Here is a 56922-nt window from a genome sequence, read left to right on the forward strand (position 1 = left end):
TCCTGGGCCGCGGTGATCGCCGGTGCGCTACTGGTGATCGGGGCTGTTTCTAGTGGTCTTCCTCGCCTCCCGGATCCGCCGCTATCTGCGCCGCCGCCGACTGCGCCGGGAGGCCCGCGCCGCCGCGGCGACCTGAGCGCGCCGCGGGTCGCGCCGGCCGCCGTTTCGATCGCGGTCCGGCGAAACCCGCTGCGCGCGACATATCCTCACAACGACCACGGGGGATTCCTCCGCATCCGAGGAAAGGTTGGCGGTCCACCAATGGCAGCACCGGCGACGAAGCTAGTGAAGGACATCGAGCCGTTGTCCGCGCCGCAGCGGCGCCGGGCCCTCGCGACCGTGGCGTTGCGGCTGGCCGGCACCCCGGATCTCCGCGCGCTGCTGGCCGACCTGGCCGGGCGCGGCCGGTACGAACGGATCCTCGCGATGCACCTCGCCGCGATCGCCGCCGACCGGGAACACCTTGTGAGTCAACTGGACTCGCCGGAGCAGGAGTTCGTCTCCCGCGCGGTCGTCGCGCTCGTCCGGACCGGGGTCGAACCTGCGGCGCTGGTCGAACGATTGCCGAGGATGGCGCAGCGGACCCGGCGGGTGCTGTATCGCGCGATCGGCCGCCGCACCCGCGACGCCGCCCTGGCCGACGCGCTGCTGCCCGAGGTGCGGCGGCTCTTCGGCGAGGCCGAGGCGGCGGGCATCCTGCCCTATTGCTCGCCCTCGCTGGTCGCCGAACACCTGCCGGAGTTCGCGTACACGGTGCCGAACTGGCAGACGTTGAGCCGCAGGCACTCCGAGACGGTGCTCGCCTACCTGACGGCCCGCGCGGACGAGGCGGGCGAGCCCGACTGGCCGGAACTGTGGCCCCGCATCGCCGCCGGAGCGAGCGCGTTCGCGCTCCGCGAGCCGGATCGCCTGCTCGCCCTCGCCACCCAGGCGGTGCGGTTCGTGCAGCTCAACGGTCTCGAGACGGTCGCGGGCGCGCTGGCGCGGCACGACCCGGACGCCGTCGTCGACCTGATTCTGCATCCGAGCGGCCGCGGCAACTGCCTCGCCGGGCGTGCGGTGTTCGTCGCGCTGCGCGAGCTACCCGACGATCGACTGACCGCGGTGTGCGCCGCGTATCCCGGATATCACCGGCGGCGATTCCTGCACGCCCTGCCGCCGAGCCGGCGCACCGAACTGGTGCGGCAGGTGTTCATCCGGCCCGGCGTCGAGGCCGCTCAGGTCGACCTCGACGCGCTCGACAGCCTCCCGATGCCCGACCGGACGGCGCTGGCGCGCGAATTGCTCTCGCGCCGAGGCGGTTCCGACGATCGGTCGGCGCGCGAGCGGCTCATCGCCCGGCTCTCCTGGGAGGAGGCCGAATCCGTGCTGCGCGAGAGCATCCGCCGACCGACCGCGGACGAGCGGGCCGAGGCGTACCCGCTGCTGGTGACCGCCGCGGTCGGCAGCCGCGATCCCGCCGTGCTCGGCGCGCTGCTCGACTCGCTGCGTCGCCTGCGCAACGAGCAGGACCCGGTGCGGCGCAATGCTTTACAGGCGATCAATCGGATACCGCCGTCGCTGCTGCGCACCGAACACCTGCCCGCGCTGGAGAGCCTGGGCACGGACGCGCTCCAGGCCCGCGACCGATCGCCCACGACCACCGGCGCGGTCGGCGCGCTCGCGCGCACGCTGCTGGTGCACGGCGCGCGCGTCGACGATGCGGCCTGCGCGGAGTCGGCGCTGCGTTTGATCGAAAACCTTGCGGCGCAATCGGGCTCGGTGCCGCTGTGGGATGTGGATCGTGACCTGCCGCGCGGCGCGGAGCATCGGCTCTTCGCGGCACTGCGCCGTCGGCTCGACGCCGACGCGGCGCGCGACGAATGGGGCCTCACGCTGGCCTTGGCCACCGGCCTGAACAAGCGGGCCTGGCGCGTGCCGCCGTTGCAACAGCTGCTCATCCGGGCCTGCGGCGCGCGCAATGACGCCGTGATCCGCGCCGCGGCGGACCTGGCCCTGGCCAACCCAGCGACCCGCGACGAACACCTCAGCACCCTGCTGAACCGGGACCGCTCGCTCATCTCGCTGCCACGGGTGCAGCGCCTGATCGCCACGCGCCGAACGGATCTGCTCGACACGGTGCTCAACGGCGCGACGCCCGGCCGCTTCATTGCCCCGAAAGTGCGTCTGGTACCGGACTTTTCGGCGGGCTTCGACGGGTGGACGCCGCGCCAGATCGAGCTCTACGCCCGCGCGCTCACCGCGATGGTGCGGGCGAAGGAGTCCTCGCCGTGGGAGAAGACCTGGGCGATCCACCGGCTGGGCCGACTACCCGGCAGTTTCGCGCGCCTCGTCGGCTACACCGATCACCCCGAGCTCAGGGTGGCCGAGGCGGCGCTCACCGCACTCGGCCGCAGCGCGGACGCCGAGGCCGCGATCGGCGTGCTCGCCCGGCACGTCGACACCGATCGCGCGCGAGTCGCGGTGAGCGGCATGGCGTCTCGCGCCAGGAGCATCGCCCCGGATCGGCTCGCGGGCGCGCTCACCCCGCTGCTGGATTCGCCGAAGATCACCTCGTTGAAGGAGGGCGTGCGCCTGCTCGCGGCGCTGCGCGTGCCAGAGGCGATGGCGACGATCCAGGCCATCTGGGACCGGCCGAGTCAGCATCGCGACGTGCGACGCGCGGTGGTTTTCGCGTGCCGGTGGCTGCTCGACCACGACGAGGCCTGGAAGATCCTGGCCGAGGCCGTCACCGACCCCGCGGTCGCAGACGAGGTGCTGAGCCTCGCGCCCGCGCTGCTGCCGATTCCGCAGCGCCACCGGATGGCCGCGCTCGTGCGCGAGATGGCCGGCGGCGCCGACGTCCAGCTCGCCACCGAGGCGATGCGGGTGCTCGCCGCGTGGCAGCGCTGGGCGCCCGCCGACACCGGGGACATGCTGGTGCGCAGGCTGGCCGATCTCGGCGAGGCCGGGCTGTGGCGACAGGTCGCGCGGGTGCTGGTCGGCAGCGGGTTCCGGGCCGAGGTGCCGTCGGCGGTGGATCGCCTGCTCGCGGCCGAGGACGTGGTCATCCCGGGCCGCGACCTGCCTGCCCGCCAACGACTCTCGACCCTCCTCGGTCACCTTTGCGCGGCGGCCGGGCAGTCGGACGAGGCGCGCGCGACCGCGGTCGTCGTCGCCGAGCGACTGGCGGGCGAGACCCAGTGGCGGCGGTTCGCGATCGATTTGCTGCTCACCCAGATCCGTTGGGCCGACCCGGGATCCAGCGTGCGCGCGATCCAGCAGGCGTGCGGGCTCGCGCGGGGTGCGCTGGTCGTCTACCCCGCCGAGCAGCTGCGGACGCAACTGGCGCGGACCGGGCAGATGGTGGAGGCCGCGGCCATGACGACGGTGGCCCGCGAGCTGTCCACGGACGTCGACAGCGCCACGGCGCTGGCCGCGCTGGCGCTGATCGCACAGTGCGGCAATCACTGCGGGTGGACGGCGACCTGGGTGGAGCTACTCGCCCGAATGCGGACGCACGGGCAGAGCAACGTCAGAGTGGCGGCGCACGAGATCTTCACCGTCGCGGAATGAGCACGGAGAGATCTCAGCGGGCGTGCCGCGCCAGTCGACCACGCGGCACGCCGGGCGGGGCGCCCCATTGCGCCCGCCGTCACTGGGCAGGCGACGTTGACGTCCAGAGGGGTCACTGGTCGGATGACAACCCTGGGACATCGCCCTATCGAGCGACCGACGCTGTCGCGGCAGTGTCACCATCGCGGTATCGATACTGCGGTGGAATCCGTCGGTCGAGAAAGATCACTGCTCAGGCAATCGGCGGCGGCCACCGGCCACATCGGTTACCAAATCAGTGTACCCATCGACTAATTCTGCCAGGTGGTACCAGTGTTTATGGGTATTGTCACTGCGCGCGCCGTCGACATCGATGGCTTGATTCGCGTCCACCCAGCTGCGGGCCATCCGATCGACCACCGCGCCGAGGCTTTCCGTGTGCAGCGAGGCGCCGTTGCGGTGCTGCGGAATCTCCTTGCCGATCCAATCGTTGATATCGTCCACGAGTTCGGCTCGGCGACAGTCGATCTCGACGAGCAGCGCGGTATCTCGCACCTGCCGTCGGCGCGCATGCAACTCCGCGAGCGCATGCGCCGAACGCAACATTTCCCGATCTAGAAAACGACGCCCCTGAAAGGCGCACAATAATTGCGGAGCTGTCGGCAAGATCCCCACCGTGGGCGCACTCATCACTGCCGCACCCCCAGCACGCCCGACACCAACACGCTTTGTACCAACATAATTGGCTCTCGATTCGGTTATCCCGGTCATCGGATCGGTTGTTCACAACTAGGCTAGCTGGATCATGCTCGTACAGGTGCAAGAACGCAAGAGTGCGTCCGCAATGGTGCGGAAGCTGTGCTCTTCCACTCTTCGGCCCCGACAGACGGCCAGCCGCAACAGGTCTCACGTCCACGAACGTCGGGTTTCCACCCTGCCTGCCCGGGACGCCTACCGCCGCGATGGACAACCGGACGGTCTGTGTCATGGCGTGTTGACAGCCAACCAATGGCCACCCACCTGCCGCACAGAGAAGACGACTCCGAATCGGCTGAGCGGACTGGACCGGACCCTCCAGTCCGTCAACGGGCATAACGATATTCGGTGCCACCAGCAAATGACGAAGGGACGCCGAGAAACGCTGTAGCGATTATTCGCTCAGTTCGCGAGGCTTATGTTTCGCCCGCAGAGTCGATAGATGTACACCCGTCTTCTCGACCCACCACCCCGATAACCCTCCGGCGCGTAAGCCTCGCCTATCTCCGCGCGAACCCAGGCGGTCACCTCGTCGACCGAAAGACTCTGGGACGGCGTGAAAACTCCGCCCGTGCTTCCGCGGATGCTCACCCGCACGCCGGGCACCGGGCGGCCGACGGTGTGCAGCAGATCCGGGCGTTGGTGTTCGGGTGGCGAGAGCACGGCGATCTGGCCGATCTCGTAGGTTCCGTAGCCGGCCATGATGATCGGCCCGAATCGCTCGATCGCCTGGACGATCCGTTCCGCTTTGGAACCTCCGGGGGTGCCGAAGCGGTACGCTTTCGACCTACGCGCTCACGTAGCGAATCCGCCGGGGGCGGGCCGAAGGGGAGTTGTCATGGCAGGCAAGCGCACCGTTCTCACCGTGCGATTGCGCCGGTTGGCCGCGATGTTGCAGGAGATGCGGGAGCGCGCGGGCCTGAGCAAGGAAGAGGTGAGCGGGAAGACCGGCATCAACGTCACGACGTTGTACCGGATCGAGACCGCGCAGGCCCGGCCGCAGCGACGCACCCTGCAGGCGATGCTCGACCTGTACGGCGTCAGCGAGGAGCAGCGCGAGGACGCGGTGGAGCTGCTGTCGGACGCGCTCAAGCCCGGCATGTCGCGGGCGTACGAGGGCAGCGTGTCGGAGGTGTACGCGGCCTACATCAACTTCGAGGCCGAGGCGCTGTCCGCCCGGCACTATCAAACATCCACCATCCCGGGTCTGTTGCAGACGATGGAGTACGCGACCGCGGTGATCGACACGTCGATGCCGAAGGTGGAGGCGGCGATCATGGAGGACCGGGCGCGCGCCAGGATGGACCGGGCCGCCAACCTCACCAAGGACGACCCGCTCGAGCTGTGGGTGGTGATGGACGAGGCGGCGATCCGGCGCACCGTCGGCGGCCCGGCCGTCATGCACGGCCAGCTCGACCGCCTGCTCCAGGAAACCAAGCGCAAGAACGTGATTCTACAGATCTTGCCGTTCGACGCGGGCGCCCATCCCGGTATGGCCGGCTCGTTCACCCTGCTCGACTTCCCCGATCCGGCCGACCCGGAACTGGTGTACGTGGAGGGCATCGCGGGCGACGAGCTGATCGAGGGCCACCACGAGATCCGGCGCTTCGGCGTGATCTTCGACCAGTTGCGCGCGATGGCGCTGAGCCCGCGCGACTCCGCGGAGATGATCATGGAGGCCGCGGCGAAGCCGGTCTAGCGACGACTGGCCCGCCGGTAGCCGACGGCGGCAGGCACCGCGAACACCACTATCGCGCCGACCGACCAGGCCGCGGTGGCCAGCAGTGGAGCGCGCACCGCGCCGCCGAGCGAGAGCCCGCGCATCGCGTCGATGGCGTGGGTCATCGGCTGGTGCGCGACGATCGGCTGCGCCCAGCGCGGATACGCGGCCAGCGGAACGAAGCCGGTGCTGAAGAACATCATGATCGACGAGCCGAGCGAAACAGCCTCCACCAGAGCGGTTTTCGCGCTGTACACCGCGACGGCGGTGACCAGCGTCGCGAACCCGAGCCCATACAGCAGCGGCACCCCGAACAGCGCGAGACCGGCGAGCACGCCCTGCTCGAACCGGAAGCCGAGCACCACCCCCACCCCGAACAGCACCACGGTGCACACCAGGATGCGCACCCCCTCGGCCATGATCCGCGAGGTCAGCCCGGACGCGCGGTGCACCGGTAGCACCCACAGTCGCGCGAGCAGCCCCTGATCGCGCTCGCGCCCGAGCGTGATGGCGCCGGCCAGCGAGCCCGACATCACCCCGACCAGCGCCACCATCGGCACCGAGCCGTACAGCGCGCTCGTCCCGGAGAACGTCGAGATCTGCTTGCCCAGCACGGTATTCAGCACGATGAGCAGCAGCGCCGGGAACACCAGCGACTGCACCATCGTCAACGGGTCACGGCACCAACGCAGCAGCAGCCGCCGGGTCTGAATGACGGTCTGCGGCACCAGCAGCCGCAAGGTCTCGGTCCGGCCGGGCACCAGGGGCAGATCCGCGGCCGCGAGCTGTTCGCCCGTCCCGATCACGCCGACCTCCGCACCGCGACCACCGCGCCCAGCGCCCCGAACACGACGAGCATCCCTGTCGCCCAAGCCAATCCGGGGCCGAGTACCGGCCAGCCGACCACCCCCGCATTGCCGCTCGGATCCCCGGCCAGCGCACGCATCCCGTACACGAACTGCGACACCGGCTGATTGCGCGCGAAAACCTGCAACCAGGAAGGGAATTGGCGCGCCGGGGCGAGCCCGGTGGACACCAAACCGAGGATGAGCTGCGGAAAGATGAGCGCCTGGGTGATCGCCTCCGGACTCTTGGCGAGGCTGCCGACGAGATCGGCCCCCAGGCACAGCCCCAGCGCCACCAGCAGCGCGAATCCGATGAAACCCGCTGTCTCCCACCAGCTTCCGTAGAACTCCACGCCGATCACCCGCCCGCACAGCACGGCCACCGCCAGCGAGACCGCCGCGCGATACATAGCGGCGGTGATTCGCGCGGCCAGCGGCGCCGCGGCGGGCATCGGCATCGAGCCGAATCGGACGGTGAGCCCGTCCTTGGCGTCGCTTGCCGCGCGGAACGCCGCCGAGGTCGCGCAGAACGCCACCGCCTGCATCACGATCATCGGCATGAGGAACTGCGCGTAGCTGCTCAGTCCGTGCCCGTACACGCTCATGACCAGGTTCAACGGCACATAGAACCCGAGGGTGAACACGGTCGGCGCGACGACGGCGGTCACCAGCTCCCCATTGCGCCACGAGGGCCGGATCAGCCGGCAGGTCAGCACCCACCACTGAGCGACCGCGCCGATCCGCGGTCGCGACGGCACCGTCAGCAGGCTCATCCGCACGCTCCCATCCTGCGGAGCGCCGTGCCGGATCGCCGGTAACCCGCACCCGCCCGCATGTCGCGGTCGTCCTGAGAGATACCGGGACAGCACGCGTTCCGGTTCATCACGGAGGTCGTTTCGCGCCGAAAGTGAAGAACCGTCGACTACTTTCGAGTGATTCGGGGTATCTCAACCATCTGGTGCGAAACATTCGGGAGGGATCGCATGGCCGAGGTCATCACACAGGGGGGCGCGGAGCCGGAGCTGAAGCGGGTGATGGGTCCGTGGTTGCTGTTGCTGTTCATCGTCGGCGACATCCTCGGCTCCTCGGTCTACGCGCTGACAGGCAAGGTGGCCAACGAGGTCGGCGGCGCGGTGTGGGTGCCGTTCGTGGTGTCGTTCCTGGTCGCGCTGGTCACCGCGATGAGCTACCTGGAGCTGGTCACCAAGTACCCGAACGCCGCGGGCGCGGCCCTCTATACGCACAAGGCCTTCGGCCTCCAGTTCTTCACGTTCATGGTCGCGTTCGCGGTGATGTGCTCCGGGATCACCTCGGCCTCCACCGCGTCGCGCGCCTTCGCGGCCAACTTCGCCGAGGCCTTCGACCTCGACATCGGCACAGGCCTCGTGGTCACGGTGATCGCGCTGGCGTTCATGACGGTGGTCGCGCTGATCAACCTGCGCGGGGTGAGCGAGGGCGTGAAACTCAACGTGGTGCTCACCTGCATCGAGCTGACCGGTCTGCTGATCGTCATCGGCATCGGCTGCTGGGCGCTCGGCGCGGGCGACGGCGATTTCAGCCGCGTCACCGAGTTCGACACCGGCGACCGCACCGCCGTCGGCGGCGTCATCGCCGCCACCACGCTGGCCTTCTACGCGATGGTCGGCTTCGAGGACTCGGTCAACATGGCCGAGGAGTGCAAGGAGCCGACCCGGATCTTCCCGAAGGTGCTGCTGGCCGGGCTCACCATCACCGCGGTCATCTACGTGCTGGTGTCGATCACCTCGGTCGCGCTGGTGCCGGTTCCGCAGCTCGGACAGGGCGATACACCGCTGCTGCAGGTCGTGCGCGTCGGCTGGCCCGCATTCCCGACGCACGTCTTCGCCTACATCAGCATGATCGCCGTCGCCAACACCGCGCTCATCAACATGCTGATGGCCAGCCGGTTGCTGTACGGCATGGCCAAGCAAGGGGTCTTGCCACGGGCGCTCGGGCGCGTGCACTCCGGCCGGCGCACGCCCTATATCGCGATCCTGTTCACCACGCTGCTCGCGCTGTGCCTGATCGCCTTCGTCAGCGCCGTGCCCGAACTCGGCGGCACCACCGCGCTGCTGCTGCTCGCGGTGTTCACCGTCGTCAACGTCGCGGTGCTGGTGCTGCGCCGAGATCGCGTGGCGCACGAGCATTTCCGCACGCCGACGGCCCTGCCGGTGATCGGCGCGCTGACGTGCGGGTTCCTCGTGACGCCGTGGACCGACCGCAACCCGCAGCAGTACACGATCGCGGGTGTCCTGCTCGCCATCGGCGTCGTGCTGTGGGGCGTGAATCACCTGGCCATCCGGTATCTGCACGCCGAGCCCGCAGCCGCGGAGCCACCCGCCGAATAGTGGATCTTGTTGTCCGGCAGTGCAGCAACTCACGCCGGAATCGTCCCCATCGGTAGGTGACTACCCGCGAGCCGGTGAGTAATGTGGGCCGAGATGACCAGCATGGAAGCCCGTTTCGGAGACGCGACCCGAATCGTGCCCCTCCCGAACCCGTGGAACCTGACCAGCTACCTCGCCGCCGTCGCCGCGCACCGGGGCCGCTCCATCAGCCTGCACACCGCGCCCAAGGCCCTGCTGCACGAGATCGGTTGCGGCGGGGGCGGTCTGTGGATCGCGCGCAAGCACGACGACATCATCGTCTCCGACGTCGAGGCCACCGACCGCAACGCCGACCACATCGTCCTGCACCAGGTCGGGCACATGCTGCTCGGTCACGGCACGCGGGAATCCACCCGCGAGGTGCCGCCGAGGCTGGCGCTCATGCTGCCCTCGGTGTCGCCGCAGTCGATCGAGCACATGCTCGGCCGCGACGAGTTCGGCGTGGAGCGGGAGCGCGAGGCGGAGGTGTTCGCCGACATGACCATGGTCTACGCGACGCTGCCGCAGCGGCGGAGCCGGTCGTTTCGGCTGTTCGGGCGCGGAAAGTAGCGCTCACCAAGGGTCGTACGGGTCGTCGGGCAACCGCCGGACGCCGGTGCGCAGGTCGTCGATGAGGTCCTGGTAGCCGTCGGCCAGCTCCTCGATCCGCACCCAGGCGTCGTAGAAGACCGCCTCCGGCGCGAAGGCCAGCGCGGCGAAGGCCTGCGCGGTCATGCCGGCCAGCCGGTCCACCAGTCTGCCGACGGTCTCGAGGTGTTCGGGCGCGCCGATCTCCGGCACCGGGGTCGCCAGGGTGACCCAGCGATCGATGACGCGCACCAGTTCGGTACGGCGTCGATCGATCTTGACCGACTCGGCCGCCGGCGTGCACTCGCGCGCCAGGTGCAGTTGGGCCAGCTCGCCCGCCGCCTCCAGCATCGGATGGTCGGCGTGCGGAAAGCCACGAAAAGCCGCCAGCAGCAGATCCTTCCCCGGCAGAACCCGGTCGTACCCCGGCCGGTTCACCTCAGCACCCCCGCCTGAGCGTGCGCGGGCCCGCCCCGCCCGTCGGGTGGTGTCGAATACCGCGCCTTCGCCGCAGCACACCTCGCACCTGGCACACATCGATAGCGTGAACGAGACTTCCCCCCTCCACGTCGATTTCACCCACTTCCCGTCATCCGACACGCGCGCGGCAAATCTACCTGGTGCTTTACCTGGGAGTGCGGTAGTCGGGGCCGGTGCGTTACGCCGGGGTGAGGTAGTCGGGGCCGCCGATGTAGGTGGTGTGGCCGGATTCGGCGGGGACGGTGGTGGCTTCGGCTACGGCGGTGGCGAATTCGGCGATGGTGGGGAGGGGGGAGGTGTCGCGGCGGGCGGCTACGGCGTCGGGGTTTCGGCGTTCCAGCAGTTGGACGATGATGGTGCCGTCGATCATGTCGCCGGAGACGGTGTGCAGGGTGACGCCGCGGGCGGTGAGGGTGGGGATCATGGCGCGTAGGGCGTCCTCGCCTGCGCGTTTGCTGGCGGCGATCGGTTCGTAGTCGGCGGGGACCGGCTTGCGGCCGTGGAAGTGGGCTTGATGGCTCGTCACGAAGACGATGCGAGAGCCGGAAGGCATGTGCGGCAAGGCCAGATCGACGAGGCGGGTCTGCGCGTCGCGATTGATCTCCATCGCGTAGCCGGGAGCCGCGTTGCGTTCGAGCCCGCCCGAGGCATTGAGGACGAGGACATCCAACCGGCCGAACTCCTGGACGATGGACTCGATCAGGCCGCGGGCGGAGTCCGCGTCGGCGATGTCCGCGCCCGCGACGGACGCACTGCCGCCCGCCGCGACGATCTCGTCGGCGATCAGCTTGGCGCGCCTCATCTTTTCGCGGTAATTGACGATCACATGATCTCCGCGCGCGGCAAGAATCCGCGCGGTCTCCGCGCCGATGCCGCGGGACGCGCCCGTGATCAGAACGATTCGCTGTCCGGCTGGTCGGCTCACCATCTCCCTCTCGTCGCGGACCCCTCGGCCCGGCGAATTGCTTCTAAATCAGAATCACTATGGTAGTTCTGAATGAGAAGCGCAAGCGGGGCGAGGCCACCCGACGACCCGGCCACCGCGCCGGCCCTGGCCGCGATGGAACTGCTCGGGCAGCGGTGGATCCTGCGCGTGCTGTGGGAGCTCGCGCCCGGCCGCCTCGGCTTCCTGGAACTGCGGCGACGCATGAACAACTGCTCCTCCAGCATGCTCTCCGTGCGCCTGCAACATCTGCAAAGCGCGGGCCTGATCGTGAAGAACGCCGACAAGTCCTACCAGCTCACCGACGCCGGAACGGAACTCGGCACCGCCCTGGAGAGCGTCTGGGCGTGGTCGCGCCGCTGGGAAGAATCGCTCAGCGGGAACGACCGAGCCGTTTGACCTTCCGCCTACCTGAGACTCCATGATGACCGGGTGGCTGAGTCCGACGGTTTGATCACGATAGGCGTGCTGGCGCGGGCGAGCGGGCTCACGCCGAGCGCGCTGCGGTTCTACGACGACTGCGGTTTGCTGGTGCCGGCCAGGGTCGATCCGCTGACCGGATACCGGTACTACACGGCCGCGCAGCGGGAACGCGCGGTGTCGATTCGCAGGCTGCGTGCCATCGAGGTACCGCTCGACGCGATCTCCGAGATCCTCTCCGGCGATGCCGAGCGCGCCGAGCGACTGCTGGACGAGCACGTCGACGAGCTGCGGCGACGGGCGCTGGAGGCCGAACGCGTCGCGAAGTCACTCAAGCAGACGCTCGGCGCCTGTTCGACGGACGATCGTGTCACACTGCCCGCCGCCCTGCTGGCCGAGGCGTTCGAGCAGGTGCGCGCCGCCGCGGCGAGAAACCGCGAAATACCGGTGCTCGCAGGAATTCTCGTGGAGGCGAGCGGAAACTCCATGACGCTCACCGCCACCGACCGCTACCGGCTCTCGACCAGAACCGTGGTGACTCAGGAGCGAGAAGGAGACTGGTCGCTCGTCCTCGACACCGGCGATCTCCCGCCGACCATCGCGTGGCTGCGTCGCCTGGACGACATCACGGCCACCCCGACGGACTGCGGACTGCTCCTAGCGGGTGCGGGTGTCGAGAGGTATTGCCAACTGATCGATGCACCGTTCCCCGACTATCGAGCCGTCCTGTCGACCCTCGCCCCGGTCCGGACGCGCGTACTCACCCCGCGCACCCCACTGCTCACCCTCCTCGAAACCTCCTCCCCCACAGTGCGATTCGAGATCGATCAGAACGGTCTGACCCTGACCGACAGCACCCGGCGCCACCGCCTGCCCGCGACGGTCACCGGCGCGGACATCACCCTCTCCTTCGAGGTCACGACCCTGCTCCCCGCCGTGCACGCCGCCCTCGGCCCCGATCTCATGCTCGACCTCGCCGCACCCGACCACCCGGTCGTCCTGCGCTCCGCCACCGACGGCGACCTCACCACCCTCGCCATGCCCACCCGGCATTGAACAGACAGGATCCGACGCCATGCCAGACGACACCATGACCGCCATCACCCACGCGGTCACCCTCGGACACGAAGGACGACCCGACGAGGCCCGCGAGTCCCTGCTGACCCTGTGGAACTCCTTCGGCCCGCAGGGCGACCCACTCCACCGCTGCACCCTCGCCCACTACCTCGCCGATCTCTACGACGACGCCGCCGAGGCTCTCACCTGGGACATCCGCGCCCTGGACGCCGCGGACTCGCTGACCGACGCCCGCACCCGGCAGTTCGACTCCGCACTGGACGTCCGCGGTTTCTACCCGTCCCTGCACCTGAACCTGGCCGACAATTACCGCAGGCTCGGCTCGTTCGCCGCCGCCCGACGAGCGATCACCGCCGCCAAGGAAACCCTTCACACACTTCCCGAGAATCCTTACGGGACAATGATTCGCACCGCAGTCGAGGAAGTCGAGGCGGCGATCGCAGCCCGAGACACCAGTCGCCGCGCCTCCGCCCCTACCGGCCGCAGGTAATGCATGAATGGCCCGCGCCGCGAAAGTGCGGGCCATTTCCACCGAATCCCGGCCGGAGCCGGTGCTAACCTTGGCGCGAACAGAATTCGGCAGTATACGAACACCCCGGAACCAACAAGGTTTAGGCTGTGCGCCGTGGTCGAACCCCAACCCCCCATCGCGCCCCACCCCGATATCGCCCCCTTGGCCCCGCTGCTGGGCACCTGGCGCGGCACGGGACACGGCGAATACCCGACCATCGACTCCTTCGACTATGTGGAGGAAGTCCGGTTCGGCCACCTCGGCCGCCCGTTCCTCACCTACCGGCAGCGCACCCGCTCCGCCGACGGCGGTCGGCCCATGCACGCCGAGACCGGCTACCTGCGCTGCCCGAGCCCCGACCGGGTGGAGTTGATCCTCGCGCACCCCACGGGCATCACCGAAATCTGCGAGGGCGCACTGGATGTCGCCGACGGCGCGCTGCACATGGAGTTCGACTCCACCAGCATCGGCCGCACCAGCACCGCGAAAATCGTTACCGCCCTAGGCCGTACGTTTCAGCTGAAGGGCGACACCATCGACTACACGCTGCGCATGGCGGCGGTCGGCGAGCCGCTGCAACACCACCTCGCCGCCACGTTGCGCCGGGCCGAGTGACCGCCGCGAAACTTCCTACGCCCCCAGCCCGTTCATGGCGAGGTCGATGAGCCGCCGCCAATCGCCGCTGCCCGTGCGGATGGTCGCGGACAGCGCGCCGACGAGCATGTAGACATCGCCCACCGTCGCGTCGGCGCGGATCGACCCCGCGGCGCGACCGTCGTCGAGCAGATCCCGCACGGCGGCTTCGAGTTCGGCCCGCGCCGCTCCCCTCGGCTCGGATTCGGTGGTGCCCCTTGCCGCCTCGATCGCCGAGGACAGCCCCCGGTCGCCCGCCAGCACCTCGCCGACCTTGGCGAGATACAGCTCCAGCCCGCGTTCGGGGCGGTTACGGCATTCGGTGCGCGCGTACTCGGCTAGCTCGGCGAACCGATGCTCGGCGACCGCTTCGATGAGGTCACCGCGCGTCGGGAAGTGCCGATAGACCGTGCCGACGCCAACCCCGGCCGCCTTGGCCAGCTCGGGCATCTGCACCTCGTCGCCGCGCTCGGCGAACAACGCGCGCGCGGCCGCCAGCACTCGCTCGCGGTTGCGGCGGGCGTCGGTGCGCCCAGTTCGGTTGGGCGGCAAGGGGGTTGACAACTGTGGTGCTCCTCGGGCCTCATTGAAACGGAAGCGGATTCCGCTTCCAGTATGACATCCAGGAAGGTAGCCCCACAATGTCCCAGGACAGATTCCTCCTCCTCGAACCCGAACAGGTCCGCCCCGGCCGCGTGCCGATGCCGCCCGCGTTCGCCGTCAAGGCGATGACCTCCGACACCGAGGGCCGGTTCTCCCTGCTCGAAGTGGTTCTGGCACGGCCGATCCAGCGCCACATCCATCAGTCGGCCGACGAGTGCATCTACGTGCTCGAGGGCGAACTCGGCGTCGAGTTCGACGATCGCGACTACACCGTCGGCAAGGGCGGGTTCACCCTGCTGCCCAAGGGCGTGCCGCACGCCCTGCGCCCGGTGTCGACTCCCCCGCCCCGCGTCCTGCAAATCTCGTCGCCCGGCGGTTGGGAGCATTATCTCGAAGACCTTTTCGAGGCCGGGCCCGCCGTACTCACCGACGGCCGCCTGGACCCCGCGAAGATCAACCCGATCGCCGCCGCCTACGACATCCGTTACGAAGAACGTCCCTAGTCCGCATCGCTCGGCGGCGGTACGCCGAATACCCCGCCGAGCGACGAAGAACATTTCGGCATGCAGAGTTTGTATTGCAATCGGTCAATTCCACGAAAACTCCGACACGCCCGGAGGTAGCCTCCTCCAAGATCTCCTGGAATGTGGCTCGAGGCACTTTTCCATGACACCGTGTCATCGGTCACCTGTGCTTGTTCGATGCATTGACAGCGGTTTACGGTTCGGAAGTCAGCAAACTTTCAGAAAACTCCCGTGCGGTGTGTGCCGCACGGAACGTGCGACAACCCTTCCTCCGCCGACACCCCTGACCCGAGGGAGCCGAACAATGAAGCGTTCCACCACAATTCTAGCCAGCGTGGCGATCGTTCTCGGCGGCGCCGCCGCCGTGCAGATTCTCGACGGCGGCGACGCGGGCGCGGCCGTCACGGGCACCGCCCACTCGTCCAGCAACCAGGCCGCACAGGACGGCGCGCCTCAGTAACCGGCCGGCAGTGCGGCGAACATATCGCGACTGACCGCGACCGCATTGTCGGAGCTGCCGCCCTTGACCAAGAGCGTCGCGAACGCGATATCCCCCCGGTAACCGACGAACCACGAGTGCGACCCGCCGTCGACCTCGGCCTCGCCGGTCTTGCCGTACACCTCACCTTGGTCGGCGATCCGCTCGGCGGTGCCGCCGGTGACCACCCGGCGCATCATGGCCCGCAGTCCGGCGATCACCTGCGGCGCGAGATCGGGCGCGGCGCCCTCGACCGTCGTGGCGCGCCCCGCGATCAGATACGGCACCGGCACCGAGCCGTGCGCGATGGTGGCCGCCACCAGCGCCATGCCCAGCGGGCTGACCACGACCTTGCCCTGGCCGATGCCGTCCTCGGTCCGCTGGATCAGCTCGTCGGCGGGCGGCACCGACCCGGAGAACGTCGGCAGCCCGGCCACGGTGTAGCCGGGGCCGAGGCCGAGTTTCGCGGCGGCCGTGTGCAGCGCGTCGCCGGGCAGCTTGCTGGCCACGCTGGCGAACGAGGTGTTGCACGACCGCTCGTAGGCGGTGATCATCGGCACGTCGCCGACCGTGAACAGGTTGTAGTTGGGAATCGTGCGGTCCCCGATGATGATTCGGCTCGGGCACGGCAGCACCGTGTCCGGCGTGGCGAGACCGGTGGACATGGCCGCCGCCGCGGTCACCGTCTTGAACACCGAGCCGGGCGGATACTGCCCGATGGTCGCCACCGGGCCGTCCCGATCGGCCGCCTTGTTCTGCGCGATCGCCAGGATCGCGCCGGTCGACGGCCGGATCACCACCATCATCGCCTGCTCCTCGCGCAGGTCCACGGCGCGTTGCGCGGCGTTCTGCACATTGCGGTCCACGCTGAGCGAGAACGACGGGGCGGGCTGCGACGGCACCTCGGTGAGCACGTCGGTGTCGGCGCCGTTGGCGTTCATGGTGACCACGCTCCACCCCGCCTTGCCGTCCACCTCCGCGATGACCGTCTTGCGGATCTGCGCGAGCAAATCCGGCGCGAAGCCGCGATCGGTGGGCACCAGATCCCACTGCGAGGTGATCACGACGCCGGGCAGGCCTATGAGATCGCCACTCACTTGGTCGAATTCGCCCTCGCTGAGCAGCGCGACGGTATACGCGCCCGTCGCCGCGACGGCCGCGTCCCGGATGTACTCGGGCGTGAGCTGCGGATCGAACTGGCGCAGCGCCGTCGACAGCGAGGTCGCGACCGCGCCGGGGTCGCCCGCCTTTGCCGCGGTGAACGCGACCCGGGAGACCTTGCCCGGCACCAGCACATCGCTGCCCGCCTGCTCGTTCACCCGCGCCCGCGGGGCCGGGGTGGCCCGCAGCGACATCGTCTGCGTGTCACCGAGTTTGGGGTGGATGTTCGACGAGGTCCAGCGCACCCGCCAGCGACCGCCGCTGCGCCCCATCTGCAACTGGCCGGTGTAGCGCCAGATCCGCTCCTTGGGCAACCGCCACTCGTAGGTGTAATCGACGGTCGCGGTATCGCCATTGACCCTCGCGGAGCCGATGCGGGCCGTCAACTGCTCGGCCTGCAGGTGCTCCCACGCGGAACTCAGTGCGGCGCTCGCCTTTTCGGGCTGATTCGTCAGCTCGGCCGCGGCTTCCAGATCGTGCTCGGCGAACGCCTCCACGAAGTCGTCGGCCGTGGGCACCGGCCCCTGCGGTCCGCGGGCGCAACCGGCCGCGGGCAGCGCGAACAGCGCGACGGCGAGGGTGACGAGGAGCGGTTTTCTCAGCGGTTCAATCCTGATCGACATCGGCACCGATCGTAATAGCCAACGTCGAGCAAACCCCCGCAACGCTCCGTGTTTCTTTCCGCCGAAACAGCTTTCGCCCGCGGTGGTCTCAGTCGAGCAGCACCGTGGCGAAGGTGGCGATCTGCCGGAAGCCGACCCGGCCGTACGCGCGGCGGGCGACCTCGTTGTAGTCGTTCACATACAGGCTCGCGGTGCGCCCGGACGCGACGACCGCGTTCGCGATGGCGGCCGTGCCCGTCGTGCCCAGCCCGGTGCCGCGGTGTTCGGGATGCACCCACACGCCCTGGATCTGCCCGGTGCGCCGGGACAGCGACCCGACCTCGGCCTTGAACACCACCTCGCCGTCCTCGAAACGCGCCCAGGCCCGGCCGGATTCGATGAGGCTCTGGATGCGGCGCCGGTAGCCGCGGCCGCCGTCGCCCGCGCGGGGGTCGACGCCGACCTCCTCGATGAACATGGCGATCGCGGCGCAGAGGTAGCGGTCGAGTTCGTGGGGGTGCACGCGGCGCACAGTCGGGTCGGGCGTCACCAGCGGCGCTTGCGTGAGCGCGAGCAGCGGCTGCTCGCCGCGCAGTTCCCGCTCCGGACCCCAGTGGTCGGCCAGCATCTCCCACAGCGGCAGCGCCAGCTCCCGGCGGCCGACCACCGACGACGCGATCCGCGGCCAGCGCAGGGCCCGGTCGGCGAACGCCCGCAGCGCGTCGCGGTCACCGCGCAGCGGGACCAGGTTCGCGCCGGAGAAACACAGCGACTCCGCGGGACCGCCGCGGCTCCACAACTCGCCCTGCCCGCAGCGGGACGCGTCGAGACCGAACTCCTGGAGCCGGGCGGCGACCATGCACGACGCCACCGGGTCGGCATCCAGAACACGAAGGACCTGACCGAGGTCCCGGCTCGCGAGCTGACGCGCGGGAACGTATTTCGCCCTACGCGCCGGCTCAAGCAGACTGCGCACGTTGCTAGCCTGCCACGAATAGCGACGATGTGGTACGGCTATGCCGAACGCAACAATGCGACATGGGCTCGACCCACGAAACTCAGGAGACGGTGACGACCGGCTCGCCCGCGCCCGCCTCCACGCCCATCTCCTCGGCGATGCGCATGGCCTCCTCGATCAGGGTCTCCACGATCATCGCCTCCGGCACGGTCTTGATGACCTCACCCTTGACGAAGATCTGCCCCTTGCCATTGCCCGAGGCCACCCCGAGGTCAGCCTCGCGCGCCTCGCCCGGACCGTTCACCACGCAGCCCATCACCGCGACCCGCAGCGGCACCTCCATGCCCTCGAGCCCGGCACTGACCTCGTTCGCCAGCGTGTACACATCCACCTGTGCGCGCCCGCACGACGGGCACGACACGATCTCGAGCTTGCGCGGCCGCAGGTTCAGCGACTGCAAGATCTGATCACCGACCTTGATCTCCTCCGCCGGCGGCGCCGACAGCGAGACCCGGATGGTGTCGCCGATACCCTCCGACAGCAGCGCACCGAACGCCACCGCGGACTTGATCGTGCCCTGGAACGCCGGGCCCGCCTCGGTGACACCGAGATGCAGCGGATAATCGCTCTGCGCGGCCAGCTGCCGGTAGGCCTCCACCATGACCACCGGATCGTTGTGCTTGACCGAGATCTTGATGTCGCCGAAGCCGTGGTCCTCGAACAGGCTCGCCTCCCACAGCGCGGACTCCACCAGCGCCTCCGGGGTGGCCTTGCCGTACTTCTCCAGCATCCGCTTGTCCAGCGAACCGGCGTTGACGCCGATGCGGATCGGGATGCCCGCCGCCGCCGCGGCCCTGGCGACCTCGCCGACGCGGCCGTCGAACTCCTTGATATTGCCCGGATTCACCCGCACCGCCGCGCATCCGGCGTCGATGGCCGCGAAAATGTAGCGCGGCTGGAAATGGATGTCGGCGATCACCGGGATCTGGCTCTTGCGCGCGATCGTCGCCAGCGCGTCCGCGTCCTCCTGACGCGGGCAGGCCACCCGCACGATGTCGCAGCCGGAGGCGGTGAGCTGCGCGATCTGCTGCAGCGTCGCGTTGATGTCGTGGGTCTTGGTCGTGGTCATGGACTGCACCGAGATCGGGTGATCACTTCCGACCCCGACATTGCCCACCATCAACTGGCGAGTCTTGCGTCGAGGAGCGAGAACGGCCGCAGGAGCGGCGGGCATCCCCAATCCGATTGTGCTGGTCACTTCCGGCTGCCTACTTTCGTGTGTGCGGCCTCGCGCATCCGCGGCTCGCAAGCGCTCTCTACCTTCGGCCGTTCGCCTTCCGAGCTTAGTCGCGCACGCCGAACGGCCACCCTGTGACGCCCACGACAACGCACCTCCCCCGAGTGCCGGGCACAGGGTACCGCGCCCGGGGGCGAGTCAGAACAGCTTGATGGGGTTGACGATGTCGGCGGCCACGGTCAGCAGCATGTACGCACCGCCGATCACCACCACCACGTAGGTGGCGGGCAGCAGCTTGAGGTAGTTCACCGGTGCGCCGGGAGCGAGGCCGCGCCAGCGACGGAAGACGTCGCGGACCTTCTCATAGAGCACCACGGCGATGTGCCCGCCGTCGAGCGGAAGCAGCGGCAGGATATTGAACGCGCCGAGGAAGAAATTCAAGCTGGCCAGCACGAGGATGAAGACGTTCCACAGCCCGCGTTCCGCGGTCTCGCCGCCGATCTTGCTCGCGCCATAGACGCTGACCGGGGTATCCGCATCGCGTTCGCCGCCGGTCACCGCGGACCACAGCGCTGTCACCTTCTGCGGCAACTCAGCCAGCGATTGCACCGTGCGCACGAACATGTCACCGGTGAAGGAAACCGACGCCGGTATCGCCGTGAGCACGTTGTACTGGACCGGATCGTAGGCGCCGTTCAATCCGACCCCTACCGCACCGACCTCGCGGCCCGCACCGCCGGCTTCCGAGTAACGGATCACACGTTCCGGGGTCACGGGGATGGTGAGGATTTGTCCGTTGCGATCGATCGTGTAATCGAAGGGGGCGGACTGCTTCTGCGTCTCGGTCTGGAATTCCTTCCAGGTCTTCACCGGCACGCCGGCTACCGCCTTGACCACGTCGCCGCGCTGCAACCCGGCCCGCTGAGCGGGGCCGGTACCCGTGCAGGGTTGTAACGTGCCGTCCGGATTCTGTTGCGACACGCAGCTCATCGCGCCGAGCGAGGTATCGGGTGGCAGGTCCAACCGCGGCAGCCCCCAACCGACTGCGAGGATGACCACCAGGATGAACCCGAGCACGAAGTTCATCGCGATGCCGCCCGACATCACGACGAGCCGCTTCCACGCCGCCTGCCGGTACATGGCCCGGTCGATCTCTTCCGGCTCCAGCTCGTCCAGCGCGGTCATGCCCGCGATATCGCAGAACCCGCCGAGCGGCAGCGCCTTGAGACCGTACTCGGTCTCCCCGCGCCGGAACGAGAAGATCTTCGGCCCGAAGCCGATGAAGTAGCGCCGCACCTTCATGCCGGTGGCCTGGGCGGTCCACATGTGCCCGCACTCGTGCAACGCGATCGAAATCGTTATGCCTAACGCGAACAGCACGAACCCCAACGCGTAGACCATGTGTTTAGCAGCCCTCCTGCATAGCGCAGCTCGCCTCGAGTGCGACCGCCGGATCGGTCGCCCACAAACCTCGGCCCGCGCTTCCCGTCACGGCCGCGAGCACCCGACCACAGTAACCGGACCCCGGTCGGCCCTGCGCCTTCAGTGTGCCAGGTGGCGGTCGGCGGGCGAGTCCGGTCGCTCCCCAATCGCGGACGCTCGCGGTTTGCCGCCGTTCGGCGCTGCTACCTCAGGCGTGCACTCGGGCTCGCGCGAACTCACGTGCCCAGCTGTCCGCGGCCAGAACCTCCGCGAGCGAGTCGGGCTCGACGCGCCATCGGTCGGCGGCTTCGACGGCCGCGGCCACGGTGCGGACGATGTCGGGGAAGCGGATGAGGCCGTCCAGAAAGGCTTGCACCGCAACCTCATTGGCGGCGTTGTAGACGGCGGTGACGCTGCCGCCTGCCTCCCCCGCCCGACGAGCCAGCTCGATCGCCGGGAACACCTCGTGGTCGACCGGCTCGAAGGTCCAGGTGGCGGCGGTGCCGAAGTCGCAGGCCGCGGCGGCGCCGGGCACCCGGTCGGGCCAGCCTAGAGCCAGGGCGATGGGCAGTTTCATATCCGGCGGGCTGGCCTGGGCGAGGGTGGAACCGTCGGTGAAGGTCACCATCGAGTGCACGATCGACTGCGGGTGCACGGTGACGTCGATGCGGTCATAGGGAATGCCGAACAGCAGGTGCGTCTCGATCAGCTCGAGGCCCTTGTTGACCAGCGACGCGGAGTTCAGCGTGTTCATCGGGCCCATGGACCAGGTCGGATGCGTCTTGGCCTCAGCGGGATTCACCGACTCGAGCATCTGCGCGGTCCAGCCGCGGAACGGCCCGCCGGACGCGGTGAGCACCAGCCGGTCCACCTCCTCGGCGCGACCGCCGCGCAGGCACTGGGCGAGCGCGGAGTGCTCCGAGTCGACCGGCACGATCTGGCCGGGCGCCGCGGCGCGGGTGACCAGCGAGCCGCCCGCGACCAAGGATTCCTTGTTGGCCAGCGCGAGCCGCGTGCCCGACTGCAGGGTGGCCAGGGTCGGCTCCAGGCCGAGCGAGCCGACCAGCGCGTTGAGCACCACGTCGGCCTCCGTGCGGCGCACCAGCTCGGCCGCCGCGTCCGGCCCCGCCAGCGCGATGCCGAGCCGCTGGGCGGCGGCCGGGTCGGCGACCGCGACATTGCGTGTCCCGGTGGCCGCGATCTGCGCGGCGAGCAGCTCGGTATTGCCGCCGCGCGCGGCCAGGCCGACCACCTCGAACCGGTCGGGGTTGGCGGCGATCACCTCGAGCGCTTGGGTCCCGATGGATCCGGTACTGCCGAGGAGCAAGACTCTCACGATGTCGGACACGGGTTCATTGTGGCGCACAAGAAAAGCGGACACCGTGCTCACCCGCTGCGCCGGCTCCCGTCCCCCGGGCGGCGTGTCCCGACTTACAACGACGCACCGTCGTATGTCACGATATCGAGCAGCAGTCCGTCGAGTGCGTACCGGAATCGCGGTACCCGAACGAGCTAAGGAGCGAATCGTGGCCGCCACGGAACTCGAACCCGCCAGCACCGAGCGCGGCATCGTCACTCACGTGGACACGGCCGAGGTTCCCTCCGCCGCGTGGGGGTGGAGCGGTGAGTCGCCGCGCACCTTCCGCGTCGCGGGCTGGATCGTCGCGTTCATCCTGGTCGCGATGGTCATCGGTAACCACAAGGGCCACGTCGAGGACATCTTCCTCGTCGGCTTCGCCCTCGCCATCGTCGTCATCCTGGTGCGGGACTCGATCCTGCGCCGCAAGCCCCGCTAGTCGCGCGCCGGAATGCCCTGAGCGATATCGGCTTTCGCCGGGCGAGGGCGTACTAGTACGGTTTGCGCCGAGAGGTCCGCGACCTGAGTCGGGTCGCGGACCTTCATTGCTGACCAGACCGTGAGGACGCCATGCCCAAGATCTTCTCCGCCGCGCTGCTGACCGCGAGCGCCGTCGGATCCCTGCTGTTACTGCCCGCCGCCCCGGCCTACGCCCAGTCCGAGGCCTGCGGCCGGGCGATCGACGCGATCAACGCCGCCATCGACGCGTCGCCCAACGGCACCTTGGAGAAGAACACCGCGAAGGCGCTGAACCGCACGCTGCTGTCCATCGACGCCACCGGCGCCGAGAAGGACGTCATCGCCGCCTACGCCAACGCGCTGGTCGACGAGAACATCACCGACCTGGACCCGGCCACCGACGAGCTCAACCGCGTCTGCGGAGGCTGAGCGGAAGGCGCTGTCGGCGAACGGTTTCGCGTCGCCGACAGCGCACCCGGTCAGGTGACCGTCAACCGGCACTGACCGTCTTCGCACGACCGTCGCAACCGGCCACGAGAGATGGTCTGCAACAATCCGATCGCCCAGCAGGTCGGGCAGCCGCGCAACGCGACGAAACCGACCGGAGCGAGCAGCAGACTCACCGGTCCCGCCCACGGCAGCAGAGCGAACGCCCCGATCAAAGCCCCGAATCCGGCCACCCCGCGGGCCAGATGGCGCGACAGCGAGGAGCTGGCGAAAGTGTCGTTCATTCTCGACCCTCCACCGGTTCCAAGGCGAGTTGGACGGCGGCGCGGGCGCGGTGCAGCCGCGACTTCATCGCCGCGGTGCTCAGGCCGAGGCGATCGGCCGTCATCCGCCCGCTGAATCCCTGAATGTCCCGCATGATCAGTACCTGCCGTTGATCGAGCGGCAGCGCCGCGACCGCCGTCGCCACCCGCTCGGCCTCCAGACGACGCATCACCTCGTCCTCGGCCGAGACCGTCGAGCCGTCGGCCACCGGCTCCGCCCGGCGCGCCAATTGCCGCAGCTGCCGCAGGCATTCGTTGCGGACGATCCGAAACATCCACGACGCCAACGCCCCCGACGCGCGCAGCGTGCCGATCTTGCGGTACAGGATGATCAGCGCCTCCTGCGCCGCGTCCTCGGCGTCCTCGGGCGAGGCGCACAGCGAGTAGGCGAACCGGCGCACGTGCGGATGCGTGCCCGACACCAGCGCGGCGATCGAGGCCACGTCGCCCGAGCGCGCCGTGGCGACCAATTGCTCGTCGGGCCAGGTCATTTCGAGCTCCGCCGACGCAACACGGCAACGCTGCACGCGCACACGAGCAGAACGGCGACGACAATGGCGGCAATGATCACGACAACCTCCGGGTCTCGTGCCGGCCTTGTTGCCGGCACGAACATGAGAGGTTCCGGCGCCGGAAAAGGATTCACCCGCTTCGTGAGCTAGCGTCCGCGACGCTTCTTCTTGGCCACCGGTTTGCGTGCCGGGCTCGGCCGCCCGACCGAGCGCTTTGCCGCCGGCTTCTTCTGCGGCTCAGGGCTTTTGGCCCGCGCGGCGGGCGAGCGCGAGCTGCGTTCGGAACGGCCGCGGACGACGCCGACGAAGTCCTCGACCAGATCGGTGGTCCGATCCGTCGGCCACGCCAGCGCGATCTCCGTCTCGTCGACATCGGTGACCGTGCGGTACACCAGGTCGCGGCGCGCGTGCAGCCGAGCGATCGAGTGCGGGACCACGGCGACGCCCACGCCCGCCGCGACGAGCTCGATGGCTCCCGCGACCGCGTCGATGTCGGACGCGTCCTGCCTGCGCTCGTCGGCGAAATCGGCCGTGCTCACCTGCTCGAAGACCGAGATCGGGTGGTCCTTGGGCACCACGACGACCGGCAGCTCCCGATACAGCGGGATCACGCTCATCCCGTCGCGATCGATCGGCAACCGGACGAAGCACAGGTCGACCGCGCCTTCGCGCAGTGCGGTCTCCTGCTCGCCCATCGGCAGTGCCAGTACCTCCAGGGGCGTCTCCGGGAACCGCTCGGCCCAGATCCGCGTCCACTTCGACACGGTCACCCCCGGCACGAACCCCACGCGCAGCGCCGCCGGCTCGTCCGTCTGCTCCGCGACGACCGCGGCGTCCGCCCGCGCGATCAACTCCCGCGCCTCGTCCCGCAGGGCCGCGCCGTCCTCGGTCAACTGCGTCGGCTGGGCGCCGGGCACGAACAGCTTCGTCCCCAGTTCCTGCTCCAGATCGATGACCGTCTGGCTCAACCGCTGCCGCGAGATACCCAACCCCTTCGCCGCCCGCGCGAAATGCAGCTCCTCCGCGACCGCGACAAACCACCGCAGCCGCGTGACGTCGATCGATTCCAACCGGCTCATGTCAAGAACACTATCGGCAGCCGATAGGCTGATGCGCATGAGCGAGCGCCAGCGAGTGAATCGGAGACGCAGCCCCCTCGGGCTTACGACGGAGCCGAGCGTCAGCGAGGCGCAGTCGTGAGCCCGGACCCTAATCCCCAGTTGATGAAGCCTTTGACCGCAGCCAACAAGCTCGGCATCTACCTTCCCGCGGCCCCCGAATCCTTCCGCGACACCCCGATCTCCCGCGCCGACCTCGACGCCCTCCGCACCAACCCGCCGGAGTGGCTCACCGAACTGCGCCGCACCGGCCCCTTCCCCCGCGACATCACCGCCCGCAAACTCGGCGTCTCCAACTCCGGCCTCGCCCGCGCCGAGGTCTCCGACGCCCTCACCGCCGACGAAATCGCCGCCCTACTCGCCGACCCCCCAGCCTGGCTGATCCGCGAACGCGAGAACTACGCCGAGGTCCTCAAGGAAAACGAGCGAATCGCCACCAAGGAAGCCGAACGCCGCGCCGCCACCAACAGACCCGCCAAGAACCGCGGCTGAGCACTCCCCTGACCCTCTTCCGAGGTAGCTGTTCGCCGCCCGCTCCTACTCGTTAATCCAGCGCCATTGGATTTTCGACCACGGGTGGGCTCGGGGTAGGAGGTCGGTTACCGCGGCGACGACGCCGGGCCAGGCGGAGGGGATGTAGTCGTCGCCGGAGAGCCAGCCGCCGGGGGCGACTTTGGGGCGCCAGGCGGTGATGTCGGCGGCCACGCTGTCGTAGTCGTGGCGGGCGTCGATGTGGACCCAGGCGAGCGAGGCGTCGGCGAACAGCCGGGCGGTGGATTCCGAGTCGCCGACCACGAGGAGGACCTGGTCGGCGAAGCCGCAGGCGAGGACGTTGCGGTGGAGGAGGCCGGCGAAGGTGCCGCCGCCGTCGGCGACCGCGGCGCCGTGGGCATTGATGCCGCGCACGCCTTCGGGCCCGCTGCCGCGGCAGGTGTCGACTCCCACGACGGTGATCGGCTTGCCGCTGTCCGCGACGACCTCGGCCAGCGAGCACAGACTGCGGCCGAGATAGTTGCCGACCTCGACGAAGGTACTGCCCTCGGGAAAGTGCGCGACCGCCTCTTCCTGCGCGTCTCGCCACGTGAACCAGCCGGGTATGTCCTGCCAACGCCGCACGGGTACATCGACCTCGGGTTCGCCCGGATTCGACAGCATGCCCCGACGTTACGGTGCCGTCCGGACTCGGCGCGGCACTTCCGCCCGCCTATTCGATCTAGTCGGCCTGATCCCTCAGGCGACCCTGGACCAACGCGACCAGTGTGTCCACCGTCGGCGGCAAGATTCAGGCGCATGAGGAGCTGTAGACGGGAATCAGCGCATGCGGCGATCACCGCGAAGCCAGCCATTCCCTGAACTGACCCGCATCGAACTCCCGCCCCTTCAGCTCCGGCCGAGTACCGGAAGAGATTGCGGTGACACGGGTTTCGCTCCAGGCGAGCCAGGTGTGCGAGGGGTAGTCGAGAAGTAGGCGAGCGCCCGCCGGGAGAGACTGCGCCGCTTCGGTTTCCTCGGTACCCGTCGCGATGGCACGCGGCGTGAAGGGCGGGGTCGGCGTGAGTTGCACTGTGTCCGGGGCGTTCCGGGCGGAAAGCATGGCCGGGACAGCGATGTAGGCCGGCGTGCCCGCATCGCGCAGCGGAGATTGAGGATCGGTGACGAAACGAGGGTTAGTCGCGTAAACCGTTATGTCAGGCCCGCTTCGCCGCAGCGCGACGTCATCGGCGGGCGCCTGCTGCGAACGCAGGAACGACGCCGCAAGCTGTTGCGTCGCAGGCGATTCCAGCACCCGATCGATCGCGCCGGCATCCGGCTCCGCCGACCGGCCGTCGGTGTTCGCCGGACCACACCCCGGCACGGCGAGGACGGCGCACACGAGCGCCGCCCCCAGCCAGTGCCGTCTCATGTGCGCTTCGCTATCCCGTAATCCTCACCGAACCACACCCATTGGGGATTCTGCGTATAGGAGGACAGCGTCTGCGTGACGACCCGCTGCGCGGCCGGCCACGGATCCCCGTAGGTCACCGTGCCGACGCCGGCGTCGTACCCGTAGACCACCTGAGCATGGCCGCCACCCGCGGCCCAGGCGATGCCGGTCAGGATCGGGCGGTTCGCGGAGATCTCCGCCGCGATCTTCGTCATGGAGAACGGCGAGCCCACCGAGGCATTGAACCCGATCTTGCCGAACGCCGCGGCGATCTCCTCGAGGGACGCACTCTCGTTGGGGCAGGTCTGCTGCTTACTGTCGTGCACGAGTTTGCAGTAGTCGTTTTGGGCGATGCGGCGGCCGAGGTAGGTGGATATCGAGGCGCCGTCGGCCGCCCAGCACCATTGATTCCACTCCTGCACCTGTTGCGCATAGGGCAACGTTTTCGAGCCGACGGCCGACTGGCGCGGTTCCATTACGCCGGGAAGTCCGACGCTGACCCGTAGTCCGGTCGAACGCGTCGCGAAATCTTTTCCGGCGCTGGGCGGCTCGGCGACCGATGTGCCGTGGCCGCACGAAATCAGCACCACTGTCGCGGCGATCAGACAAGCATGGAGTTTGTGTCGAGACAGCACTCGGGCACCCACTTTCGGGTCTGCTGAATTTCAGGGAAAGCTACGCCGCGACTTCCGGCAGGGGCAAGTGGGGACGATCCCCAATACGCAACAAAATGTCAACACCGAACACTGTTGCCGCACTGTTGTTTTGCGAGGAACATTTCGCACTGTAGCAACGGAACGTACGAACTGGTCGACGGTTCAACAGTTTTCGACGTCCGGCGCGCATCGGGGCATATGCCCCAATTCGGACAATTTCAGCTAGGAGTCACCATGCGTCACTCATTCCTGCCCGCCGCAATGGCTTTCGCGTTGGGCGTCGGAATCGTCTCGGCCGGAATCGCACAGGCGGATCCGCCCACGGCCGGGCCGGAACTCAAGCACCATTCCTTCGGCTTCGACGTGCAGGCGGCGAAGGCCAACCTGGACAAGGACACCAGCACGGGATTCGCCCTGCCCGTTCGCGTCGGCGCGGGCGCGGCGCCGCCCTCCTTCTCCCTGAAGCAGTACGCGGCGCCCGCGGGCGACCAGGGGCCGGTGGGCTCCTGCGTGGCCTGGGCCACCGGTTATACCGGGTACGGCGTCCTGATGAACGAGCAGCACATCACCGGCGGCCCGATGGCGCCGATGTTCATCTACGCGCAGATCGCGCGCGGAAACGATCAAGGCACCTGGGCCGGCGTCGCGCTGCCGATGGAACGCAACCAGGGCATCGATCAGCGGTCGCACTACTGGCAGGGCGATTTCGATTACACCACTCAGCCCGACGCCTCGGAGCGCGCGAACGCCGCGCATTACAAGCTCTCCGGCGCCCAGGATCTGGATTCCGGAGACCGCGTGACCAATATCAAGAACGCGATCGCGGCGGGCCTGCCAGTCCCGATCGGTTTCGAGGTCAGGCAGAGTTTCATGAATCTCAGCAGGAGCAATTCCCGATACAATCCCTCGCCTTACGAGCGCACCGTGGGCGGCCATGAGGTGACAATCGTCGGCTACGACCAGAACGGCGTGACCATCCAGAATTCCTGGGGCGCGAGTTGGGGCGACAACGGATTCTTCACCGCACCGTGGTCCTTCATCACCGGCGGCGATGTCGATGAAATTCACTCGATGGGGCGACTCGTCCAACAATGATGTCCACTGAATATCCGGTGTCCCGGTTCCCGTCGATTGTTTCCGGCGGGAACCGGGACCTTTCCCGGTCGAATTGATACGTTCGCATATTGTGCCGACGCCGGACTCCCTCCGCTATCAGCGGTCTTTCACCGCACACCGAGGCAACTGGGGAAGTTCTCGACCCGATCGCGCCGAATTCCCCACTCTCGCACTGGGGATCCGGCCGACTCTTTTCGTGTCATGATTCTCACGGTTGCCCATACGGCCGATCCGGTCGGACATCCACCAGCACAATATATTTCGGTTCTCGAGCGCCTTAAATTCTTCGGGCCGTCGCCGCGATCACAGAAAAACCAGCAGCGGACGATTCGCTCACGCGACTCAGTTCTTCGGGGACCGATCCAACGTCCCCACAGGGAGGACCCCATGCGAACGGCGAGATCTACCGGGCTCATCGCAGCAGCCGCGAGTCTATTACTCGGCATAGCGGCGGTGTTGGTGGGATTTACCAACGAGCCCGCCCACAGCGCGCCGGCGGCGGCCGCGACGTCCGGCGGCGTGAAGATCGCCTACTTCAACCAGTGGTCGATCTACGAAAACCAGTTCTACCTCAAGAATGTCGACACCTCGGGCATGGCGGGCAAGCTCGATTACATGATGTACGCGTTCGCGAACATCCACCCCACCGACCTGACCTGTTTCGAGGCGAACAAGGCGGCGAGCCAGGACGAGAACAACCCGAACGCGGGCGACGGCGCGGGCGACTCGTTCGCCGACTACGGCAAGTCGTTCGACGCGTCGACCAGCGTCGACGGCACCGCGGACGCATGGAACGACCCGATCGTCGGAAACTTCAAGCAGATCAAGCAGCTCAAGGCGAAGTACCCGAAACTGAAGGTCATCTTGTCGATCGGCGGCTGGACGTACTCGAAGTTCTTCTCCGATGTGTCCGCGACCGACGCCGCGCGCAAGAAGTTCGCGTCGTCCTGCATCGACATGTTCATCAAGGGCAACCTGCCGAAGGCGGACGGCTACGGCGGACCCGGCACCGGTAAGGGCATCTTCGACGGCCTCGACCTGGACTGGGAGTACCCGGGCGGCGGCGGTCACCTCGGCAACCACGCCTCACCCGCCGACCGGGCCAACTTCACGCTGCTCGCGGCCGAACTGCGCAAGCAGCTGGACGCACAGGGCACGGCGGACAACAAGCACTACGCGCTGACCGCGGCCGTCGCAGCGGGCCAGGACAAGATCCGCAATTACGACACCGACAAGCTCGGCAACTACCTCGACTTCGCCAATGTCATGACCTACGACATGCACGGAGCGTGGGATGCCAAGGGCCCCACCAACTTCCAGGACCCCATCTACAGCAGGCCGGACGATCCGATGGCGCCGGTGCCCCCGGGCAACGCGAAGTACAACATCGACGAGGCGATCACCGCGTGGACCACGGGTGACAGCTCCTACGGCATCCCCGGCGGTTTCCCCGCGAGCAAACTGACCATGGGCTACCCGTTCTACTACCGCGGTTGGACCGGCGTGCCGGCCGGCAGTAACCACGGGCTGTTCCAGCCGGCGACGGGCCCCGCGCCCGGCGGGCCGTCCTCCGGAAACGTCGGCGGCATCCGGATGTACAAGGAGCTGTCCGGTGTCGTCGACAATCCGTCGCGCACCTACTTCGACCCCGTAGCGCAGGCCGCCTACTTCTACGACGGCACGAACTGGTGGGGCGGCGACTCGTTGCAGTCCATCCAGGCGAAGTCGGACTACCTGCACTGCAAGGGACTCGGCGGCGCGATGATGTACTCGCTGGAGAACATGGACCCGGCCGCCACCCTGTTCAACCAGGTGGTCAAGACCGTCAACGGCAGCGCGAGCACCTGCACGCCGCCGACGACCACCCCGACCACGCCGACATCGACGACGACCACCACCACGACCACGACGACCACCACCCCGCCGACGAGCACCACCACCACGACCACCACTCCGCCGAGCGGAAACGGTGTGGTGAACGGTGATTTCGAAAGCGGAGCCCTGTCGCCGTGGACCTGCGCGGGCAACCTCGGCACCCTCGTCACCAGCCCCGTGCACGGCGGCAAGAGCGCCATGACCGCCGCGGCGAGCAGCGGCGACACCGCCCAGTGCGCACAGGAGGTCACCGTCGAACCGAACCGGGCGTACACACTGTCGGCCTGGGTCAACGGCAACTACGTCTACCTCGGTGTCACCGGCTCCGGCACCACGGACACGTCGGCCTGGACCCCGGGCACGAACGGTGCGTACCAGCAACTGTCGACCAAGTTCACCACCGGCGCCTCGACCACGAAGGTCACGGTGTGGGTGCACGGTTGGTACGGGCAGGGTTCATACAGTGTGGATGACATCACGCTGAAGTAGGAACTGCACGAAAATCGATGGTGGGCCTCGTGTTTCGAGGTCCACCTTCGTGTGCGAACTACGCGCCGACTATCGCCGCCTACCGCCGACGCGACCGTCGGTACGTCCACGCGGCTGTCTACCTGGATGATCCAGCTCCGGGCTCGGCCCCTCTACAGTCCCGCACCACGTCGCTCACCAGGCCCCGGCCGCACACTGCCTGTGATCCCGCACCACTTCACTCACCAGGCCCCGGCCGCACACTGCCTGTGATCCCGCACCACTTCACTCACCAGGCCCCGGCCGCACACCGCCTGTGATCCGCACTGGGACGGATCCAGAGGGTGATTGCCACAGTGGGTGCATCGGTCGGGTGTGAAAAGTCGAGGACTTCGACGGGCTTGGCTCAGCCACTCTGGCGCAGCCGGGCACTTGCCCGCCTCCAGAACCCGCACCGCGGCGCGCGACCATTGACGCCGCCGCACCAGTCCACACCTGGGGTGGCAATCTGCTCCACCTCGGGGTGCCCGGCTCAGCACTCGGGGGCCTGATATCGGAGGCCTGGCCGGCGGACAGTTGAACCTGTCACCGCCAGAACCGGAGCCTCCGATGTCGATCTCCAGCACCACCGTCACCTCGGCGGCCCGCCGCGTCACGGTCTCGACCGAGGACGGCGTCGCGCTGGCGGTTCGCGAATACGGACCGCCGAACGCCGAGCTCACCGTCGTTCTTCTGCACGGGCACTGCCTGCGCACCGAGTCCTGGACCTACGTCCGCGACGCGCTGATCCGCCGCTACCCCGACGCCCGCGTGGTCTGCTACGACCACCGGGGCCACGGCGACTCTGCCGCGGCGTCGCGGCAGACCTACCACCTCGACCAGCTCGGCCACGACCTGCACACTGTGCTGGAGGCCGTGGCGCCTACCGGGCCGGTCGTCCTCGTCGGGCACTCGATGGGCGGCATGACCGTGCTCACCTACGTCAGCCAACGCCCGCACGAGATCGGCACCCGCGTCGCCGGCGTCGCACTCATCGCGACGGCCGCGAGCGGACTGGCCGACGCCGGCTTCGGGCGGCTCCTGCGCAACCCCGCCGTGTCGGTCTTCCAGGCCGCGGTCCGGCGCGCTCCCACGCTGATGCATCACGCGAAGTTGTTGGCCTGCAAGGTTTTCGCCCCCGTGATCCGGATGGCCGAGTTCGGCGACCGCAAGGTCAGTCCGCGAGTTCTCGCCCTTGCCAACGCGATGCACAACGAGACGCCGATCGTGACGATGGCGAGCTTCTTGAGCAGCTTCATGGTCTTTGACGAAACCGACGCGCTCGCGGTGCTGTCGAGGGTTCCGACGTTGGTGCTGTGCGGCTCAGCCGATTTGATGACGCCCCCGTCGCACTCTGTCGCGATGGCCGCCGCGATCGAGTACGCGGACTTCGTAATCGTCGATGGGGCAGGGCATTCGGTGATTCTCGAGCAGCCTGGCCACGTGGCCGAGGCAGTTGCTCGTTTGCTGATGCGGGCGGGTGTCCGGCGGTCAGCCCGCCGCACGCTGGTCGCTTAACCAACGGCGGACGCCGAAAAGACCAGTCGGACTTGCCAACCGGTCGATCCGACGCCCAACCGTCAGTTTCCGGAGGTGAACTGGCTCTGCTGGGCGATGACGAATCCGCCCTCGCCGTTACGGTCCGTTCCGGTGTCCAGGACCTTGTCGTCCAGGAAGGCCGCCGCGTCGCGGTCCAGGAAGATTCGTGATCCCTCGGCATCGAGGACCTGGTCCAGCTCGGCCGGTACCGCGGCAACCTCTAGTTGCAGCGTCTGAGCGCCGTCCGCGGTGGAGATGCGCAGGCCGGCTTCCTCCGGCGCGCCTTCCGCAGACGTGATGGTGCGAACGACCTCGATGGCGGTGGGGGTGAGCATCAACATGTATGGGGTTCCTTCCCGCTGTCGTGGAGAGCCCGCCAGGTGGTGGCGAACCCCGGTTCCGCCGACGGCCACCGACGCCCGTTGCGGCGTCGGTGGCCAGCGTCGACGTTCTCCACGGGGTAGCCAGCTGCCGCTTCGCGAAACTACTTCTCTCGCCTTCGCGAGCATTCACGCTGGTCAGACCCGCATTGAGGCCCTGACCACACCCGCTCGGCTAGCGGTCAGCGGCCCCTGCCGCCGACGCGCGGCAGGGCTCCAGAACCCGCGGAACTACGCGGAACGCTTCCCCAGCGATTTGGCCCACTGGAACACCAGCAGGATCGGCAGAAGGAAAGCCTGGAAGAACATCCAGTACGAGCCGCCCTCGAAAATGAACGCGAGATAGATGCCGTAGCCGACGAACAGCGTGCCGAACACCGCATTGAGTATCTGACCGACGTTGCCCTGTGACTTGGCGAACGACAGGCCGAGCATCGCCACCCCGCTGATCAACAGCAGAACCACGTACCAGGAGAACTGCGGGTCGGCACTGAAATCGAGATTCACGGATTTCCCCCATCGAGTAGTCGAACACAGCGTTGGGCGATTCCGAATGCACCCCCCGAACGCACGAATAGTGCCATCACCGCCCGGCGTGCGCAAGTCTTCGGGCAGAAGACATTTCGGAGTCGGCAGATGTCTTTCCATCGGTACTAGCCTTAGGTCCCGGATACCTCAGGCGCACAACAGCATTGCGCCCACATCGACGAATCAGCCTGTGAGGCAAGCGAAATAACCACGCGAAGTTCAGCAGCGGCCTCCAGGAGCGCGGACGCGCGGGCAGTGATCCGGGCGTCACGGGCGGCCAACGCGGAGCGCACGTCCTCGAACCGGTTCGCACGCCGCAACTCCGGCAACACGGCGCGGAGCTGGGCGATCGGGAAACCCGCCTTCCGTAGCTGATGCACGATCCGGACGTCTCGCACCTGATCCGGTGTGTAGTGCCGCGCGCCCTGCTCGGTGCGGTCGGGAGTGACCAAACCCGCTGCGTCCCAATGCCGCAACGTCGAGGTGCGGAGGCCGAGCGCGTCGGCGAGTTCGGCGATGCTCATGGAGTCGGTGCTGTGCACGTCATCGATCGGTTCGCTCGAGATCGACGCGGCGGCCCGCTTGGCATGCCCGAGTTCGACGCGCTCGGTGTGCAGCCGGGCGTGCGTCGCGTCGAGCATGGCGAGGGCCTCCGATATCGGGGCGGTGTGGAACGCCCGAAGCATCCGCTTGGCCTCGATCGGCCCCGCGCCTACCGCGAGGGCTCGATAGGCCAGCGCCGACCGCAGGTGTATCTCCCCGTAGACCCGATGGCCGGTCGCGGTGCGCGTCGCGGGCGGCAGCACACCGTCGCGTTCGAGGTTGCGTATCTGCTGCACCGAGTAGCCGGCGCGACGAGCGATATCGACGGTCCGGCCGAGCCGATATTTGAGGGTTGACAACCAAATCTCCTCGTCATTGCCCAAAAGTCCACACGAGCACTTCAATGAGACGCTCGAAGACATGACCATAGACGAGATCAAAGACTTCATCGCCGACCTCGACGGAGTGCTGACCCTCAGCCCCACCGCCGGCGACCCCTGGCCGGCGATCAGCCATGGCGACTCCTTCTTCTACTACTCCCCCGACGGAGCCGTCCCGACCAACACCCAACCCTTCGCCACCATCGTGACCAAGGACTATCCGAACGAGCCGAGCTCAGGCCTGGACCGCCCGAACACATTCCGCGTAAATATCGCCGCCGGAAAAGAGGCATTCACCGACCGACTCGGCCACGCGCCGCGACACACAGCCGACGTCGACTACACCATCACCGACACCGTCATCCCCCACCCCACCTACGCCACCGCAGGCTGGCTATCCGTCGTGAACCCCGGCCCCCACACCGACGGCCCGATCCGAGAACTGTTGCAAATCGCCTACCAACGCGCACGGTCCCGCTATGAGCGTCATGCGGGGTGACCATCCGCCGGCCGGCGAGGCCTAGCGCGCGAATAGCAGCCTGCAACGTCAACCCGTGTGGAGATCGTGACCGTCCCAGGTAAAACGCGCCGTGGTCACCGCATCGTCGCCGTCGCCGGTCACAATCTGATGGATCCCGATGCCGCTGAGCTCCGCGTATGTGCACCACTCATGATCCGAGGTAAGCATCAGATCCAAATCGAGCGCCGAGAGCAGCGCGAAGATCTGGCCGCGATTGGTGGTGTCCACCCCGACGAATACCTCGTCCAGCAAGATCACCCGCGGTGCCTGTGCTGCCGCGTGGTAATGCGCGGCGACCGCAGCGAACAGCGGAAGGTGTAGCGCGATGGCCTTCTCACCGCCGGACAGTGCCCCGTGCAGCTTCTTGGTCAGCAACTGCCAGCCGTCACCTCTGCCGCGGTCGACCTTCACGACGAATCGATGCCACGCCGTGTAGTCGAAGACCTGCGCGAGTTGCTGCTCCCAACTTGTCGCGGTGTCGTCGGCCTTGGCCTCCTCGATACGCTCACGCAAAAACCGGTGGAGTGACTGCTGATCGGCCTCGGTGAGCCGCACGGGATCTTTCAGCAGGAGATCGCGGGCAGCCTTGGTACCGGCAGGCAGATCGTCGGCGATGTGCCAGACCAGCCGCACGGCGACATTGGAGGCGGTGCGGACGCGTTCGAGACGGGCATTCATCCCGTCGACCAGCTCATTGGCCTGACGAATGCGCGCCGCGAGGTGGCGGCGGGTATCGCCGGTCAGGGTTCGGTCGAAAAGTTGCCGTTCCTGCTCGGTGATTTCATTCTTGGCCTCGTCGGCCTCGGTGCGAAGAATGTGCAGCAACTCCGCGGCGCCGACGCGGACGCCGTCCACCACGGCGGTGAAAACCTGGACGTCGTCGTCGGTTTCGAGATCGAGGTCGGCGCGGGAGCTCAGGGCGGCCCGGCAGTCGTGCACGGAGTCGGACAACCTGCGTAACGCTTCGCCGAGATGGGCGGGGGCGTGCGGGATGGTCGGCCACGCGGCGGCCACCAAGCGTGCCGCGTCCAGGGCGGCACGCACCCCTTCGGAGCCGAGGAGGGTGTGCCGGAACTTGGCGAGGTCGGCGATCTCGCTGTCAGCGGGAAAAACACCGGCGGCTAGGTGACGGAATCGTTGTGCCACAGCGTCTCTCGCAGACTCGGCCAGGGCGTGCGCCTGTGCGTCGGTGATGCGCCGACTCCCCAGCTCACCCAGCTTCTCCGCCAGGCTGTTCGCCGTCACCCGGTCGGCGCGAATCTGGACGCCGAGTTCTTCGATCCTGGCCCGCAGCGTGTTGATCCTGTCGAGGACCTCGCGGTAACCGAGCCCGACGGCACCGGAGATCTCCGCGAGCTTGGCGTCCAGTTGCCGGTGTTCGGCTTCGGCGACGGCCGCGTCGTTCTCGCGTTGTTCGGCGAGAGCCGTCGACCTGTCTGTCTGTTCGGCAAGGAGCCGAGCGTGATTGCTCGCGGATCGCAGATCACCGTAGGCATCGAGCCAGGACTCCGCCGAGCCCGCGAAGGTGTCGGCGGCCTCCAGCACCCTGTCCAAGGCGGTCCGCTCGGTCGGCAATCCGTTCTCGGTGGCGAGGCTGGAGAGACGCAGCAAAGCGGACTTCACCGCATGCTCCCGGCCCGCAACGTTGCCGACCCGCTGCCGGACCACGGCATCCGCTGCGGCAAGGTCGGCTTCGGCTCGGACAAGAAGACGTTGGGCGATCGACAGTTCCTCGTGGCTCGGTCTCGCCTCACGCTCGACCTGGACGACTCGGCGACGTGCGTCGAGCGCCGCCGCATCGTCGGCCAATCGGGTCAAGGCAAGGTCGTATTCCGTGATCTGGTCATCGATTTCGCGGATCCGACGTTCGCGTGCGCGTTGCCGGGTGAGTGCGCCCACGAACGCGGGTTGTTCCTTGGACCAACTGCCGGTGAGATTGCCGGTACGCCAGGTACCGTCACCTCCCACCGCCACAGTCGAGTCCGCGGGCAACCGGTCGCCGAACGCGATCGTGGACAGGAGCCGGTGCACCACTGCTGCCCCCACCTCTGTGTCCGGCAGCGGGACCAGCACATCGGCCAATGATCGTCCGCTCACTGCCGTCAGCAAAGCGGGATCCGCGAACGCGTCGTGACCGACGACCTCGCCCTGTGGTCCCACCCACGCGTCCAGCAGGCCCGAGGCCTCGAGCGCGGCCTCGACCCCTGCTCGCGCGGACTCGGAAACACCATCGGCGAAGTCGACGAGTTGCCATAAGGGAGCGCCCACCATGTGCGCGCGATCCGTCGTGCGCCACGGCGGCGCGACCGGAGGGATGTCGTGCTCCCCGGATAACCGATCACGTTCCGCCGCAAGCTCTTCCCGCTCGGCACGAGCGCAGCGCATGGCGGATTCACACAGCGTTTCCTGCTTGCTGATCCCCTCCAGGACCCTGGTCGCCGCCGTATTGACCGCGTCGACCACCGCCGGCTCGAAGTCGGCCACGTCGACCAGCGTATCGGGGTCGATGAAACCGAGCTCGCGACAGCCGACCACCCAACTTCGCAACCTGACGCGCAGGGCCTCCAAAGCTTGTCCGCAACCATCGGCTGCCGCCGCCGACGCGGTCTCGGCCTCGATATACGCTTCCCGCGCGTCTTCGAGCTCCTGCTCGGCTTGCGCCCGGAAGGCAATCGCGCGCTCGTGCTCGTCCAGTGCCCGAACCGTCGCACGGACCTGATCTCGCTTGCCACGCACCGCGCCTCTCAGCAACGACCGCGGCCGATCGGTGTCGAGTGCGGCTGAGATTTCCTCGTACACGCTCGACATGCCGACCCGGACGGCTGCCTGCCTGGCCTCGGTAGCCGCATTCGCGACGATCCGCCCCTGTCGCTGTTCGGCGTCGGCAGCGGCTTGTTGGTTCGATACGTCGTCCTGCGCGGCGTTTCGACGCGACGTCGCGTCGAGGCGGAGAGCGGCGGCCCGCTCCCTCGCCTTACTCGTGTCTTGACGCAGGGCGTCGAGCCGCTGCCCCTCTTTGTACTCGTCGGACTCCATCAGCCCCTCTTTACGGGACTCGTTCTGTACGCGTTCGGCCTCCAGGCTTTCTGTCCGCTCCTCGGTTTCTCGTTTGCGCTGCGCCACGGAGTCGTACTCCGCCGCCGAGTTCTTGGCAGCGTTCGACAATCGCTCCAATTCGGTGGTCGCGGAGATGAGCGCCGCCGCGCCCGCACGCAGGACGCGCTGTGCGTAGGTCTTCTGCTGACGGGCGAGCGTGCGGGTGGCGTCGACCTCTTCTTCCAGACGTGCAAGCCGCTCCCTCTGCGCATCGAGCCGCTCGAAACCCTCTGCCAGATCGGCGATCTCGCTCTGGCCCAGCGGCGGCAGCGCTCGCGACAGCAGCGTCGACAGCAGCGCGGGATCGAGTCGTTGCGACAGTTTCGGGGTTCGCAGCTGAAGCATCGCTGTGATCAGCGCGTCGTAGCGCTGCTCGCTCAGAGAAGAGAAGAGCACTGACCGGATCTCGTCGCGGTAGTCGCTCGCGCTGGGATGAACGGTGCCGCGCGAGCCGAGCCGTTCTTCCAGCGCCGAGCGGGTGAGCGGCCGACCGTCGGTCGTCAGCGTCAGGCCGTCGCCGATACGAAGATCGGTGGTGAAGTAGTCGGGGTGGACGGTGGTGGTGTTGCTGCTCGCTTGCAGCCTCGCACCGCAGGTAAACCACCGTTCTCGGGCAGCGGGCAGGTGGAATTCCAGCCATACATAGCCCACCCGGGTCGTCCCGGTCGCGCCTTCCCCCATCAGGTTCCAGTGCATGGTCCGCTCGCCGGTGCCGAAGGTGGACAGCCGATTGGCGCGCAGATTCGCATCGAAGAGGAACGGCAGCAACAACTCCAGTGCCTTGGACTTGCCACTACCGTTCGGGCCGCGAAGCAGCAGCCGGCCATCGTGGAACTCGAAGACCTCGTCGTAGTACCGCCAGACATTGAGAATGCCTGCGCGCGAAGGGATCCACCGCATGCGGCGTTCGTTCTCCGTGTCGGCCGCCGAGCGGGGCAGCACAGTTACGTTCACGAGGGCGGCTCCTCGGTGGTATCGATAGTGCCGGAGGTACGCACGTCACGGACGCGATAGCGCGCCGCGGCGGGAAGGGGTATCACCAGCCCGGACTTCGTTGTGCGGACAAGGCCGAAAGCCGACAGCACCGCGATCGCGTCGGAGACGAGCTGGCGAACACCGTCGACGCCACGATAGCTGCGTGCCCAGCGCGGAAATCGCTCCAGCAGCTCGGTGGCCGACCGACCCAATTGCTCGACGGTCGTCGCGCCCATGACCCCGTCGAGCAGCAACAGTGCCGCTACCTTCGCTGTCGCTGTGTCGTCGGGGAATCGGGTGTCGGTGGCGATCCCGTCCACGTCGACCAGCAGCACGCCCTCCGCCCGCTCTTCCAGCAGAAAGCCCCCTTGGTCAGCAGCTTGACGTAATAGTCGCCGCCCCGTCGGTGAGGAGATGTAGCCGCGTTCCTCTTCCGACAGCTCGCTGTAGTACACGACCGGGTCATCGACCAGGCGCCGGAAGATCGAGTGCCGCAACCACAGATTGCGCTGCACATCGGAGATGCCTGTGTCGTCCGCGTGCCTGCCCGCGGCCAGACCGTAGCGGCGTTCGCGAGACAGCTCGGTCAGCAACTGATCGACTCGCAGCGGGACTTCCTCGGCAGGCACGCCGAGCTGCGAGGGGCCCACCGGTGCCGCGAGCAGCCGCAGCAGCAGGGTGGTATCCACGCGGTACAGCACCTTCGCCGAGTCCGATTCGATGTAGGAGTCGGCGGAACCGTCGATGGCGTCCAAGACGCCGTGGGATTCGAGCAGCCGCAGAGCGTCGACGAACGCCATCCGCTCGCTGCGGCTCGCCGACTCGAAGTCGGCCACGACCGGATCCGCGGCTATGGCGGACCGGACGCGACCGGCGAGCAGGCCGATCGTCGTCACCGGTGCGGCGAACAGCTCGGCCGAGATCACGCACAGTAGGACATAGCGTCTGCGGTCGAAAGGCGCTCGCGCAGAACGCAGCCGCCGTGCCGGACGGGTGGGGTCGGCAGCCGGGCGCACCTTGACCAGGCGCACGTAGCCGAGGCGCGGCTCCACAGTGAGCGTCCAACCGCAGTAATAGTCGAACCACTTCGCGATCGGTTCGTGCCGACGGCGGATCAAATCGAACGGTTCCGGTGCGCCGCGTTCGGTGATGAGCGGGCTGGCCAGCAACTGCCGGACGCCGCGCGATATTTCCTCGCGCTCCGCGATCACCAGCTGGTTCGCGAGCTCACTCATCCCTGACCCTGCCTGTTTTTCGCCCTTTTTCGCTCCCCCGGCACCAGGATCTCCAAGACGTAGTCCGGCCCTCGGAACACGCCCCGGGGAGTCTTCAACTCGGCCCGGGCGCCGTCCCGCGGGGGTCGCAGCACGATCTCCACCCGACCATCGGTTGTACTGCCCCGTCTAGTACCGCCCGTCTCCGGCGGGTTGCCGAGCGCTCGGCCGAGCAGGTCGAGCAACCGCTCGAATACCGCGTGGTCGAGCCGTCCGAAAGCGGAGAGCCGAACGCTGCCATCGGTATTCAGCAGGTCCCAGGCCGCCTCCAGCTCGACGCGTTCGGCGGCGGCTTGCTCGGCACGGGCGGCCTTGATCGCCGACACGTCCCTGACTCGGCCGGTCCGGGCGAAGCGCTCGGTCCGGCCGGCCGACCGCAGCAACGGGGACACCTCCACCGGAGGGGCGTCCGACCAGGTCGACGACGGACTCACCAGCTCCGGATCCGGATGAGCCAGATGTGCGTGCCGTGCCGAACTCAGGCCGAAGACCGTTGACCACAGCCGGTGTAGATCATCCTGCTCAGGTACCACGGTGAACCACCTGGCCAGTTCACGAAAGTCGGCGACCGCGCTGCTGGAACGCCGCCGTGACTCGGTGATCCGATCGAGCACCTGCAGCAGCGTGATGATTGCCTTGCGTCCGACGAGGTGGAGCTGTTCGATGCGTGGCACCGAGCCGTCAGCGGGCAGAAACCAGGCCCGCAGCCCCTCCCAGCGAGCCCGGCGGTGCTCCAACCACGCTGCCCCAGGATCTGCTCCGGTCATCTGGGGCAGCTCGGCACCGAGCAGCGCACGGTGATGCATCCGGCCGACACCGTAATCGTCGATGGTGCGGATCCTGGTGGATATCGCGTGTCTTCGGTGCTCGATATTGGTGAGGAACTCTTGGAGGTAGGCCACCGTCGCGGCCTTGACCTCATGGAACACCGAAAGGTCGGCACCCTCCGCCCGTAGGAGCCGTTGCAGTTCGCCATTGAACTGCTTGGTGTTTCCGCGTAGCGCCTCGAGATGTGACTCGAGTTCGCTCAACGCGCTGAAGACGCGCCGGTCGGTGCCGGACGCCAACTCCTCGATCAGATCACCGAGCCGGTCGGCTATCGCGTCGAGCACCGCTGTCTGTAGCGCGCCGGTGGAGGCGAGCACTGCCATCGCGTGGACCACGCCGGCGAACGCTGCCTCGCCCTGCCTGGTGAGCGAGTACTGCAGGTTGCGACGCTCGTATTCGCCTGCGGTTCGGTAGTTTTCGGAATGGTTCTGGATGACGTCGACGAGTTTCCACACGCGCAGCTGAGCCAATGCCGCGGTCAAGTCGTCGTCCTCGAGCGCCTCCAGCCAGCCGACCGATCGAAGCCGAGTTCGGACGTCATCGATGCCGAGAGCCGTTATCAGTCGCTCATTGGATTCACCGAACGCGTGCAGCACCGACACATACAGCCCGGCACGATCCCCGCTGGTGAAGCGGAACATCTCGGGCGGTACCCGAATCGGGTCCACGACGCCTCCCCTGGGCTGGTGGTATAGCGGTCCACATTAGACCTCGAGAACGCCCTGCGGCGCATGCCGTTCGAGCTCGTCCAGCAACACGTTCGCGACGCGCTCCTCCGGCACTGCCGTGCCCATTCGAATCATGTGTGCCGCAAGGTCGGGATCCCAAGGCACGGGCGTCACCCGCCCGACGAACGGGCCCGCGCCACCCACCGCGGCGAGGTAGTCGACGCTGCTCATCAGCCAAGGAATGGCACCGACTCGGGCGACAACATTGGCCGCGATGCGCAAACCTTCACCGTCGAAGTCGCCGTGGTAGCGCAGCTCCACGCCCGCCGCGCGCAAGAGCTGAAGCAACCGCACGCCGGCACTGCTCGGCCATCCGGACGTGCAGATCATCGGTGGACATCGAGCGCCGAATCTGCGCAGTGCCAACGCGAGCAAGCTCGGATTCTCGACCACCCAGACCCGGACCGGCGTATCGGTGATCCCGGCGCACGTCCGCAGCTGCTGCAAAGTAAGCATGGCGGCTTGGCCCATCCCCGCACAGATGTGCAGGATTCGTCCGACAGCCGCGGGTTCCGTGGTGATGCGCAGACCGGCCACCAAAACCGAGGAGGACAGTTCGTCGGCGGAGACTCCGGCGCGATCCCACAACGCGCGAAGTCCCGCGGCATCCGACGGCGGGTCTGTGCCGTAAAGAGCAGTCAAGGCTCGGACCACCATGGTGTGCAGACGGGTGCCCTCATCGAGCCCGTGGGGATCGCCGAGCACAGTGTCCGCGAATACCGGCAGCGGTGTTCCAGCACTGGGCAATTCGCTCAGCACGCGAAGGACTTGATCGAGCAGCACACGGGTCCGTTCGACTGATCCCGACACCAGACCGTTCCGTCGCACCGCCGTCACCCAGGTTTCCAAAGCAGGCTGTGCTCGCACGACCTCATGCTGAGACAGCCACGACCACAGGCTGTTTCGCTGTTGTGCCGCGCTTCGACGTTCGGCGGCACGATCGCCGATCGGACCGATCAACCGCGTGACGACATCGTAGGCGGTGCAGCCGGTTATCTCGTCGAGCACGGCATCCAGTTCCGTTATCCCGATCGTGGCGTATTCGCCCGGCAACCGTGCCGCACCCATCAGATCCGCTATAGCGCTTCGCTGCTCGGTGGTCAGCGGTCCTACGCGTACCCGCTGGACCACGCGTCCCGTGGAGAATCTCTTGTGCAGGGCTCGCCACAGTGGATCCAAGTCGGCTGCCAGCTGCCGAACAGGACGCTCGGCAGGCGCTCGTCGACCGTCCGTTTCGGCCCTCGGATCGTCGGCGTGCATCCGCCGATGGTAATTCGCCGTCACGCGCGTCGAACCTCCGGCGATCTACGACTTGCGGCAGATGCAGCCCAGAATTTCCACGCGAGTCGCGGGTAAATCATCATCGAGCCAGTCCTGGATCGGGGCCAGGCCGGGTGCCAGGGTCTCCAATCCCTCTAGGTAGGAAGCAATCTCGGCCCTGGACCGCAGTGCGGGCACCGCTGAACTCCCCTTCGTGGCCGACATGGCCTGCCGTACGAAGCGCGAGTCGGATTCACTCGTGGCATGGGTAACGACCAGATAGCTACCCGGTGCCATAGCGGCACGCAATTCGGCCAGGATCCCGCCCGGGTTCTCCTCATCCATGATGAAGTGCAGGACACCGACTATCAGCACGGCGACCGGCTGAGCGAAGTCGATCAACCCCTCCGAACTCAGCCGATCGATCATGTCCGCCGGCTGCCGAAGGTCGGCCAGCATCGGCGTATTACCCGCCGCCCCAGACAGCATCGCCGTAGCGTGCGCGTGCACGACCGGATCGAAATCGATCGACACCACCCGAACCGACGGCTCGACCTTCCGCGCAACCTCGTACACAGACGGCGAAATCGGTATCCCCGCACCGACATCCACGATCTGACAAACCCCAGCCCCCACCGCCACCTCGACCCCCTGCAACAAAAACCGCCGACTCATCCGCGCCAGCGCCTTGGAGTCCGGCGCCACCCGCAACACCTGCTCGGCGTACTCCAGATCCGCCTCGTAGTAGTCCTTGCCCCCAAGCATGTAGTTGTAAATCCTGGCCGAACTCGGTTTATACGGATCAACCCCCATAGGCACCCGCCTGAAGTCCGACACCCCACCTCCTCCGTAGCGCGCCGATCCTAGCAAGCCCACTCCACCCTCACTACCGTCATCAGACGTGAATGGCGACTTCGACAACAAAGCGTCCGAACTGGCTACCAAGGCAGATGAAGAGATCACCGTACCCATCGCGAAAGAACGAACCCAGCTCGTTTCGGTAGCACACAGGACATGGCTTCGTTTCGATGAAATCACTGACCTGGGGTCCGGTAAGGCCGATCCGCACTGGAAGAACGACCGAGATCTGGTCGATCAGCGGCCGCGCGACCCGTGGCCGACGTGACCGACGACGCACGAGCGCCACAAAGCACGCAACTCATTAGCCTATGCGGTCGGCAGCGTCACGGACCGTACCGCACGCGAGAGTACCGCCACGGCGACTGGTGCCACACTGCAGACCGATCTGAACCGAACAATCTGACACTCAACGAGTTTCGAGCTGGTTCGAGGTACACGGTCAAGGCTGGGCTTTGTTGGCCGCGGCGGTGAGCGCCTCACGCGTCTCGTTCTACTCGTCACACAAGTCCGATGGCTCTGATCGGGTGCACCGACTCAACGTCACCAAACCACCTTCTCCGCCGAGTCTTCGAGCAGCGGCCGACAGCTAATCGCTAACGGTCCGCAGTTCGAGTTCGACCGGGGTGACGGTTCCCACACTGTGTCGCCCCGGCATTGTCCACTGCGCGAGGTCGTCACGGAACCGTGGTCCGTACAGCTCATCGTCGGCGGCATAGTTGGCCACCCTCCCCGCCGCGATAGCCAACCCCTCGCCAGTGATTCGAACCGCAAGGTTGAGGTCATCCAGACTAGAGATCGTCAGCTGCATTGTGGTCGAGGAAGTTATCGACACGTGACGACTGGGCACCGTACCTGTGCTGCCATCCGCGAAGGTGATAACCAGATCCGCATCCTTGCCGTTGCCGAAATAGCCGATCTCCTGAACAGCCCTGTCCTGCACCGGAAGCGTCTCCCACTCAGCATCAGTCACAAGCCGGGATCTTCTCATATCAGATACCTATCACGGGCGAGTTTCGCTGTTTGCCCTCACCGTCGGCGGTTTGCCGAGGCCAGACCGGCCCGCGCCGAGTCAGCCGCAGGCGGAGGCGGTTTCATGGCTGGCGGTGCCGCCCACCCCTGCGGAAACACCGCTACCCCCTCAGCAGCGAGTTGCCCACACCCTGCGGCAATTTCCTGACCACGGGTATCACGCACCCTACAGGGCACGTCCTGTTCGTTGACACGCCAAACGAACTCGCGCTCAACGGGTTTCGGGCTCGCATCCCACTTGCTACTGGAGGTCGCTTTCAGAGGGATCACGTTGACATGCATGCGAGAGCCGAGGGCTTTGTGCAGCTTGGCACCGAGCATGTCCGCACGCCAGGGCTGGTCGTTGATGTCGCGGATCAAAGCGTATCCGATGGAGACCCGACGGCCGGACTTATCGGCGTAGTAGCGGGCGGCGTCGAGGACCACGTTGCGCTGAGATATGCCGAAACCGTCCGGCGGCGGTGAGGTGATGCGGCGGACCGCGGCGACAACCCGCTCGTAGTTGGCCAAGGGTTCACCCATACCCCGCTTCACAGTTGACGACTCGCATATATCCAGAGGGGACCACCTCTGCACACCCCAGGATAGTAGCGCGTGCGATAGTATCTTCTTCGGTAGTATCGCACACGGTAGTATCGGCGACTGAGAGGCCTAAGCGTGGTCGACTTCATCGGGCGGCAAAGTGAGCTGGACACACTTGCTGCCGCACTGTCCGGGGTGCGGGCAGAGATCGGAACAGCAAGGCCAGGACGTTGCCTGATCCTGCGCGGACGACGCCGGATCGGCAAGTCCGCATTGGTCGAGGAGTTCGTGCATCGGAATCGAGTTCCGAACGTCTTCCACACCAGCGAGATCGGCTTCGGCACCGATCCGCTCACCGAGTTTGTCGACGCCGTGCGCAGTTCCTCGCTACCCGACGCCGACATCTTCGGCGAGGCTCTCCCCGGCAACTGGACAGCGGCGCTGCGCCAACTCGCGAGCATCCTGCCGGACGGCCAGCCGAGTGTGGTGGTGCTCGACGAACTGCCCTACCTCATGGATCCGGCAGGTGCGTTCGAGAGCATTTTGCAGCGGGCCTGGGATCGCGAGCTTTCACGCAAACCAGTGCTGCTGATTCTCATCGGATCCGATCTCGCCATGATGCAAGCACTCACCTCGTATGGACGGCCGTTCCACCAACGCGGCACCGAAATGCGCCTGGGACCACTTGATCCGGCCGATGTGGCGACGATGACAGGCCTGGAACCAGCGACCGCCTTCGACGCGGCGCTGCTGACTGGAGGATTGCCTATCATCGCAGTGCGCTGGCGGGCAGGCGAGGACGTTTGGGCATTTCTCGCCCGAGAACTGGCCGATCCGGTGAGCCCCCTGGTTGTTTCCGCACAACTGTCCCTGGCCGCTGAGTTTCCGGACCAAACCCAAGCCCGCCAAGTGCTGGCGGCGATCGGCAGCGGCGAACGCACCTTCACCAATATCGCCAGAGCGGCCGGCGGCATGGCGCACTCGACACTGTCACGAGCCACGGAACTGCTGACCAGCAAGGGAATCGTCGCGGCAGAGTTGCCGATCAGCCTCATACCGTCCAAGGAACGCCGCTACCGGATCACCGACCCATATTTGCGCTTCTGGCTGACCTTCCTCGGTCCGCATCTCACCGAGATCGACCGCATGCGCTCCGACCTTACCCTCGAACGAATCCACCGCGGATGGACTAGCTGGCGCGGCCGCGCCATAGAGCCACTGGTCCGGGAATCACTTGCACGCCTGCTCCCCGCACACAACATCCCAGCGGCCCTCGCAATCGGCGGCTACTGGACCCGCAGTAACGACGTGGAGATCGATATCGTCGGCGCCGACCGCGAACCCGTCGCTCGCGAACTCGCATTCCTCGGGTCCATCAAATGGCTTGAAAACTCACCCTTCGACAGCCACGATCTGACCGCGCTCCAGCGCCACCGCCATCGCATCACCGACGAACCAGTTCCCCTGATAGCCGTTACCCGATCCGGAGTCACGACTCCGCACCTCGACGCCGTATTCAGTCCGGCAGATCTCCTTGCTGCCTGGCATCATCGCGGTGACAACCCGCGATGATCGACGGAGCACTTCCGAGGCCAACCAGGCCCGAGCCAGGGACAGGCAGCGGAGAGAACGTTCAAGTTCACCTCTGTTCTGCACAGTCTCGCCAAGAGACGCTCGCCGTTGTCGCTCAGATCCCTTGTGTACCACTCGGATACCACGCTCGCATCTCGGTGACGCAGGAGGTCGCGGTGCTTCGGCTCAATGAGAGCGGTCGGCAGATCTGAAGCAGCAGCAAGAATGATCCCGCGCCAGCCGGCGGCACATCTCTCCTCGAGCGAAGAGAGTGGCAAAACCTCGACACCACGCTCTGCCGAGCACACAAGGTACGGCTGGTCTACGCCATATGAGTTTGGCGCGCAGCATGCGCAGGTTCGATAAGGGCGACCAGTCGACGCTCGGAGATCGGCCGTCGTCGAAGGCGCGTTTAGTTGGGCGCTGGCGTGGGCAGCGAGATCTATCCTTCGGCTGCGAGTTGCCCGCAGGCGGCGGCGATTTCCTGGCCGCGGGTGTCGCGCACCGTGCAGGGCACGCCCTGTTCGTTGACACGCCGAACGAACTCGCGCTCAACAGGTTTCGGGCTCGCGTCCCACTTACTACCCGGAGTCGGGTTCAGCGGGATCACGTTCACGTGGACTCGAGAGCCGAGGGCCTTGTGCAGCTTGGAGCCGAGCATGTCCGCACGCCACGGCTGGTCGTTGATATCGCGGATCAAAGCGTATTCGATGGAGACCCGACGGCCGGACTTGTCGGCGTAGTGGCGAGCGGCATCGAGAACCTCAGCGACCGGCCAGCGATTGTTCACCGGGACCAGAGTGTCGCGTAGTTCGTCGTCGGGAGTGTGCAGGGAGACCGCGAGGGTCACCGAGAGATCCTCGTCGGCGAGTTTGCGGATGGCGGGGGCCAAGCCGACCGTCGACACCACCACGTTGCGCTGGGAAATACCGAAACCGTCCGGCGACGGGGAGGTGATGCGGCGGACCGCGGCGACAACCCGCTTGTAGTTGGCCAACGGTTCGCCCATGCCCCCCGTTCTACAAACGCCGCGACCTGCGAGGATGCTGAACTGACCCGCATTTTGCGAGGCAAAGGCGACGCTGGCTTGCCTCACATGCGGCGGCGATACTCGGGCGGCCGGTACGCGCCGCAATTCAATCGAGACGCCTGCGTACCTCGGCGGCAAAACCGGGTACCCCGGAACGATCCAGCACGTCTAGGAGCCCCTGGATTCGCTTCGGCGGCCGCTTGTGTTCGGCGACCTGTTTGTACAGAAGTCTGAGCACCTCGCCGGGAGCCAGATCCAACACGTCCAGCAGAAAAGCGTCCGGGTGACACAATTCCGGGAAACCTTCGCCGATGGGCCTGACTGCGAAATCCTTGAGGTTGAACGTCAACAGCACATCGGCGTTGCCCTGCAACGCCGCCGCGAGCACATGCCGATCCTTGGGATGGTTCTCCATCCTCTCGACCAGTTCCTCATATCCCTCGACCATGGCATCGGCGAAGAAGCCGTTCAACGTGCTGATCAGCCGATCGACCTTCCCCGCCGATTCGTCGCCCGCATGCCGCAGACAGAGATTCCGCCGCAGCTCCGCCAGCACTTCCGCCGACCACAGCGGCTGGACCAGGTCGGCCTCCGCCAGGCGGAGTAGGGTGTCGCGCAGGTGGGCCGGGTATAAGACGCAGGTATCGAGGAACACCCGTTGCATCAGTCGTGCCGCCGCAACGGCTCGGGCGGCTCGTCGTCATAAAGCTCCAGGTCCTCGGAGATCCGCGTCAACTCGGACAATCCTGCGGTGCGTTCGGCGCGCCGGTACTCCCGAAACGCCAGGACGTCGGTCAAACGCACGCGCCGATGTCGTCCGGGCCGCGCGAAGGGAATCTCCCCCGCATCCAACAACTTCACCAACGTGGGCCGGCTCATCCCAAGCAACTCGGCAGCCTCCTGCGTGGTCAACGTGGTGTGCAACGGCGCGACCGTGACCGCCTTGCCTTCGGAGAGCGCCAGCGCGACCAAACGCAGCCCCTCGAACACCTCAGCAGGCAACGTCACCACCTCGCCCTCGGCCGACCTCAGCACAGTCGCGCCGGTCGACGCGAGCGCAGCGTCCATGAACCTCCGCACCTCAGCAAGCTGGTCTAAGTGCTCAGGCAGCAGCGTGCGCTCATTCAACGTCTCGGTCATCGCACCTCCATGACAACCATAATGCCCCGCTTTCGAATAAAACGAAAGCGCTTCGGCCCGCGCTCACGGAAACAACCATCCGAGCAGCTGCCCGCGCGGATGGTGGACACCCGATCGGGCAGACTGACCCCGTGGAGCGATACCCCGGCGAACTCGACACTCTACGTGCCGAAAACCTCCGCCTGCGGAACCTGTTGCGTCTGACTCCGGAGCAAGCCGCTGCCGTAGATCCCGACCAGACCGGCACCAACACGCCGGTCGACATGCGTTCCAGTCCCGAGGACAAGGTCCGCTTCTACACGGATCTGTTCCGCTGCCGCAAGGACGTCTACGCGGTGCGCTGGGAAAACAAGCGCGATGGACGGTCTGGATGGATGCCCGCGATCAATGGCCGCTGGATCAAAGGAGCAAGTCGCGAAAGCCTCGACTACGGTCGCCTCACCCCCGACGTCGTCGCCAAACATCTGCGCGGCGACCAACACATCGGCTTCTACGCTCTCGGTGACGACGACTCCTGCTGGTGGGTAGCGGCCGACTTCGACAAGGACACCGCGATGCTCGACGCGCTGGCCTACGTGAAAGCCGCCCGCAGCGAGGACATTCCAGCCGCCCTGGAAGTATCCCAGTCCGGACGTGGCGCGCACGTCTGGATCTTCTTCGCCCACGCCGTTCCCGCGGCCACCGCACGCCGATTAGCGACAGCTCTTCTGGCAGAAGCCATCGCTCTGCGCGGCAGCATGAGCCTGGCCAGCTATGACCGCCTCTTCCCGTCGCAGGATACCCACACCGGCAAAGGCATGGGCAATCTGATCGCCGCGCCGCTCAATGGCGCACGACGCCAACACGGCACGACTCTGTTCCTCGATCCCGCCACGCTGGAGCCCTTCGAGGACCAGTGGGCCTACCTGTCCAGCATCCCGCGCCTGAGTTCACAGCACCTCACCACGCTGGCTCGTGCGGTCGCCGAACCGGCGACAGGCCACAAGGTGCACAAGCTGTCGCTGCCGACCTCGTCGAAAATCGTTCCACGGCCTGCTGCGCTCATCCGAACGACCTTCGCCGCCCGCCTCACCCTCACCGCCGCCGATCTGGGACCTGCGATGATCTCGGCGGTCAAGCACGCCGCGAGTATCCCAAATCCCGAGTTCTTCAACCGGCAACGCGCACGCAGAAGCACTTGGGACACTCCACGATTCATCCGCAGCTACGACGAAACCCTCGACGGCGACCTCATCCTTCCCCGCGGCCTTCTCACACTGCTCGCAACCCTGGTCGAATCGGCCGACTCCACGCTGCACATTGATGACCAACGCGTTTCCGGGACCTCGCAGCAATTCTCCTGCGCTGCCGAGCTGCGCTCCGAACAACGCCAAGCGGTGCGGCACATCGAACAACACGAGCACACTGTGGTCGTAGCGCCGCCCGGCACCGGCAAGACAGTGATCGCCTGCGCGGCCATAGCCGCTCGATCGACTTCGACTCTCGTGCTCGTCGACCGCAAGGCACTCGCAGATCAGTGGCGCCAACGTCTCCTTGAACACCTTGGTCTTCGATGCGGGCAAATCGGCGGCGGCAGATCGAAGACCACCGGGACCGTCGACATAGCGTTGCTGCCCACCCTGGCCCGCCGAGGCAACGTCGCCGAGATCACCGGCCCGTACGGATTCATCGTCGTAGACGAATGCCACCACGTCGCAGCGTCGGCGTTCACCGACGTCCTCAACCAGATCCCTGCTCGCTACTGGTTGGGCTTGACCGCCACGCCCGAGCGGCGCGACCAACTCGAAGACCTCGTCTACCACCAACTCGGTTCCAACACCCACACCATCGCCGCACCGAAACCGGGCGAATTCCCGACCGAGGGCACCATTCCCGCACCGCACAGGCAACTCCACGTCCATCACACCTCTTCGTCTATACCGGCGACGCCGATCCGAGCCAGCCCGGCGGAATCGCGGAGATCTATCGGGCACTGGCTGCTGATAAGGAGCGGTGCCGTCAAATCGTCGGCGATGTGCTCCGCGCCCATAAGGACGGAGCACACGTGCTCGTGCTGACCCGCTGGGTCACGCACCTCACCGCTCTGGCAGACGCGCTCACCGCAGCCGGTTGCACGGAAGTGATCCAATTGAAGGGCGGAACGAAAGCCTCCGAACGCCGCAATATCCAGACCCGAATAGAGACCAGCGACAGTCCGCTGCTGATCGTCGGCACCGCCTCCTACATCGGCGAAGGGTTCGACTGCCCCCGCCTCGACACGCTCTTCCTCGCGGCCCCAGTCACCTTCCCGAAACTCCTGGTCCAATACGCAGGACGGATCACCCGCACGCACTCAGGAAAGACCGTCGCAACAGTGCACGACTATCACGACACGCTGGTGCCCGTGATCGCATCGTCCTTACGCAAACGCGCCCCCGGCTACGTCGAACTCGGATTCCCCGACCCCCGAAAATCGGGCTGAGACCTTGTCTCATGCCGTTTTCGGCATGTCGAAATCCGATGGGCGGCATGATGTTCGGTCATGGCCGAGGAGTTGTCGAAGCGGCTGGTGCCCGATAAGTTGTGGGAGCTGGTCGAGCCTGTGCTACCGAAGTTCGAGCCGCGTCGTCAAGGCGGTGGGACCGAACCGGTCGACGAGCGCGCTGTGTTCACGGCGGTCGTATAGGTGCTGACCCTGCGCCACGGTATACGCGATCGGCCGACAACCGCGTCGACGGACGGCCGACCTCATGATCGCCGCGACCGCAGCGCGAAACGGACTGCCGCTGTACACCACCAATCCCACAGACTTCGCCGGGCTCGAGTCCTCCGTCTTGATCGTCCCGGTTACCCGCCCAGAAGGGGCTACCGGGTGATGCTGGGATCCGCGAGTCGCCTGAGAAAAGCCGGCCGACGAGCGTGCCGATCCCGCAGGTTCGCCACACAACAAACGAATTCGATTGTGTGCCCGTCACGTTCGGCCAGCTCACGCAGATCAGCCAACAACTCGGCGGCTTCATCGTAGGCACGGCCCCTGCCAGTTTCGACCAGCGCCTCCACTCGGCCCCAAACCGCCTCCCCTTCCGCGGCCACACGGCGCAAGCGCCGTTCCCGCTCGCGGACGTATTCAGCCTCTTGCCGAGCGAATTCACGGTCCCGTCCCGCAGCCTGGGCGCGTTCCCGTTCAGCTCGCCGGCGTGCCGCACCGTCGAGGAGGTCCGCGACCGTACGAGTGCCCGCCATCACCGGTTGTGCAGCACCGCCGCGATAGCCGCGCAGCAACTCCGACCGGACCGCCGTGGACTCACCGAGCGCCACCCGCAGCAACAGCCCGTCCTTGTCCGCAACATCCAGACCAGAAATCCACGCGGCCACCGCACTCGGATCATCGGTAGTGGCAGCCAGATTCGGACTCGCCACCGCCGCGACCGCGAGCACATCCGGGTCCACCCGCAGGAATTCCGCCAACGCCCGCTGCGCAGCGGTAAGCGCACCCAGGCCGGGCGGCACCGGCGGCTCGAGCTCCTCGTCGCGGTCGCGGTCGAAGGCATCCTCGTCACGCTCCCAGGTGCCGTATCCAGCCAACCAAGCCAGATACAGCGCACGCAGATCACCGCCGGCCAACTCAGCACGCACACCGATCAGCACCGACAGCGAATCCTCCGCGGATTCCTCCCAGTCGCCGTCGTACTCGCCGCTGGTCATATCGATGAGCAGATGCTCCCCCACCGCCCGAGCCGTCACATAGTCGCCGACGCAATACTGATCGACAACATCCCGGCCGAGTGCCGTTCGCGGCAACTTCAACAGGAAACGGTGTGTGCCCCAATTGGTCACATACAGGTGCGCATCGTAGTAGCGCTCCACCATGCGGACCGGATCGCCTTGGAAGTCCCCCCACTGGTATTCGTTGACGAACCGCGTCGCGGTGATCCGAGCCCGGATCGACAGCTCACGCACCTGCGCCTGCTGAGATTCGGTCAGCGGCCGATCCACCGCGACGAACTCGTAATACTGGTATTCGCTCAATGTTGTTCCTCGGGTGCCGCGGAGCCGAATGGCACAGCACGGAAACCGGATTCGTCACCCAGATGGAAGTACAGGTATCCGCAGAGAACTCTCTCATCGGTCACAACCGCCCAGCCACGCCCGCTCGCCAGGTCACCTTCGTCGTGGCCTTCCCAGCTGAAACCAACGCCATCACGACCGCCGTGCTGCTCCGGGCGACAATCCATACCGCCGTTCACCGCGATGATCGCGAACTCACCTGTGCCATTCGCGCAGAACTCGATGCACCCGGGACCGCACAGATCGATCGCGTCGCAGTCCCAGGTGTCCATCTCCACGATCCGCCAACGACCGAGAACATCCTCTGGAACCGGGGCCCGTTTCCTGCGTGTCATCGTGGAGAAGGCTACTGCGAGCGAAGCATTCGATCCAGGGCTACGCCTCAGCAGCGAGCTGCCCGCAGGCGGCGGCGATCTCCTGACCGCGGGTGTCGCGGACGGTGCAGGGCACGCCCTGTTCGTTGACACGGCGAACGAATTCGCGTTCGACCGGTTTAGGGGCGGCATCCCATTTGCTGCCGGGAGTGGGGTTGAGCGGGATGACGTTGACATGCACGCGAGAGCCCAGGGCCTTGTGTAGCTTCTTGCCGAGCAAGTCAGCCCGCCACGGCTGATCGTTGACATCTCGGATCAGCGCGTACTCGATCGACACCCGTCGACCCGACTTGTCGGCGTAATAACGCGCGGCGTCAAGAACTTCTGCGATCGGCCAGCGGTTGTTCACCGGCACCAACGTGTCCCGCAACTCATCGTCCGGAGTGTGAAGGGAGACAGCGAGCCTCACTGACATGTCCTCGTCGGCCAACTTGCGGATCGCCGGAGCCAGACCGACCGTCGACACCGTCACAGCGCGCTGCGAGATACCGAAACCATCCGGCACCGGCGACGTGATCCGCCGCACTGCAGCAATAACCCGACGAAGGTTCGCAAGTGGTTCGCCCATACCCATGAAAACGATGTTGGACAGGCGGCCCGGCCCGCCGGCGACCTCGCCGTCGCGCATCGCGGCGGCCGCGGCGCGAACCTGGTCGACGATCTCGGCGGTGGACAGGTTGCGGTTCAGTCCGCCCTGGCCGGTCGCGCAGAACGGACAGGCCATGCCGCAGCCGGCCTGGCTGGAGATGCAGAGGGTGGCGCGATCCGGGTAACGCATGAGGACGCTTTCCAGAAGCGTGCCATCGCCCGCGCGCCACAAGGTCTTTCGCGTCTCGCCCGCGTCGCACGCGACGTGCTTGACGACGGACATCAGCTGCGGGAAGAGCGCCTCGCCGATCTTTTCGCGCACGGGCGCGGGCAGGTCGGTCATCTGTTCGGGGTCGGCCTGCAGCCTGCCGTAGTACTGGCGAGCGATCTGGTCGGCGCGGAACTTGGGCAGTCCCAGCTCCTCGACGGCTGCTCGCCTGCCCTCGGCGTCGAGGTCGGCGAGATGCCGGGGCGGCATGCCACGGCGCGGAGCATCGAAGACGAGGGGCAGGGAGACGGTCATAATCGTTCCATTCTCCCATCTGGGCGAATGGGCCGCGCACTCGCCCGTGTGCTATTGACCGGTTCGTTGCTGGGAAATACGTGTAACCGACATAGCAGTGGGCAATGACCCGGTATGTCCACGAACGCAGAACACGTGTCTGAGCCCGACCCCGACCTGTCGGGCCAGCACACAGCCCCAACACAGCCGGCCACCACGCCCCCGGCCACCACCCCGCCGGTCACCGCACCCACCAAGACCCGTCAATCGCTGTCCACCCGCACCGGCACCACGTGGATGAGCCTGATCGCAGGCGCGCTGATCCTGATCGTCCTACTGGTCTTCATCCTGCAGAACCTCGACCAGGTCGACGTCGGCCTATTCTTCTGGCACTTCTCCCTCCCCCTCGGCGTCGCCGTCCTACTCTCCGTCATCGGCGGAGCCCTGGTGATGGCCCTCGTCGGCGGCCTCCGCATCCTGCAACTACGCCGCGTCGCGAAGAAGTAGACGCGGTCGTCAGGGTGTAAGTGCCCGAACGAGCGCGCGCACTCGAGCCGGATTGCCATGCCAGTTTCGCAATGCGCGTCCCGGGTGGTCGAAGTGTTCTCGCAACAGGCCGCGCGCCTCCGCGAAAGTGGTTCCGGTAGGCCAGGGCGTCCGGTCGGCGTGCCGACACTCGAGGAGTCGTCCGATATCTTCGGCATCACGTGGAGTGAGACGCCTGATGTATGCGAAGACTTTGATGCTGATAGCCGTCGCGATATCCGGTATCGCGATGCGGGCAGAGACTTCAGTGCCGTCGACCAGCGTGGCGCCGAGTGCGATCCATATCGGCTCCCGCACCAACGCGACGTGGACCGCGGGAATGCCATCGACGGCGATCGGCCCGGCGTCGAGGTTGGGAACATGTTGATCGGTGAATGACGGAGCCAGCAGGTCGATGGTCGCGGAGGTCCCACCGACGGAACGTTCGAATCGGTTACCGGAGCGTGGATTGTCATAGCCCATGCCTCGCAACCGATCCAGGAGCACACCATCCCGAATCGTGACCAGCTCTACCGCGAGGTCGGCGTCCCTGGTCGCGCGCAGTGGGACGGAGACACCGCTGCGTAATACATGCAGATTGACCATGTGTCCGCCGATCACTGCCCACGACTCGAGAGCGGCCGCGGCGACCGCAGCATCGGCCAATGCCAAGTATGCGCCGTCCTCGGCTCGTGATCCGCTGGCGATCTTCAACTCGATCACGCGACGCGCTCGAGCTCGCTGCGTGCGGCGAGGAACCGCTCCTCGAGCTCGGCGACTGCTTCCACAGCATCCGGGGCGTCGCCCGACAAAAGGTGCCTGGCGATCTCGGTAACCGGGGCAAGCGGCCACGCCTGCGCAGACGGTCCACCCATCGCCGCGGCGATCGACGGGTCAAGGTGCAGTCCCGGGACGAGCTTGCCCACGGTCACCACGATGGTCGCATCGGCCGGACTCGTTTCGACGGGCACGAAACCTGCTTGCTCCAGCTCCAAGCGAGAGTCGGCATGCAGAAAGACAATGTCCGGGATACGCCAAGGCGCGACTCTATCCGCCGCCCAGTCACCGCAGACCTGGAGTGAAACTCTCTGAGCCGCAGCGTGTTCGAGCGCTAGTTCGATCTGGCGAGGCATGTCGTCGAGGCTGTACCAGGATTCGATGACGTCGACCTTGGGCGGGCGGGCTGCCGCGAGGCGCTCGAAAAGCTCACGAGGCTGACGAACCTGCCAGCCGTCCGCGCCACGCTCGGTCCAACCCCGCGCGTCGGCGGCGGACAAGATCTGCGAGACGCGCGCCTGCGTTACCCCAGTGGCTTCTGCGATGCCTACCTGACGCTGGGGAGCAGGGCTGCCGAGCAGAAACGACAGCACGGCGACCTCCGCGCGCGCGAGCTTGTTCTCCGACATCCTGCGAGTATAAATTTTTCGAGCAGGAGCGGCAAATATTTATAGTCCCTGCTCAGAGCAGGGTCGAGAGGACGAGCCAGGAGACGAAGGCGGAGGGGAGCATGG

The 56922-nt window shown here is 66.9% G+C and carries 58 protein-coding genes and 2 pseudogenes (1 of these 60 only partly in view); 23 read left to right on the forward strand and 37 right to left on the reverse strand.

Features of this window, described 5'->3' with window-relative positions; all coding sequences use genetic code 11:
- Positions 1-261: 261 nt before the first annotated feature.
- Positions 262-3555 (forward strand): hypothetical protein, encoded by a 3294-nt coding sequence (locus ON39_RS22220; RefSeq protein ID WP_110293614.1) that lies wholly within the window; start codon positions 262-264, stop codon positions 3553-3555.
- Positions 3556-3780: 225 nt separating this feature from the next.
- On the opposite strand, the gene ON39_RS22225 is transcribed toward ON39_RS22220, so the two are convergent.
- On the reverse strand, positions 3781-4140 hold the full coding sequence (locus tag ON39_RS22225) for a DUF4254 domain-containing protein (protein WP_040737282.1): 360 nt from the start codon (positions 4138-4140) through the stop codon (positions 3781-3783).
- Between the two features lie 552 nt (positions 4141-4692).
- Entirely contained in the window at positions 4693-4992 is a 300-nt protein-coding gene (locus ON39_RS22230) for a hypothetical protein (RefSeq protein ID WP_040737283.1), read from the reverse strand.
- Positions 4993-5128: 136 nt separating this feature from the next.
- Here ON39_RS22230 and ON39_RS22235 point away from each other — a divergent pair, with 136 nt between their 5' ends.
- Complete coding sequence (locus ON39_RS22235) at positions 5129-5989, forward strand: helix-turn-helix domain-containing protein (protein ID WP_040737284.1); 861 nt, start codon at positions 5129-5131, stop codon at positions 5987-5989.
- On the opposite strand, the gene ON39_RS22240 is transcribed toward ON39_RS22235, so the two are convergent.
- The gene (locus tag ON39_RS22240; RefSeq protein WP_373283720.1) at positions 5986-6816 is read right to left on the reverse strand and encodes an ABC transporter permease; all 831 of its coding nucleotides are present in this window, start codon (positions 6814-6816) and stop codon (positions 5986-5988) included. The genes ON39_RS22235 and ON39_RS22240 overlap by 4 nt on opposite strands.
- Positions 6813-7628 carry an ABC transporter permease gene (locus tag ON39_RS22245; protein ID WP_040737286.1) on the reverse strand — a complete coding sequence of 272 codons (816 nt, stop codon included), beginning with the start codon at positions 7626-7628 and terminating at the stop codon, positions 6813-6815. Before ON39_RS22245 ends, ON39_RS22240 begins: the two co-directional genes overlap by 4 nt.
- Before the next feature lie 210 nt (positions 7629-7838).
- On the opposite strand from ON39_RS22245, the gene ON39_RS22250 reads away from it, so the two are divergent.
- Together ON39_RS22250 and ON39_RS22255 are read left to right on the forward strand one after the other, a co-directional pair.
- Positions 7839-9221: an APC family permease gene (locus ON39_RS22250; protein WP_040737287.1), complete on the forward strand. Its 1383-nt coding sequence runs from the start codon at positions 7839-7841 to the stop codon at positions 9219-9221.
- A 93-nt stretch (positions 9222-9314) separates the two neighbouring features.
- A complete protein-coding gene (locus ON39_RS22255; protein ID WP_246002928.1) occupies positions 9315-9809 on the forward strand; it encodes a hypothetical protein in 495 nt (164 codons plus the stop codon).
- Positions 9810-9812: 3 nt separating this feature from the next.
- On the opposite strand, the gene ON39_RS22260 is transcribed toward ON39_RS22255, so the two are convergent.
- Together ON39_RS22260 and ON39_RS22265 are read right to left on the reverse strand one after the other, a co-directional pair.
- Positions 9813-10265 (reverse strand): hypothetical protein, encoded by a 453-nt coding sequence (locus tag ON39_RS22260; protein ID WP_040737361.1) that lies wholly within the window; start codon positions 10263-10265, stop codon positions 9813-9815.
- Between the two features lie 220 nt (positions 10266-10485).
- The gene (locus tag ON39_RS22265; protein WP_040737289.1) at positions 10486-11235 is read right to left on the reverse strand and encodes an SDR family oxidoreductase; all 750 of its coding nucleotides are present in this window, start codon (positions 11233-11235) and stop codon (positions 10486-10488) included.
- A 69-nt stretch (positions 11236-11304) separates the two neighbouring features.
- Between ON39_RS22265 and ON39_RS22270 the strand changes: the two genes are divergently transcribed.
- The 4 genes from ON39_RS22270 (at position 11305) to ON39_RS22285 (ending at position 13873) form a co-directional block, all read left to right on the forward strand.
- Positions 11305-11649, forward strand: a complete 345-nt coding sequence (locus ON39_RS22270) for a winged helix-turn-helix transcriptional regulator (RefSeq protein WP_051186924.1) — start codon at positions 11305-11307, stop codon at positions 11647-11649.
- Positions 11650-11682: 33 nt separating this feature from the next.
- Positions 11683-12726, forward strand: a complete 1044-nt coding sequence (locus tag ON39_RS22275) for a DNA polymerase III subunit beta family protein (protein WP_040737291.1) — start codon at positions 11683-11685, stop codon at positions 12724-12726.
- 19 nt (positions 12727-12745) lie between these two features.
- A complete protein-coding gene (locus tag ON39_RS22280; protein ID WP_040737292.1) occupies positions 12746-13237 on the forward strand; it encodes a hypothetical protein in 492 nt (163 codons plus the stop codon).
- Positions 13238-13372: 135 nt separating this feature from the next.
- Positions 13373-13873 (forward strand): peroxynitrite isomerase, encoded by a 501-nt coding sequence (locus ON39_RS22285; protein ID WP_051186925.1) that lies wholly within the window; start codon positions 13373-13375, stop codon positions 13871-13873.
- A 15-nt stretch (positions 13874-13888) separates the two neighbouring features.
- Here the strand turns inward: ON39_RS22285 and ON39_RS22290 are convergent, their stop codons facing one another.
- Positions 13889-14455: a TetR/AcrR family transcriptional regulator gene (locus ON39_RS22290; RefSeq protein ID WP_211336333.1), complete on the reverse strand. Its 567-nt coding sequence runs from the start codon at positions 14453-14455 to the stop codon at positions 13889-13891.
- 77 nt (positions 14456-14532) lie between these two features.
- On the opposite strand from ON39_RS22290, the gene ON39_RS22295 reads away from it, so the two are divergent.
- On the forward strand, positions 14533-14997 hold the full coding sequence (locus ON39_RS22295; protein ID WP_040737296.1) for a cupin domain-containing protein: 465 nt from the start codon (positions 14533-14535) through the stop codon (positions 14995-14997).
- A gap of 325 nt (positions 14998-15322) precedes the next feature.
- Complete coding sequence (locus ON39_RS48940; protein ID WP_157195503.1) at positions 15323-15478, forward strand: hypothetical protein; 156 nt, start codon at positions 15323-15325, stop codon at positions 15476-15478.
- Here ON39_RS48940 and ON39_RS22300 read toward each other — a convergent pair.
- The 5 genes from ON39_RS22300 to dxr form a co-directional block, all read right to left on the reverse strand.
- On the reverse strand, positions 15472-17280 hold the full coding sequence (locus tag ON39_RS22300; RefSeq protein ID WP_040737298.1) for a penicillin-binding transpeptidase domain-containing protein: 1809 nt from the start codon (positions 17278-17280) through the stop codon (positions 15472-15474). The genes ON39_RS48940 and ON39_RS22300 overlap by 7 nt on opposite strands.
- 88 nt (positions 17281-17368) lie before the next feature.
- Positions 17369-18235, reverse strand: a complete 867-nt coding sequence (locus ON39_RS22305) for a GNAT family N-acetyltransferase (protein WP_083894627.1) — start codon at positions 18233-18235, stop codon at positions 17369-17371.
- 82 nt (positions 18236-18317) lie between these two features.
- Entirely contained in the window at positions 18318-19475 is a 1158-nt protein-coding gene (gene ispG, locus ON39_RS22310) for a flavodoxin-dependent (E)-4-hydroxy-3-methylbut-2-enyl-diphosphate synthase (protein WP_040737300.1), read from the reverse strand.
- A gap of 177 nt (positions 19476-19652) precedes the next feature.
- A complete protein-coding gene (locus ON39_RS22315; protein WP_040737302.1) occupies positions 19653-20855 on the reverse strand; it encodes a M50 family metallopeptidase in 1203 nt (400 codons plus the stop codon).
- A 229-nt stretch (positions 20856-21084) separates the two neighbouring features.
- Positions 21085-22224: a 1-deoxy-D-xylulose-5-phosphate reductoisomerase gene (dxr, locus tag ON39_RS22320; RefSeq protein ID WP_040737304.1), complete on the reverse strand. Its 1140-nt coding sequence runs from the start codon at positions 22222-22224 to the stop codon at positions 21085-21087.
- 178 nt (positions 22225-22402) lie between these two features.
- Between dxr and ON39_RS22325 the strand changes: the two genes are divergently transcribed.
- Positions 22403-22672 carry a DUF2631 domain-containing protein gene (locus ON39_RS22325; protein ID WP_040737368.1) on the forward strand — a complete coding sequence of 90 codons (270 nt, stop codon included), beginning with the start codon at positions 22403-22405 and terminating at the stop codon, positions 22670-22672.
- A 131-nt stretch (positions 22673-22803) separates the two neighbouring features.
- Positions 22804-23121 carry a hypothetical protein gene (locus ON39_RS22330; protein WP_040737306.1) on the forward strand — a complete coding sequence of 106 codons (318 nt, stop codon included), beginning with the start codon at positions 22804-22806 and terminating at the stop codon, positions 23119-23121.
- A gap of 50 nt (positions 23122-23171) precedes the next feature.
- On the opposite strand, the gene ON39_RS22335 is transcribed toward ON39_RS22330, so the two are convergent.
- The 3 genes from ON39_RS22335 to ON39_RS22345 form a co-directional block, all read right to left on the reverse strand.
- Positions 23172-23423: a hypothetical protein gene (locus tag ON39_RS22335; RefSeq protein ID WP_040737308.1), complete on the reverse strand. Its 252-nt coding sequence runs from the start codon at positions 23421-23423 to the stop codon at positions 23172-23174.
- Positions 23420-23953, reverse strand: coding sequence for an RNA polymerase sigma factor (locus ON39_RS22340; protein ID WP_040737310.1), 534 nt, complete (start codon positions 23951-23953; stop codon positions 23420-23422). Before ON39_RS22340 ends, ON39_RS22335 begins: the two co-directional genes overlap by 4 nt.
- Positions 23954-24120: 167 nt before the next feature.
- Complete coding sequence (locus ON39_RS22345; RefSeq protein WP_040737311.1) at positions 24121-25053, reverse strand: LysR family transcriptional regulator; 933 nt, start codon at positions 25051-25053, stop codon at positions 24121-24123.
- Between the two features lie 144 nt (positions 25054-25197).
- On the opposite strand from ON39_RS22345, the gene ON39_RS22350 reads away from it, so the two are divergent.
- The gene (locus ON39_RS22350; RefSeq protein WP_085998244.1) at positions 25198-25584 is read left to right on the forward strand and encodes a DUF5997 family protein; all 387 of its coding nucleotides are present in this window, start codon (positions 25198-25200) and stop codon (positions 25582-25584) included.
- A gap of 45 nt (positions 25585-25629) precedes the next feature.
- Here ON39_RS22350 and ON39_RS22355 read toward each other — a convergent pair whose 3' ends face one another.
- The 3 genes from ON39_RS22355 to ON39_RS22365 all read right to left on the reverse strand — a co-directional run bounded on the left by ON39_RS22355 (position 25630) and on the right by ON39_RS22365 (position 27606).
- Positions 25630-26247 carry a class I SAM-dependent methyltransferase gene (locus ON39_RS22355; protein WP_040737315.1) on the reverse strand — a complete coding sequence of 206 codons (618 nt, stop codon included), beginning with the start codon at positions 26245-26247 and terminating at the stop codon, positions 25630-25632.
- A 172-nt stretch (positions 26248-26419) separates the two neighbouring features.
- Positions 26420-26995: a hypothetical protein gene (locus ON39_RS22360; RefSeq protein WP_040737317.1), complete on the reverse strand. Its 576-nt coding sequence runs from the start codon at positions 26993-26995 to the stop codon at positions 26420-26422.
- Positions 26992-27606, reverse strand: coding sequence for a papain-like cysteine protease family protein (locus ON39_RS22365; protein ID WP_110293615.1), 615 nt, complete (start codon positions 27604-27606; stop codon positions 26992-26994). The genes ON39_RS22360 and ON39_RS22365 overlap by 4 nt, the downstream gene beginning before the upstream one ends.
- 300 nt (positions 27607-27906) lie before the next feature.
- Between ON39_RS22365 and ON39_RS22370 the strand changes: the two genes are divergently transcribed.
- The 3 genes from ON39_RS22370 (at position 27907) to ON39_RS22380 (ending at position 32688) form a co-directional block, all read left to right on the forward strand.
- Entirely contained in the window at positions 27907-28767 is an 861-nt protein-coding gene (locus ON39_RS22370) for a C1 family peptidase (RefSeq protein ID WP_085998245.1), read from the forward strand.
- Between the two features lie 480 nt (positions 28768-29247).
- Entirely contained in the window at positions 29248-31152 is a 1905-nt protein-coding gene (locus tag ON39_RS22375) for a glycosyl hydrolase family 18 protein (RefSeq protein ID WP_246002929.1), read from the forward strand.
- Between the two features lie 588 nt (positions 31153-31740).
- Entirely contained in the window at positions 31741-32688 is a 948-nt protein-coding gene (locus tag ON39_RS22380; protein WP_051186927.1) for an alpha/beta fold hydrolase, read from the forward strand.
- A gap of 62 nt (positions 32689-32750) precedes the next feature.
- Here the strand turns inward: ON39_RS22380 and ON39_RS22385 are convergent, their stop codons facing one another.
- From ON39_RS22385 to ON39_RS22395, 3 genes are all read right to left on the reverse strand, one after another.
- Positions 32751-33050: a hypothetical protein gene (locus ON39_RS22385; RefSeq protein WP_040737320.1), complete on the reverse strand. Its 300-nt coding sequence runs from the start codon at positions 33048-33050 to the stop codon at positions 32751-32753.
- 270 nt (positions 33051-33320) lie between these two features.
- The gene (locus ON39_RS22390) at positions 33321-33596 is read right to left on the reverse strand and encodes a hypothetical protein (RefSeq protein WP_051186928.1); all 276 of its coding nucleotides are present in this window, start codon (positions 33594-33596) and stop codon (positions 33321-33323) included.
- 152 nt (positions 33597-33748) lie between these two features.
- Complete coding sequence (locus tag ON39_RS22395) at positions 33749-34519, reverse strand: MerR family transcriptional regulator (protein WP_040737374.1); 771 nt, start codon at positions 34517-34519, stop codon at positions 33749-33751.
- A 61-nt stretch (positions 34520-34580) separates the two neighbouring features.
- Between ON39_RS22395 and ON39_RS22400 the strand changes: the two genes are divergently transcribed.
- The gene (locus ON39_RS22400) at positions 34581-35039 is read left to right on the forward strand and encodes a DUF6194 family protein (protein ID WP_040737321.1); all 459 of its coding nucleotides are present in this window, start codon (positions 34581-34583) and stop codon (positions 35037-35039) included.
- Between the two features lie 48 nt (positions 35040-35087).
- On the opposite strand, the gene ON39_RS22405 is transcribed toward ON39_RS22400, so the two are convergent.
- The 5 genes from ON39_RS22405 to ON39_RS22425 are packed head-to-tail and all read right to left on the reverse strand — an operon-like array spanning position 35088 to position 44058.
- On the reverse strand, positions 35088-39110 hold the full coding sequence (locus tag ON39_RS22405) for a TIGR02680 family protein (protein ID WP_211336334.1): 4023 nt from the start codon (positions 39108-39110) through the stop codon (positions 35088-35090).
- The gene (locus ON39_RS22410; RefSeq protein ID WP_040737322.1) at positions 39107-40366 is read right to left on the reverse strand and encodes a TIGR02678 family protein; all 1260 of its coding nucleotides are present in this window, start codon (positions 40364-40366) and stop codon (positions 39107-39109) included. The genes ON39_RS22405 and ON39_RS22410 overlap by 4 nt, the downstream gene beginning before the upstream one ends.
- Positions 40363-41901 carry a TIGR02677 family protein gene (locus ON39_RS22415; protein WP_040737323.1) on the reverse strand — a complete coding sequence of 513 codons (1539 nt, stop codon included), beginning with the start codon at positions 41899-41901 and terminating at the stop codon, positions 40363-40365. Before ON39_RS22415 ends, ON39_RS22410 begins: the two co-directional genes overlap by 4 nt.
- 36 nt (positions 41902-41937) lie before the next feature.
- Complete coding sequence (locus tag ON39_RS22420) at positions 41938-43221, reverse strand: TIGR02679 family protein (RefSeq protein ID WP_083894629.1); 1284 nt, start codon at positions 43219-43221, stop codon at positions 41938-41940.
- Positions 43222-43266: 45 nt separating this feature from the next.
- Positions 43267-44058, reverse strand: a complete 792-nt coding sequence (locus ON39_RS22425) for an SAM-dependent methyltransferase (RefSeq protein WP_040737324.1) — start codon at positions 44056-44058, stop codon at positions 43267-43269.
- Between the two features lie 64 nt (positions 44059-44122).
- Between ON39_RS22425 and ON39_RS22430 the strand changes: the two genes are divergently transcribed.
- A complete protein-coding gene (locus ON39_RS22430; protein ID WP_040737325.1) occupies positions 44123-44347 on the forward strand; it encodes a hypothetical protein in 225 nt (74 codons plus the stop codon).
- 321 nt (positions 44348-44668) lie between these two features.
- On the opposite strand, the gene ON39_RS22435 is transcribed toward ON39_RS22430, so the two are convergent.
- Together ON39_RS22435 and ON39_RS47500 are read right to left on the reverse strand one after the other, a co-directional pair.
- A complete protein-coding gene (locus tag ON39_RS22435) occupies positions 44669-45052 on the reverse strand; it encodes a hypothetical protein (protein ID WP_040737326.1) in 384 nt (127 codons plus the stop codon).
- A 167-nt stretch (positions 45053-45219) separates the two neighbouring features.
- Positions 45220-45654 (reverse strand): annotated as a pseudogene (locus ON39_RS47500) (23S rRNA (adenine(2503)-C(2))-methyltransferase RlmN); the annotation flags it as partial.
- A 114-nt stretch (positions 45655-45768) separates the two neighbouring features.
- Between ON39_RS47500 and ON39_RS22440 the strand changes: the two are divergent.
- Positions 45769-47205, forward strand: coding sequence for an ATP-binding protein (locus ON39_RS22440; protein WP_040737328.1), 1437 nt, complete (start codon positions 45769-45771; stop codon positions 47203-47205).
- A gap of 442 nt (positions 47206-47647) precedes the next feature.
- On the opposite strand, the pseudogene ON39_RS22445 reads toward ON39_RS22440, so the two are convergent.
- From ON39_RS22445 to ON39_RS22455, 3 genes and pseudogenes are all read right to left on the reverse strand, one after another.
- Positions 47648-48217 (reverse strand): annotated as a pseudogene (locus ON39_RS22445) (radical SAM protein); the annotation flags it as partial.
- A gap of 124 nt (positions 48218-48341) precedes the next feature.
- Positions 48342-48899 carry a PIN domain-containing protein gene (locus ON39_RS22450; protein WP_040737330.1) on the reverse strand — a complete coding sequence of 186 codons (558 nt, stop codon included), beginning with the start codon at positions 48897-48899 and terminating at the stop codon, positions 48342-48344.
- On the reverse strand, positions 48899-49375 hold the full coding sequence (locus tag ON39_RS22455; protein WP_040737331.1) for an excisionase family DNA-binding protein: 477 nt from the start codon (positions 49373-49375) through the stop codon (positions 48899-48901). The genes ON39_RS22450 and ON39_RS22455 overlap by 1 nt, the downstream gene beginning before the upstream one ends.
- Positions 49376-49506: 131 nt before the next feature.
- Here ON39_RS22455 and ON39_RS22460 point away from each other — a divergent pair, with 131 nt between their 5' ends.
- Genes ON39_RS22460 through ON39_RS22465 form a run of 3 tightly spaced genes read left to right on the forward strand, consistent with a single transcriptional unit; the run spans position 49507 to position 52040 of the window.
- Positions 49507-51432: a TOTE conflict system archaeo-eukaryotic primase domain-containing protein gene (locus tag ON39_RS22460; protein ID WP_246002930.1), complete on the forward strand. Its 1926-nt coding sequence runs from the start codon at positions 49507-49509 to the stop codon at positions 51430-51432.
- On the forward strand, positions 51420-51836 hold the full coding sequence (locus ON39_RS50775) for a DEAD/DEAH box helicase (RefSeq protein WP_246002931.1): 417 nt from the start codon (positions 51420-51422) through the stop codon (positions 51834-51836). Before ON39_RS22460 ends, ON39_RS50775 begins: the two co-directional genes overlap by 13 nt.
- A gap of 60 nt (positions 51837-51896) precedes the next feature.
- Positions 51897-52040 (forward strand): transposase, encoded by a 144-nt coding sequence (locus tag ON39_RS22465; RefSeq protein ID WP_040737380.1) that lies wholly within the window; start codon positions 51897-51899, stop codon positions 52038-52040.
- Between the two features lie 179 nt (positions 52041-52219).
- Here ON39_RS22465 and ON39_RS22470 read toward each other — a convergent pair whose 3' ends face one another.
- The 3 genes from ON39_RS22470 to rlmN form a co-directional block, all read right to left on the reverse strand.
- Entirely contained in the window at positions 52220-53383 is a 1164-nt protein-coding gene (locus tag ON39_RS22470) for a hypothetical protein (protein ID WP_040737332.1), read from the reverse strand.
- A complete protein-coding gene (locus ON39_RS22475) occupies positions 53380-53694 on the reverse strand; it encodes a hypothetical protein (RefSeq protein WP_040737334.1) in 315 nt (104 codons plus the stop codon). The genes ON39_RS22470 and ON39_RS22475 overlap by 4 nt, the downstream gene beginning before the upstream one ends.
- Before the next feature lie 103 nt (positions 53695-53797).
- Positions 53798-54907, reverse strand: a complete 1110-nt coding sequence (rlmN, locus tag ON39_RS22480) for a dual-specificity RNA methyltransferase RlmN (protein WP_040737335.1) — start codon at positions 54905-54907, stop codon at positions 53798-53800.
- A 135-nt stretch (positions 54908-55042) separates the two neighbouring features.
- On the opposite strand from rlmN, the gene ON39_RS22485 reads away from it, so the two are divergent.
- Positions 55043-55393, forward strand: coding sequence for a LapA family protein (locus ON39_RS22485; protein WP_306307550.1), 351 nt, complete (start codon positions 55043-55045; stop codon positions 55391-55393).
- Between the two features lie 9 nt (positions 55394-55402).
- Here ON39_RS22485 and ON39_RS22490 read toward each other — a convergent pair whose 3' ends face one another.
- The 3 genes in view from ON39_RS22490 to ON39_RS22500 are tightly spaced (at most 52 nt apart) and all read right to left on the reverse strand, a layout consistent with a single transcriptional unit that may run on beyond the window.
- The gene (locus ON39_RS22490) at positions 55403-56134 is read right to left on the reverse strand and encodes a hypothetical protein (RefSeq protein WP_040737339.1); all 732 of its coding nucleotides are present in this window, start codon (positions 56132-56134) and stop codon (positions 55403-55405) included.
- On the reverse strand, positions 56131-56817 hold the full coding sequence (locus tag ON39_RS22495; protein WP_040737340.1) for a MarR family transcriptional regulator: 687 nt from the start codon (positions 56815-56817) through the stop codon (positions 56131-56133). The genes ON39_RS22490 and ON39_RS22495 overlap by 4 nt, the downstream gene beginning before the upstream one ends.
- Positions 56818-56869: 52 nt before the next feature.
- Positions 56870-56922: the 3' end of a phosphatidate cytidylyltransferase gene (locus tag ON39_RS22500; RefSeq protein WP_246002951.1), read on the reverse strand. It continues 874 nt past the right edge of the window; only the last 53 of its 927 coding nucleotides appear in the window; its start codon lies off the right edge, out of view; its stop codon occupies positions 56870-56872.

This window comes from Nocardia tenerifensis NBRC 101015 (genome assembly GCF_000308715.1).
Lineage (GTDB): Bacteria > Actinomycetota > Actinomycetes > Mycobacteriales > Mycobacteriaceae > Nocardia > Nocardia tenerifensis.

Bases quoted from the DNA above. Each gene is read 5' to 3' on its own strand.
- ON39_RS22220 (WP_110293614.1), top strand. From the start codon at position 262: ATGGCAGCACCGGCGACGAAGCTAGTGAAGGACATCGAGCCGTTGTCC.
- ON39_RS22225 (WP_040737282.1), bottom strand. From the start codon at position 4,140: ATGTTGCGTTCGGCGCATGCGCTCGCGGAGTTGCATGCGCGCCGACGG.
- ON39_RS22230 (WP_040737283.1), bottom strand. From the start codon at position 4,992: ATGGCCGGCTACGGAACCTACGAGATCGGCCAGATCGCCGTGCTCTCG.
- ON39_RS22235 (WP_040737284.1), top strand. From the start codon at position 5,129: ATGGCAGGCAAGCGCACCGTTCTCACCGTGCGATTGCGCCGGTTGGCC.
- ON39_RS22245 (WP_040737286.1), bottom strand. From the start codon at position 7,628: ATGAGCCTGCTGACGGTGCCGTCGCGACCGCGGATCGGCGCGGTCGCT.
- ON39_RS22250 (WP_040737287.1), top strand. From the start codon at position 7,839: ATGGCCGAGGTCATCACACAGGGGGGCGCGGAGCCGGAGCTGAAGCGG.
- ON39_RS22255 (WP_246002928.1), top strand. From the start codon at position 9,315: ATGACCAGCATGGAAGCCCGTTTCGGAGACGCGACCCGAATCGTGCCC.
- ON39_RS22265 (WP_040737289.1), bottom strand. From the start codon at position 11,235: ATGGTGAGCCGACCAGCCGGACAGCGAATCGTTCTGATCACGGGCGCG.
- ON39_RS22270 (WP_051186924.1), top strand. From the start codon at position 11,305: ATGAGAAGCGCAAGCGGGGCGAGGCCACCCGACGACCCGGCCACCGCG.
- ON39_RS22280 (WP_040737292.1), top strand. From the start codon at position 12,746: ATGCCAGACGACACCATGACCGCCATCACCCACGCGGTCACCCTCGGA.
- ON39_RS22295 (WP_040737296.1), top strand. From the start codon at position 14,533: ATGTCCCAGGACAGATTCCTCCTCCTCGAACCCGAACAGGTCCGCCCC.
- ON39_RS48940 (WP_157195503.1), top strand. From the start codon at position 15,323: ATGAAGCGTTCCACCACAATTCTAGCCAGCGTGGCGATCGTTCTCGGC.
- ON39_RS22300 (WP_040737298.1), bottom strand. From the start codon at position 17,280: ATGTCGATCAGGATTGAACCGCTGAGAAAACCGCTCCTCGTCACCCTC.
- ON39_RS22315 (WP_040737302.1), bottom strand. From the start codon at position 20,855: ATGGTCTACGCGTTGGGGTTCGTGCTGTTCGCGTTAGGCATAACGATT.
- ON39_RS22330 (WP_040737306.1), top strand. From the start codon at position 22,804: ATGCCCAAGATCTTCTCCGCCGCGCTGCTGACCGCGAGCGCCGTCGGA.
- ON39_RS22335 (WP_040737308.1), bottom strand. From the start codon at position 23,423: ATGAACGACACTTTCGCCAGCTCCTCGCTGTCGCGCCATCTGGCCCGC.
- ON39_RS22340 (WP_040737310.1), bottom strand. From the start codon at position 23,953: ATGACCTGGCCCGACGAGCAATTGGTCGCCACGGCGCGCTCGGGCGAC.
- ON39_RS22345 (WP_040737311.1), bottom strand. From the start codon at position 25,053: ATGAGCCGGTTGGAATCGATCGACGTCACGCGGCTGCGGTGGTTTGTC.
- ON39_RS22350 (WP_085998244.1), top strand. From the start codon at position 25,198: ATGAAGCCTTTGACCGCAGCCAACAAGCTCGGCATCTACCTTCCCGCG.
- ON39_RS22355 (WP_040737315.1), bottom strand. From the start codon at position 26,247: ATGCTGTCGAATCCGGGCGAACCCGAGGTCGATGTACCCGTGCGGCGT.
- ON39_RS22360 (WP_040737317.1), bottom strand. From the start codon at position 26,995: ATGAGACGGCACTGGCTGGGGGCGGCGCTCGTGTGCGCCGTCCTCGCC.
- ON39_RS22370 (WP_085998245.1), top strand. From the start codon at position 27,907: ATGCGTCACTCATTCCTGCCCGCCGCAATGGCTTTCGCGTTGGGCGTC.
- ON39_RS22380 (WP_051186927.1), top strand. From the start codon at position 31,741: ATGTCGATCTCCAGCACCACCGTCACCTCGGCGGCCCGCCGCGTCACG.
- ON39_RS22385 (WP_040737320.1), bottom strand. From the start codon at position 33,050: ATGTTGATGCTCACCCCCACCGCCATCGAGGTCGTTCGCACCATCACG.
- ON39_RS22400 (WP_040737321.1), top strand. From the start codon at position 34,581: ATGACCATAGACGAGATCAAAGACTTCATCGCCGACCTCGACGGAGTG.
- ON39_RS22410 (WP_040737322.1), bottom strand. From the start codon at position 40,366: ATGAGTGAGCTCGCGAACCAGCTGGTGATCGCGGAGCGCGAGGAAATA.
- ON39_RS22420 (WP_083894629.1), bottom strand. From the start codon at position 43,221: ATGCACGCCGACGATCCGAGGGCCGAAACGGACGGTCGACGAGCGCCT.
- ON39_RS22450 (WP_040737330.1), bottom strand. From the start codon at position 48,899: ATGCAACGGGTGTTCCTCGATACCTGCGTCTTATACCCGGCCCACCTG.
- ON39_RS22455 (WP_040737331.1), bottom strand. From the start codon at position 49,375: ATGACCGAGACGTTGAATGAGCGCACGCTGCTGCCTGAGCACTTAGAC.
- ON39_RS22465 (WP_040737380.1), top strand. From the start codon at position 51,897: ATGGCCGAGGAGTTGTCGAAGCGGCTGGTGCCCGATAAGTTGTGGGAG.
- ON39_RS22475 (WP_040737334.1), bottom strand. From the start codon at position 53,694: ATGGACACCTGGGACTGCGACGCGATCGATCTGTGCGGTCCCGGGTGC.
- rlmN (WP_040737335.1), bottom strand. From the start codon at position 54,907: ATGACCGTCTCCCTGCCCCTCGTCTTCGATGCTCCGCGCCGTGGCATG.
- ON39_RS22495 (WP_040737340.1), bottom strand. From the start codon at position 56,817: ATGTCGGAGAACAAGCTCGCGCGCGCGGAGGTCGCCGTGCTGTCGTTT.